The sequence below is a fragment of the Micromonospora sp. II genome (assembly GCF_001709195.1).
Taxonomy (GTDB): Bacteria; Actinomycetota; Actinomycetes; order Mycobacteriales; family Micromonosporaceae; genus Micromonospora; species Micromonospora chalcea.
Window position 1 is genome coordinate 1 of record NZ_LYXF01000010.1, and the last position, 57,358, is coordinate 57,358.

Here is a 57,358-nt window from a genome sequence, read left to right on the forward strand (position 1 = left end):
TCCTTGAGGGTGAGGTCGCCGCCGTCGCGGACGCGGAAGATGCGGAAGGTGTCTTCGGCGTCGCGCTTGATGGTGGAGCCGTTGCCCTTGATGGTGACGTCCTGCTTGATCTCGGGCAGGGCGGAGCCGAACTTGCGGTCCTTGACGCCGAGTTCGTAGGTGCAGTTCTCGGCGAGCTTGAGGGTGCCGCCGTGGTCGCGGTTGGCGAGTTCGAGGGCGTCGATCAGGGCGTCGTCGTCGCAGGCGACCTCGCGGGTCTTGCCGTGGTCGTCCTTGCCGTCCTTGCCCCAGTCGCCCTTGTCCGGGCCCCACTCGCCGCGGTCGCGGCCTTCCTGGCCACGGTCCTTGCCGTCCTTGTCGTACCCGCCGTCGGAGTCGTTGCCGGTGTTCTGGGGAGCGGCGGCGTGGTTGTCCGCCACCGGCTCGGTGCCGGACTTGTCGTCGCGGGCGGCGAGACCGCCCAGCGCCGCCAGCCCGACGACGCCGGTCAGCCCGGCCACGCCGGTGGCGACCCAGAGCGCCCGCCGCTTGCTCGTCCGCGGGGCAGGCGCCATCGGCGCTCCACCGTCGGGTGTCGTTACATCGTTCGACATGAGATGAGAGCCCTTTCGGTTCTTCCCAAACGGGTCGCACCGCCCCAGGCCGGGCGACCAGCTACAAACCGGTTGTAGCCTCTGATCAGCACCGTATGAGAAGGTTCCTCGCGAGGAAGACGTATCCGAAAAAAGCCCGCATTCCTCCCACGATCGGCGGTCGGTGACCAACCACGTGAGCGGACCGCAACTCCCCCCAGACGGCGGCGGGCCCCACCACCTGCCGTGAAGGCGCGGTGGTGGGGCCCGCCGGAAGATCGCGGCCCGCAGGACTCAGCCGGGCAGGCGGGGGCCCGCCTCACGCTGCTCGGCCAGCCAGGTCTCCACCTCGTCGGAGCGCCGCGGCAGACCGGCCGACAGGTTCACCGGACCGTCCGCGGTGACCAGGATGTCGTCCTCGATCCGCACGCCGATGCCCCGCAGCTCCTCGGGGACCATCTCGTCCTCCGGCTGGAAGTAGAGCCCCGGCTCGACGGTCAGCACGTACCCCTCGCCGAGCGGTCCCTCCCGGTAGTTCTCCTTGCGCGCGTTGGCGCAGTCGTGCACGTCGATGCCGAGCATGTGGCTGGTGCCGTGCAGCGTCCACCGCCGGTAGACCGTGGAGGCCGGGTCCATCGCCTCGTCCACGCTCACCGGCAGCAGCCCGAGATCCTTCAGCGCCTCGGCCAGCACCCGCATCGAGGCCAGGTGCACGTCCCGGAACGCCACGCCCGGCCGGCACATCTCGATGCCGGCCTGCTGGGCGGCGTAAACGGCGTCGTAGACCTGGCGCTGCAACGGCGTGAACCGGCCGTCGACCGGCAGCACCCGGGTGACGTCGGCGGTGTAGAGGTTGCGGTTCTCCACGCCCATGTCCATCAGCAGCAGGTCACCCGGACGGGTGGCGCCGTGGTTGTGCACCCAGTGCAGGACAGTGGCGTGCTCGCCGGCCCCGACGATCGAGCCGTACCCGACGTCGTTGCCGTCGTGCCGGGCGCGCAGCGCGAAGACGCCCTCCAGCAGCCGCTCGGAGACGCCGCGGTCGGCCGGCAGCGCCCGTGCCACGTCCTCGAAGCCGCGCACCGTGGCGTCGCACGCCTCCTGGAGCTGCGCGATCTCCCACTCGTCCTTGACCAGCTTCAGCTCGGCGATCGCGATGGCCAGCTCCCGGTCGCGGCCGGGCTGACCGTCGGCGCGCGCGCCGTCGTACTGACGCACCGCCGCGTCCACCCGGGCGTCGAAACCGCGCAGCACCCGGGTACGCCCCGGCGCCAGCTCGGCCAGCGTCGCGTCCAGCTCGCTCAGGTCGGCCGTCGGCAGGCCCAGCTCGGTGGACTTCTCCCGCAGCGTCGGCCGGCGGCCCACCCACAGCTCACCGTGCCGGCTGCGGAAGAACTCGTCGGTCACCCGCGACGACCGGGGCCGCATGAACAGCGTGGACTCGCCACCCGGGCGCAGCACGAGGACGCTGTCCGGCTCCAGGTCGCCGGTCAGGTACGCGAAGTCGCTGCCCGGACGGAACCGGTGCTCGGTGTCGTTGGCGCGTACCTTCTCGTTGCCCGTGGGGATGACCAGCGTCTCGCCCGGGAAGGCCTCGGCCAGCGCGGCCCGCCGCTTGGCGTGGTTGGGCGCCTCCGGGCGCGGGGCGACCGGCAGTTCGGTGTCCCGCCAGCCCTGGCGCATGAACGACAGGAACGCCTCCGGGAAGTCCGGGTCGTGCGACTCCGTACCGTCCGCCGGTTTGCCCTGTCGCGTCCGCTCCTCGGCCATGATCCGTCCCTCCCTGAGCCTCGTCGCTGGTCCAGACGGTACCGCGCGCACGACAGCGGGAGGTGCCTGCGGTGCCGCGACGGAGGCTTCCGGCGCGTGGAAAGATGGCGGCCATGTGCGGACTCCTGGCCTTCTTCAGCGCGCGCGGCGACGCCGCCGCCCACCGCGACAACATCGCCGGCGCACTGGAGTGCCTGCACCACCGTGGCCCGGACGAGACCGGGGTCGAGGTGGTCGGCGACGCCTCCGGCCGGTACGCGGACGGTGTGTTCGCGCACAAGCGCCTGGCGATCATCGACGTGGCGCTGAGCCACGAGCCCCTGCCGTACGCGGGCGGGCGGTACCTGCTCACCTTCAACGGCGAGATCTACAACTACATCGAGCTGCGCGAGGAGCTGATCCGCGACTACGGCGCCCAGTTCGCCACCAACGGCGACGGCGAGGTGATCGTCGCCGGCTACCACTACTGGGGTGAGCAGGTGCTCACCAAGCTGCGCGGCATGTTCGCGTTCGTCATCTGGGACCGGCAGGAGCGGCGGGCCTTCGGCGCCCGGGACTACTTCGGCATCAAGCCGCTGCACTACCTGGAGACCCAGGACGGCCTCTACCTCGCGTCGGAGAAGAAGGCGCTGCTGCCGTTCGCGCACTCGGCGTACCAGGGCGACGCGGGCATCGACACCGCCAACCTGAGCCACTACCTGACGCTGCAGTACGTGCCGGAGCCGGGCACGCTGCACAAGGGGATCAGCCGGATCGGCTCGGGGGAGTACCTGACCTGGACCCCTGGTGGCCGGATCGAGGTGCGCCGCTGGTACCGCCCGGTGTTCCGGCCGGCCCCGGTCTCCGACGAGCAGCGGCTCTACCACGACATCCGGGAGACGCTGCGGGAGAGCGTCCGGATGCACATGCGCTCGGACGTGCCGGTCGGCTCGTTCCTGTCCAGCGGCATCGACTCCACCGCCGTGGTGGCGCTGGCCCGCGAGTTCAACCCGAACATCCTCACCTTCACCGTCGGCTACGACGTGCCCGGCTACTCCGAGATCGACGTGGCCCAGGACTCGGCCCGGCACCTCGACGTGACCACCATCCCGACCAAGATCGGGCCGCAGGACATGATCGACGCGCTGCCGAAGATCGTCTGGCACCTGGACGACCCGGTCGCCGACCCGGCGCTGGTGCCGCTGTACTTCGTGGCGAAGAAGGCCGCCGAGCACGTCACGGTGGTGCTCTCCGGCGAGGGCGCGGACGAGTTCTTCGGCGGCTACACGATCTACCGGGAGCCGCTGTCGCTCAACTCGGTGAACAGCCTGCCCGACGGCGTGCAGAAGGGCCTGCGCGCGGTGTCCAAGGCGATCCCGCAGGGGGTCAAGGGCAAGAGCTTCCTGGAGCGCGGCACCACCCCGATCGAGCAGCGCTACTACGGCAACGCCCGGATGTTCACCGAGGAGGAGAAGCAGCACCTGCTGCGCCGCTACGACCCCTCGGTGCGCTACACCGACGTGACCGCCCCGATCTACGCCGAGTGCACCGAGCTGGACGACGTCACCAAGATGCAGTACGTCGACCTCTACACCTGGCTGCGCGGCGACATCCTGGTCAAGGCCGACCGGATCTCGATGGCGCACTCACTGGAGGTGCGGGTGCCGTTCCTGGACCGGGAGGTGTTCAACGTCGCCGCCGGCATCCCGGTCGACCTGAAGCTGCCGCCCCGCTCCGAGGCCACCAAGTACGCGATGCGCCAGGCGCTGCAGGGCGTCGTGCCGCCGGCCATCGTCAACCGCAAGAAGCTGGGCTTCCCGACCCCGACCCGGGTCTGGCTGCGCGGCGAGATGTACGAGTGGGCGCGGCACGTGCTGTCCACCTCGGGCGCGGGCGACCTGATCGACCTGTCGTACGCGATGCGCCTGCTGGAGGAGCACAAGCGGGAGGAGGCGGACCACTCCCGCAAGGTGTGGACCGTGCTGATCTTCTGCATCTGGCACGCCATCTTCGTGGCCAAGACGCTCGACCCGGGCATCCAGCGCAACCAGTCCGCGCTGCTCACCAAGCCGGTCGTCGGCAGCATGGTCCGCTGACCCGAGCGTGACGAGGAAGGGCCCCCGGGGTGTTCCCCGAGGGCCCTTCCCGTTACGGGGTCACCTGCCGGTGCAGGTGACCGTCGGCAGGGTGTTGGTGCCGGAGAAGTTCGCGGTGAAGCCGAACGTGGTGGTGCCCTCCGGCGGGACGCTGCCGTTGTAGGCGGCGTTGGAGACGCTCACCGACGCCCCGCTGCCGCTCAACGTGCCGTTCCACACCTGGTTGATGGTCTGGCCGCTGGGCCAGGTCCAGTTCGCGGTCCACCCGGAGTACGTCCGGGTGCTGTGGTTCATGATCGTCACTTCGCCCTGGAAGCCGCCACCCCAGGCGGTGACCACCTTGTACACCGCCATGCAGGAGCCGGCCGGCATGGTCGGGCTGGTCGTCACCGGCGGAGGCGAGGTCGGCGGCGCGGTCGTCGGGGGCGCGGTGGTCGGCGGCGCGGTGGTCGGGGGCGCGGTCGTCGGGGGGTTGCTGCCGCCCGAGCCGATCCCGGTCACCTCGCCGTTACCGCCGTCGAACGTCACGTCCGAGCAGCCGAAGAAGTTCTCCTGGCTGTCCGAGCGGACCCAGCGCGAGTAGATGATGTGCCGGCCGCTCTTGTTCGACGGCAGGTTGCCGGTGAAGTAGTAGTGACCGTCGTTGGTGCCGACCGCGCCGCGCTGCGGCGGGTTGGTCACCTGCAGGAACGGCTGCTCCTCCAGGTCGCTCCAGGCCAGCGGCCGGTTCGGGCTCCAGCTGTCCTTGGTCACGTAGAAGTAGAACGTGCCCGGGTGGTGGGCCCAGTTGCTGTACCGGAACTCCATCGACCGGCCCGCCGTCAGGTGGGTGATCGGCCAGTCGTTGCGCGCCGCGTCGTACCCGCTGAAGCCGGGGTTGCCGCCGCTGCACAGCTTGCCGTCGGGGATGAACCCGACGGTCCGCCCGCCGGCGTCGGAGCGCAGCACGCTGAACCAGTTGTACAGCGAGTTCGCGCCGCTCTCGGCCACCGCCGACGAGCAGGCGGGGTTGTTCGGCCGGATCTCACCGGTCCCGGTGAGGCCGTCCTTCCAGCACAGGTAGGTGCGGGCGCCCGGCGTCATGGCCGCGCCGTGCGCGGCCGCCGGTCCGGAGTTGGTGACCAGGGCGAACGCGCCCAGGGTCAGGGTGGCGGCCGCGGTGAGCAACGCGGCCGTACGGGATCGGGATCGGTGCACGGGGATCTCCTGACTCGCGGAGCGTGGCCCGGTTCGGCCCGCCCCGCTGCGACGAGCGGATGCGACGATCGCGGTGCCCGCGCCCGGTCGGAGTGCGGCCGTGGCCGTCGACGGGCGCGCACCGTCTGCGGTCCGTTGCCCAACGGACCGTGGATGCCCTCGCGTCGGATCGACCCGGCGGCCGGTGACGCGGCAGCCCCCGCGTCGTCACCCGGCACCGCCATCCCACCACGTCCGGGCGCGGCCCGCAATAGGCGCCGTTCGATGCCAGGGTCCCGGCGCGCGGTGGCGCCGGTATGAGCCAGGATCGGGGTAGGACGACGAGGGGAGCCAGGATGGGGTACGCGGTGGTGCTCGGCGAGGCGCTGGTGGACCTGCTCGACGCCGAGCGCGACGGAGAGCCCGTCTACCGGCAGGCGATCGGCGGGGGACCGCTCAACGTGGCGGTGGCGACCGCTCGGCTCGGCGGAGACGCGCGGTTCGTCGGGTCGCTCGGCGACGACGCGCTGGCCGGACGGATCCGCGCCTTCCTCACCGACGCCGGTGTGGACGTGAGCGGGACGGTGACCGTGCCGGCCCCGACCGCGCTCGCGGTGGCCACCTTCGCCGGCCCCGAGCCGGACTTCCGCTTCTACGGCGAGCCCCGCTCGTACGCGCTGCTCGGCCCGGACGACCTGGACGTGGCGCTGGTCGAGGGCGCGGACGTGCTCTACTGCGGCTCGATCGTGCTGCTCGACCCGCCGGTGCTCGCCGCCGCCCGGCGCGCCTGGTCGATCGCGGGCGCGCTGCGGGTGTTCGACCCGAACGTGCGGCCCCGGCTGCTCACCGCCCCGGACGCGCTGGACGGGCTGCGCGCGGTGGTCGCCGAGTTCGCCGCCGCCGCGCACCTGGTCAAGCTCAGCAGCGCCGACGCGCGGCTGCTCTACCCGGACGAGCCGGTCGAGGGCGTGGCCGCGTACCTGCGGGAACTGGGCGCGAGCACGGTCGTGGTCACGCTCGGCGCGGACGGCGCGCTGGTCGCCGCCGGCGACGACGTGGTGCGCGTGCCCGCGCCGAAGGTGGACGCGGTGGACGCGACCGGCGCGGGGGACTCGGTGATGGGCGCGCTGGTGGCCGAGCTGCTGGCCGCCGGTGAGCCGGCCGACCCGGTGGGCTGGCGGGAGCGGGTGGCGTTCGCGCTGCGGGTGGCCGCAGTGGTCTGCGAGTCCCCGGGTGGCGCCACCGCCATGCCCACCCGCGCGGAGGTGACCGCCCGCTTCCCGTGAAAGGAAGGGCCCCTTGTTAACGCCTCAGGTAGAGAAGGGGCCCCTTCTTAACGCGCTCAGCGCTCAGCCCGCGTGCGGGTCATCGTCAGGACGGTGACCAGGGTGAGGACGGCGGCGCCGGCCAGGACCGTGGCCATCGGCAGGGCGCTGCCCTCGCCGCCGAGCCCGACCAGGGGCGCGGCCAGCGCGCCGACGACCGACTGGATGCCGCCCATCAGCGCGGCGGCGGTGCCGGCGTGGCGGGCGTGCGCGTCCAGCGCCAGCGCCGTGCTGTTCGGCGTCACCATGCCCAGCGCGCCGACGTACCCGAACAGCGCCACCGCGGTCAGCGCGAGGCCGTCGGTCAGCGCGCCGCTCAGCACGCCGGCCGCGGCGACCAGGCCGACCGCCAGCGCGGTGACCAGCAGCCGGCGTGGCGGGAACCGGTCGAGCAGCCGGGCGTTCAGCTGCCCGACGGCCACCAGACCGAGCGCGTTGACGCCGAAGATGACGCTGAACACCGCCGCGGAGACGCCGAAGACGTCCTGGAACACGAACGACGACCCCGAGATGTACGCGAACAGCCCGGCGAAGGCGAAGCCCTGGGTCAGCGCGTACCCGAGGTAGACCCGGTCGGCGAGCAGCGACCGCATGGTCCGGGCGGTGGCCCCCAGTCCGCCGGTGCTGCGGCGCTCGGCCGGCAGCGTCTCCGGCAGGCGCAGCGCGACCGCGACGGCCAGCACCGCGCCGATGGCGGCCAGCACCAGGAAGACGGACCGCCAGGAGCCGAACCGGAGCACCAGGCTGCCCACGCCCGGCGCCGCGATCGGCGCGACCCCGAAGACCAGGGTGAGCCGGGAGAAGTACTTCGCGGCGTCCCGGCCCGAGTAGAGGTCGCGGACCACGGCGCGGGCGACCACCACGCCCATGCCGCCGGCCAGGCCCTGGGCGAACCGGACGGCGGCCAGCAGCGGGGCGTTCGGCGCCGCCGCGCACGCCAGCGCCAGCACGGTGTACGCGACCACGCCCACCAGCACCGGACGGCGGCGCCCCCAGCGGTCGCTGAGCGGCCCGGTGACGAGCTGGCCGAACGCCAGGCCGATCAGGCAGGTGGTCAGCGAGAGCTGGATGCCGGCCTGGTCGGCGCCGAGGTCGCGGGTCATGGCCGGGAACGCGGGCAGGTACATGTCCAGCGAGAGCGGGCCGATCGCGGTGAGCGTGCCGAGCAGCACCAGCAGGCTCGCGCCGCCGGTGGACGCGGTGGCGCCGGCGCCGGACGGGCGGGCGGCGGGCGGCGCGGCTTGACTCACGAGCGGGTACCCCCTGAAATCCGATGTGCTCGGGTACCTTACCTCTGTAGTCAGAACTATTGCGATGTGAGGCGGGTGACCCCGTGTCGACGAACGAGCAGGTCGCGCGGTTCGGCGCGGTCCTCGGGGAGCTGCACCGGCTCGTGCGCCGCCGGTCCACGGCGCGCGCCGGGCGGGACCCGCTGCCCGAAGCTCAGGTGGAACTGCTCCTGCTCGTCCGGGACACGCCGGGCATCAGCGGCAAGGACGTGGCCCGGCGCCTCGGCACGGCGCCCAACACCGTGAGCACGCTGGTCCGCGACCTCACCGACGCCGGGCTGCTGGCCCGCGACCGCGACCCCGCCGACCGCCGCGTGGTCCGGCTGCGCGTCACCGAGGCCGCCCACCGGCGGATGGCCGACCACCAACGGCACCGCACCGCGCTGCTCACCGAGGCGCTGGCCGACCTCGACCCGGCGGCGCGCGACGCGATCCTGGCCGCCGCCCCGCACCTCGACACGCTGCTCACCACGCTGCGGGCACACACCCGCCCGGAACGGGACCCCCGTACGTCCGGAAACCCGGTGGCCGCCGCGCCGCCCGGCACCGGATGATCGCCGGGTGATGCTGCACCAGGACGAGACACCTGTGGACGAGGGGATCGTCCGGGCGCTGCTGACCGACCAGCGCCCCGAGTGGGCCGCGCTGCCGTTGACCCCGGCCGGCGCCGGGACCGACAACACCATGTACCGGCTCGGCGACGACCTGCTCGTCCGGCTGCCCCGCACCGCGGAGAAAGCCGGCGCGCTGCGCAAGGAACAGCTGTGGCTGCCCCGGCTCGCGCCACTGCTGCCGTACCCGGTGCCGGAACCGCTCCACGCCGGGACGCCGACCACCGCCTTCCCGCTGCCGTGGTCGGTGCAGCGGTGGATCCACGGCGACGAGGTCGGACCCGGCACGGTCCGGGACTGGGCCGCCCTCGGCGCCGACCTGGCGGTGTTCGTACGTCACCTGCACGCGGCCGACCTGCTCGGCGCGACCCGCGCGGACGCGCTGAGCGGATACCGCGGCGGCAGCCTGCACCCCTGTGACACCTGGGTCAGCGCGGCGCTCGACGACTGCCGGAGCAGGATCGGCGACGAGACCGACGTCGACACCCTGCACCGGCTCTGGCGCGACGCCCTCACCCTGCCCGAACCCGCCGGCCGGCACGTCTGGCTGCACACCGACCTCAAGCCCACCAATGTGCTGGCACGCGACGGCCGGCTGTGCGCGGTGATCGACTTCGGCGGGCTGACCGTCGGGTTCCCGGACGCGGAACACGCGCCGATCTGGGACCTGCCGCCGCCGGCCCGGCACGCCTACCGGGAGGCGCTCGGTGTCGACGACGTGACCTGGGCACGGGCCCGCGCCTGGGCGCTCGGGGTGGCGGCCAGCGGCGTCTCCTACTACTGGCACACGTTCCCGGCGTTCGTCGCCGAGTGCCGCAACCGTCTCCGCGAGATCCTCGCCGACGCCGGCTGAGCCCGGGCCGCCACTCAGGCGGTGCCGTCGAGTTCGGCGTAGCCGCGGCGGGCGGCGATCAGGCCCGGCCGGGCGCCGAACGGCGACTCGGCCGCCACCCGCTCCGGCGGCGCGCTGCCGGTGTGCCCGGCGCGGATCAGCCACGCCTGCCGCGCGAGCTGCGCGTGCTGCTCGCGGACGAAATCCGCGCCGACCGGCTCGCCGTGGCCCGGCACCACCACCGTCGCGGGCGTGGTCAGGCGCAGCAGGTCGGCCAGCGCGTCCGGCCACCGCAACGGGTACGACTCCTCGAACGCCGGCGGCCCGCTCTGCTCCACCAGATCGCCGGCCACCAGCACGTCCGCATCGGGCACGTGCACCACCAGGTCGGCGTCGGTGTGCCCATGCCCGGGATGGCGCAGCACCACCCGGCGGCCCCCGACGTCGAGCACCGTCTCCTCGACCACCTCGTGCGTCGGCGCCCGCAGCTCGGTACGCGCCAGCTCCTCGGCCAGCGCCGGCTGCTCGGCGCGCATCTCCTCGTACGCGGCGCGGCGCAGCGCGTCCGGCCGGTCCCGCAGCGCCGCCACGGCCTGCGGGTGCGCGTAGATCGCGGTGTCCGGCCCGGCCAGCGTGGCGTTGCCGAAACAGTGGTCGAAGTGGTGGTGCGTGTTCACGATCGTCCACGGGTACGGCGTCACCGCCCGCGCCGCCGCCGCCAGTTCCCGCGCCTGCCCGGCCGTGGAGAGCGTGTCGACCAGCAGCGCCGCGCCGTCGCCGACCACGAGCACCACGTTCACCGCCAGCAGCGGCTCACGTCGCACGTGCACACCGGGGGCGACCTCGGTGAAGCCGGCGGTCATGACGGGCCGAGGGCCCGCTCGACGAAGCGCTGCCGGTCGACCAGCGCCCGCTCGACCCGGCCCTGCGCCGCCACTGTCGGACCGTCGGTGACAGTCACCTCGAAGACGAGCCGCTTCCCGTCGACCTTCACCAGCTCGGCGTGGGCGGCCACGGTACGCCCGACCGGGGTGGCCGCGCGGTGCTCCAGCTCCACCCGTACGCCGACGGTGGTCGACCCGGACGGCATCCGGGTCGCGGTGGCGGCCACCGTCGCCGCCTCGGCCAGCGCCAGCACGCGCGGGGTGCCGAGCACCGGCACGTCCCCGGAGCCCACCGCCTGCGCGGTGTCGGCGTCGGTCACTGTCAGCTCGACGCGGGCGGTCAGGCCCGGCGTGAATGGCGACTCCGGCTGCTCCTGCATGCGGCCGAGCCTAGTGCAGATGAACGGGGGCCGTCCGGCGTCCGAGCCGCCGCGCCCGTGTCGTCCCCGCCCGCCCGCAGGCCCGCCCGTCGCCCGCCGTTAACCTTGTCCGCGATGGCCGAGCAGACACAATCTCCGACCCCCGCCCCCGACGCGACCACCGAGTCGCCCGACGGCGGGCGCCGCCGTGTGATCGCGATGACCATCTGGGGCGTCGCCTTCGTGGCGGGCTGGCTCGTCATCGGCCTGCCCACCGACCCGGCGTACGCGTTCCTGTGGATCTGGGCCGGCACCATCGCCTGGAACTCGGCCCGCCCGTGGCGCAGCCACCTGCGCTTCGCCCGGGACTGGATCCCGGTGGTGCTGCTGCTCGCCACGTACAACCTGTCCCGGGGCTTCGCCGACAACGGCGCCACCCCGCACGCGATGGAGCTGATCGTCGCCGACCGGTTCCTCACCGGCTGGCTCACCGGCGGTGAGGTGCCGACGATCTGGCTGCAGGAGCGCCTGTACGACCCGTCCGAGGTGCGCTGGTGGGACGTGCTGGTGAGCTGGATCTACTTCTCGCACTTCGTGGCGACGTTCGCCGCCGCGGCCGTGCTGTGGATGCGCAACCGGCGGCGCTGGATCGCGTACATGTCCCGCTGGGGCTTCCTGTGCGCGGCCGGCCTGGTCACCTACTTCGCCTACCCGGCCGCGCCGCCGTGGTGGGCGGCGCAGAACGGCCTGCTGACCGAGGTCGCGCGGATCTCCACCCGGGGGTGGAAGGAGATCGGCATGCACGGCGCGGGCAACCTGCTCAACGCCGGGCAGATCGCCTCCAACCCGGTGGCCGCGATGCCGTCGCTGCACACCGCGTTCGCGCTGTTCGTGGTGCTGTTCTTCATGCGGTCGGTGCGCAAGCGCTGGTGGCCGCTGATGCTGGCGTATCCGCTGGCCATGACGTTCACGCTGATGTACAGCGGCGAGCACTACCTGATCGACGTGCTGGTCGGCTGGGCGTACGTGGGCATGACGTTCCTGGTGGTCGGCCTGGCCGAGCGCTGGTGGGCGGCGCGGCGGGCCCGGCGTGCCGGTGAGCCCGCCGGCGCGGCCGGCGTGCCGCAGCCCGCCACCGCGGCCGACACCCCCGCCGACGACCGGGACGCGGTGCCGGCCGAGCGACGCTAGCCCCGCTGGCGGGTCAGCGGCGGTGGTCGGCCCGGCGCGCGGCCCGCGACCGCTCGGTCAGCTCCGCGGCCAGCTCCCAGGCGTCGGCCAGGTCCCGGTCGACCGCCGCCGCCCCGGCCCCGCCCGCGGTGTCCGCGTGCACGGTGGCCAGCCGCAGCAGCCGCTGCGCCGGCCCCTGCGTGACGCGCACGCTCTGGATCCGGGCGTACGGCACCAGCGTCAGCTGGCGGGTCAGCAGCCCGGACCGGGCCACGAACACCCGCTCGTCGAGGCCGGCGCCGACCACCTTGCGGCTCAGCGGGCGCAGCCAGCGGGCCCGGGACGGGGGCGGCGTGCCGGGCAGTTCGTCCAGCCGCACGCCGGGCAGCACCTCCGCCACCACCATCGCGCCGGTGCCGGCGTCGCCGACCGGCAGCAGCCGGTCCGGGCGGTTGCGGTCGTCCGGCTCACCGGCCGAGTAGCCGGCCACCTCCAGCCGCAGCCGCAGCCAGCCCTTCATCCGCCAGAGCAGCGGCCAGGTCGCCCGCACGGTCTGCACCCGGTGCAGCGGCACCGTCTGCACCCGCGTCTCCAGCAGCCCGTTGTGCACACGCAGCGTGCCGTCGTCCCGGTCGAGCCGGAAACTCCAGTCGTCGAGCACCCGCCGGACCGGTTGCAGCACCACACCCGCCATCGCGGTGAGCGTGCTCGCCACCGCGATGAACGACCACGAGCCCTCGGAGAGGAACTGGGCGCCCACGAACACCACGCCGACCGGCAGCAGGAACGCCTGCGGCGTGAGCAACTGGCTGACCAGCAGGTCCTGGTTGCGGACGACGTGCAGCCGGCGGCCGGCCGGCGCGGGCGCGACAGGCGTACCCGGGGCGGCCGGCACGCCCGGCTCGGTCGCGGCGGGCGTCGGGGCCCGGCCGGCGACAGCGAGCAGCCGCTGCCGCAGCGCGGTGGCCTCGGCCACGCTGAGGTAGGCCAGCGGCGCCTCGGTCTTGCCCCCGCCGACCACCTCGAGCCGCAGCTCGGCCAGGCCGGTGAGCTGGGCCAGCAGCGGCCGGACCACCTCCACCGCCTGCAACCGCTCCAGCGGGATGGCGCGCGTGCGCCGCCACAGCAGGCCCTCGTACACGCGCAGCTCCCGGCCCACCAGGTGGTAACCGGTGTTCCACCAGCTCACCACGGACAGCACGGTGGCCCCGAGCACGAAGACCGTGACCAGCAGGGCGAACCAGCCGAACCCGACCCGCGACAGCGTCGACCAGGACAGACCGGCGATCACGACGACGAGTGACTTCGCGCCGTGCAGCGCGGGGCTCAGCGGATGCAGCCGCTGCCGCGGTTCCTCGCCGTCCGCCGAGGGCGCGGCGGCCGGACCCCAGGGTCCCGGGTACGGCGGAGCGGGCGCGGGCCACGGCCCGGGCGTCGCGTCGGCCGTCCCGTATCCGGGCGGGGGGCCGTAACCGGGTGGTGGCGCGTATCCGGGCGGCGGTCCGTAGCCGGGCGGCGCGGCGGGCGGGCCGTAACCCGGCCCGGGCGGCTGTTCCGGACCGACCGGCGGTGGGGGACCGGGCGCCGCCCCGGGCCGGTCGTCGTGGGGCCGCGGCGCGCCGGGATCGCTCCGGTCGCTCACAGGCCCTCCGCCCGGTCCTCGCCCAGCGCGGTGAGCCGGTCGCGCAGCCGGGACGCCTCGGCCGGACGCAGCCCCGGCACCCGGGCGTCGCTGGCGGCCGCCGCCGTGTGCAACTGCACAGTGGCGAGATCGAAGGCACGCTCCAGCGGACCGGCGCTCACGTCGACGAACTGCATCCGGGAGTACGGCACGATGGAGAGCCGCCGCACCAGCAGACCGTGCCGCACCAGCAGGTCGTCGTCGCGCTCGGCATACCCCCAGGCGCGGACCGCACGCACGATGGTGATCGCCCGCCAGACGCCGATCAGCAGGGCCACGCCGACGGCGGCGCCGAGCAGCCAGTGCCCGGACAGCGCCCAGGCCACGCCGAGCACCACGAGCGCCACCGCCAGCCCGATGCCGAGCCGGATCAGCTCCACCCAGATCAGGTCGCGGGAGATCGGCCGCCAGTCGACGGTGTCCGGCCAGGGCTCCAGCGCGCTGCGCGACGCGGGCGGGAGGCCGGTGTGGCCGTCACCGCTCACCGGGAGGACCTGCCGTGCTCGCCGCCGGTACGGGCTCGGGTCGTCTGCTCGCTCACGCTTCGAGCGTAGGCGATCAGGGAAGCGGGACCACCTCGCGGAGGAAGCCGCGTGCGTCGAGGAAGTCCCCGAGGGAGTCCCGGTGCGCCGGGCAGGCGAGCCAGGTCTTGCGCCGGTCGGGCGCGTGCAGGCGGGGGTTGTGCCAGCGGAGCTGGTAGGCGGCGGGAGCACGACACCCCCGCGCCGAGCAGATCAGCTCGTCTTCGGGGGCGTTGGGAGTCGTCACCGGGGCGAGTCTAGGCGTCGCACGCCGGGAGTTTTAGCGCCGGGCGGCCACGGGGGGAGCCGCCCGGCGACGGGGTGAATCGTACACACTGCGGACCCCTTTTTGTCCACCCGTGTTCAGCGTTTTCGTGCGGCGGTACGGCGTGGCCGGACGGCGCGGCGAAAATCGTGCCTCTCCCACCCTCGGCTCTCAGCGAGGCATGACAGTCTTGATACGCACCACGCCGCGACGACGACCCTGCTGTGGAGGACCGGTGGCCCAGCCGACCACACCCGACGTGCCGAACCCGACCGAGGCGCCGCCGGACGCCCCGCCCCCGGCGGCCACCACCCCGGCGCAGGACGCCACGCTGCTGGAGCGGGCGCTGTTCGAGACCAAGCGGGTGATCGTCGGCCAGGACCGGATGGTCGAGCGGATGTTCGTCGCGCTGCTGGCCCGGGGGCACTGCCTGCTGGAGGGCGTACCGGGCGTGGCCAAGACGCTCGCCGTGGAGACGCTGGCCCGGGTCGTCGGCGGATCGTTCGCCCGGGTCCAGTTCACGCCGGACCTGGTGCCCGCCGACATCATGGGCACCCGGATCTACCGGCAGTCCAGCGAGAAGTTCGACGTCGAGCTGGGTCCGGTCTTCGTCAACTTCCTGCTCGCCGACGAGATCAACCGCGCGCCGGCCAAGGTGCAGTCGGCGCTGCTGGAGGTGATGAGCGAGCGGCAGGTCTCCATCGGTGGCGAGAGTCACCGGGTGCCGGACCCGTTCCTGGTGATGGCCACCCAGAACCCGATCGAGCAGGAGGGCGTCTACCCGCTGCCGGAGGCGCAGCGGGACCGCTTCCTCATGAAGATCGTCGTGGGCTACCCGACCGACGCCGAGGAACGCGAGATCGTCTACCGGATGGGCGTCGCCCCGCCGGAGCCGGCCCGGGTGTTCGACACCCCCGACCTGATCGCCCTGCAGCGCAAGGCCGACCAGGTCTTCGTGCACAACGCGCTCGTCGACTACGCGGTCCGGCTGGTGCTCGCCACCCGGGCGCCGGCCGAGCACGGCATGCCCGACGTCGCCCAGCTCATCCAGTACGGCGCCAGCCCGCGCGCCTCGCTCGGCCTGGTCCGGGCCACCCGCGCGCTGGCGCTGCTGCGCGGGCGCGACTACGCGCTGCCGCAGGACGTGCAGGACATCGCGCCGGACATCCTGCGACACCGGCTGGTGCTCAGCTACGACGCGCTCGCCGACGACGTGCCGGCCGACCACATCGTGCACCGGGTGATGTCGACCATCCCGCTGCCCGCCGTCGCGCCCCGTCAGCAGGCCGCGCCGCCGCCGGCGGTGCCGCACAACGGATGGCCCGGGCAGCGGCCGTGACCCCGCCCACCCGGCTCGCCACCGGCGACCGTTCCGGAGCCGTGCTGGCCCGGCTCCAGCTCATGGTCACCCGCAAGCTGGACGGGCTGCTCCAGGGCGACTACGCCGGGCTGCTGCCCGGCCCGGGCAGCGAGGCGGGGGAGTCCCGGGAGTACCGGCCCGGCGACGACGTGCGCCGGATGGACTGGCCGGTCACCGCCCGCACCACCATGCCGCACGTGCGGCGTACGGTCGCCGACCGCGAGCTGGAGACCTGGCTGGCTGTGGACATGTCGGCCAGCCTGGACTTCGGCACCGGGCGGTGGCTCAAGCGGGACGTGGCGGTCGCCGCCGTCGCCGCGCTGGCCCACCTCACCGTGCGGGGCGGCAACCGGATCGGCGCCGTCGTCGGCACCGGCGGGGCCGGTGGGCCGGGCAAGCTGCTGCGGCTGCCCGCCCGCGCCGGCCGCAAGGAGGCCCAGGGGCTGCTGCGGGCGGTGGCCGGCGCCGAGATCCGGCCCGGTCGCAGCGACCTCGGCGCGCTCGTCGACATGCTCAACCGGCCGCCCCGGCGGCGCGGCGTGGCGGTGGTCATCTCCGACTTCCTCGCGCCGCCGCAGCAGTGGGGCCGGCCGCTGCGTAAGCTGCGGGTCCGCCACGACGTGCTGGCCGTGGAGGTGGTCGACCCGCGGGAACTGGAACTGCCCGACGTGGGGGTGCTGCCGGTGGTCGACCCGGAGAGCGGCGAGCTGCACGAGGTGCAGACCGCCGACCCGGGCCTGCGCCGCCGGTACGCCGAGGCGGCGGCCGCCCAGCGCGGGGCGATCGCCGCCGAGCTGCGCGCCGCGGGCGCGGCCCACCTGCGCCTGCGTACCGACCGAGACTGGCTGCTGGACATGGTGCGTTTCGTCGCCGCGCAGCGGCACGCCCGCACCCGAGGGACGACTCGATGATCCGTTTTCTGCAACCGTGGTGGCTGCTGGCCGTGCTGCCGGTGCTCGCCCTCGCCGCCGCGTACGTCTGGCGGCAACTGCACCGCCGGCAGTACGCGCTGCGGTTCACAAACGTCGACCTGCTGCGTACCGTCGCGCCCAAGGGACTGGGCTGGCGGCGGCACGTGGCGGCCACCGCGTTCCTGCTCTGCCTGCTGGTGCTGGCGACCGGGCTGGCCCGCCCGGCGATCGACACCCGCGAGCCGCTGGAGCGGGCCACCGTCATGCTCGCCATCGACGTGTCGCTGTCGATGCAGGCCGACGACGTGTCGCCGAACCGCCTGGAGGCGGCGCAGGAGGCGGCCAAGCAGTTCGTGGGCGAGCTGCCGGAGAGCTACAACCTGGGGCTCGTGTCGTTCGCGAAGTCCGCGAACGTGCTGGTGCCGCCGACCAAGGACCGGGCGGCGGTGAACACCGCCATCGACGGGCTGGTGCTGGCCGAGGCGACAGCCACCGGCGAGGCGGTCTTCACCTGCCTGGAGGCGATCCGCTCGGTGCCGGCCGACGGCGCCGCCGGCATCCCGCCGGCCCGGATCGTGCTGCTGTCCGACGGCTACCGGACCTCCGGCCGGTCGGTGGAGGAGGCCGCCGCGGCGGCGCAGGCGGCGAACGTGCCGGTGTCCACCATCGCGTTCGGCACCGACTCGGGCCAGGTCGACATCGGCGGGCAGCTCCAGCGGGTGCCGGTGGACCGCACCGCGCTGTCCCAGCTCGCGGAGACCACCCAGGGCTTCTTCTACGAGGCCGCGTCGGCCAGCGAGCTGAAGCAGGTCTACCAGGACATGGGCAGCTCGATCGGCTACCGGACCGAGCCGCGCGAGATCACCCAGTGGTACGCGGGCGTCGCCCTGCTGCTGGCGCTGTGCGCGGGCGGGCTGAGTCTGCTCTGGACGTCCCGGCTGGTCTGAGCCGGGCCCGGCCGGCGGTGGTCAGTGACCGCCGCCGGCCAGCACGAACAGGACCGCCACCCAGACGGCGGCGAGGGTGAAACCCAGGGGGGCGACGTAACGGCTCATGGGTGTGCTCCGTGGCGACAGTCGGCCCGGTACGGGCCGTGGGGGGTCGGGGCGTACGCGCACGAAGTCGTGACCGGGTGCTCCGCCGCGCGGCAGGGCCGCCCCGGCGTGGGCGCCGGAGAGCGGATGCGGTGCGGAGGGCGGGAAGCGGGTCAGCCGCGTCGACCGAGCCGTGGCTCAGCGGGGCTGACGGTGGGCCCGGCCACGACTGGGAGGATCGCTATCTCGCACAGCGATCACCTCCTACGGTCGGCGGGGCCCGGAACGCGGGCGCAGACCGGCCCGCAGACCCGGTGATCGTACACCGGTGTGTGCGGGTGTCGCGCGCGCGGCCGCCGACCCCGGCGGCGCCGGCGTGTGACCTGCTCGGGTTAGCGCTTACCTACCGGTAACCCCTAGGCTCCGACCGGACCGAGAGATCACTGGAGCAGAGGGGGATCCGTGGCCCGTACGGTGCTGGTGACCGGCGGCAACCGGGGGATCGGCCTGGCCATCGCGCAGGCCTTCGCCAAGCAGGGCGACCGGGTGGCCGTCACGTACCGGAGCGGCGAGGCCCCGGAGGGCCTGTTCGGGGTGCGGTGTGACGTGACCGACGCCGAGTCGGTCGACGCCGCGTTCACCGCGGTCGAGGCCGAGCTGGGCCCGGTGGAGGTGCTCGTCGCCAACGCCGGCATCACCGACGACACGCTGCTCATGCGGATGTCCGAGGAACAGTTCACCCGCGTGCTCGACACCAACCTGAGCGGCTCGTTCCGGGTCGCCAAGCGGGCCTCGACGAAGATGCTCCGGAACCGGTGGGGCCGGATGATCTTCATCTCCTCGGTGGTCGGCCTCTTCGGTGGCGCGGGCCAGGTCAACTACGCGGCCAGCAAGGCCGGCCTGGTCGGTGTGGCCCGCTCGATCACCCGCGAGCTGGGCAGCCGCAACATCACCGCGAACGTGGTGGCGCCCGGCTTCATCGACACCGACATGACCGCCGGGCTGCCCGAGGAACGCAAGGCGGAGCTGCGCAAGGCGATCCCGGCCGGGCGGATGGCCACCCCGGACGAGGTCGCGGGCGTCGTCACCTGGCTCGCCTCGGACGCGGCCGGCTACGTCACCGGCGCCGTCATCCCGGTCGACGGCGGCCTCGGCATGGGTCACTGAGCAGAGCACGGAGGAGACACGCAATGTCCGGACTTCTCGCCGGTAAGCGACTGCTGGTCACCGGCGTCATCACCGACGCCTCGATCGCCTTCTCGGTGGCGAAACTCGCCCAGGAGAACGGCGCCCAGGTCGTGCTCAGCGGCTACGGCCGGCTCTCCCTGGTGGAGCGGATCGCCAAGCGGCTGCCCGAACCCGCGCCGGTGATCGAGCTGGACGTCACCAGCGAGGAGCACCTGGCCGGCCTGGCCGACAAGGTACGCGAGCACGTCGACGGCCTGGACGGGGTGGTGCACTCGATCGGGTTCGCCCCGCAGAGCTGCCTCGGCGGCGGCTTCCTCGACGCCCCGTGGGCGGACGTGGCCACCGCGCTCCAGGTCTCCACCTACTCGTACAAGTCCCTGGCCATGGCCGCGCTGCCGCTGATGTCCTCCGGCGGCGCCGTGGTGGGCCTCACCTTCGACGCCACCAAGGCGTGGCCGGTCTACGACTGGATGGGCGTGGCCAAGGCCGGGCTGGAGTCCGCCTCCCGCTACCTGGCGCTGCACCTGGGCAAGCAGGGCATCCGCAGCAACCTGGTCGCGGCCGGCCCGCTGCGCACCATCGCCGCCAAGTCCATCCCCGGCTTCGACCAGTTCGAGGACGCCTGGACCGAGCGGGCCCCGCTGGGCTGGAGCCTCACCGACCAGGAGCCGGCCGCCCGGGCCTGCCTGGCGCTGCTGTCGGACTGGTTCCCGGCCACCACCGGCGAGATCGTCCACGTCGACGGCGGCTACCACGCCATCGGCGCCTGAGATGTAAGGAAGGGCCCGTTCTTAACGCCTCGCGCATAGGAAGGGGCCCTTCTTAACACCCCATGCCCGGGTGGTCACCGCGCCGACCAGGGGGCGTCGCCACACCGTCACGGCGGGCGAGGAAGAATGGACCCCATGGCGTACGACGCGTTGGTGCTGGTCTCCTTCGGCGGCCCGGAGCGGCCCGAGGACGTTCTCCCGTTCCTGCAGAACGTCACCCGGGGGCGGGGGGTGCCGCCGGAGCGGCTGGCCGAGGTCGCCGAGCACTACCTGCACTTCGGCGGGGTGTCGCCGATCAACCAGCAGTGCCGTGACCTGCTCGCGGCGATCCGCGCGGACTTCGCCGCCAACGGCGTCGACCTGCCGGTCTACTGGGGCAACCGCAACTGGGACCCGATGCTCGCCGACACGGTGGCGCGGATGCGCGACGACGGGATCACCCGGGCGCTGGCGTTCGTCACCAGCGCGTACGGCGGCTACTCCTCCTGCCGGCAGTACCAGGAGGACATCGCCTCGGCCCGCGCCGCGGTCGGCCCGGACGCCCCGCTGATCGAGAAGCTGCGCCAGTTCTGGGACCACCCCGGCTTCATCGAGCCGCACGCCGACGCGGTCCGCGCCGCGCTCGCCCAGTTCGACCCCGCGAAGCGGGACAGCACCCGGCTGGTCTTCACCGCGCACTCGGTCCCGATGTCGGCGGCCGCCAGCGCCGGCCCGCACGGCGGCCGGTACACCGCCCAACTCGAGGAGGTCGCCCGGCTGGTGCACGCCGCGGCCGCGCCGGACCTCGCGTACGACCTGGTCTGGCAGAGCCGGTCCGGCCCGCCGCAGGTGCCGTGGCTGGAGCCGGACGTCAACGACCACCTGGCCACGCTGCCCGAGCAGGGCGTGACGAGCGTCGTGGTCAGCCCGATCGGCTTCGTCTCCGACCACCTGGAGGTGGTGTGGGACCTGGACACCGAGGCGCTGGAGACGGCCAAGCAGCTCGGCCTGGACTTCGTCCGCGCCGGCACCCCGGGCGTCGACCCGCGGTTCGTGGCGATGGTCCGCGAGCTGGTGCTGGAACGCACCGCCCCGGACGGCGAGCGGCTGCGCCGTCGGCTCGGCGAACTGCCGGCCTGGGACACCTGTCCGGCGTTGTGCTGCGTACCCCCGGCCCGCCGGCCCTGAGCCCGACCCGACGACACCCCTGGGGACGACACGATGCTTGACCGCAAGCCGGTGCAGAGCTGGCTCACCGACATGGACGGCGTGCTGGTGCACGAGGGACAGCCGGTGCCGGGCGCGCCGGAGTTCGTCAAGAAGCTGCGTGCCTCCGGCAAGCCGTTCCTGGTGCTGACGAACAACTCCATCTACACCCCGCGTGACCTCCAGGCCCGGCTGGCCCGGATGGGGCTGGACGTGCCGGAGGAGGCGATCTGGTCGTCCGCCCTGGCCACCGCCCAGTTCCTGGCCGACCAGCGGCCGGGCGGGACCGCGTACGTCATCGGTGAGGCCGGGCTGACCACGGCGCTGCACGCGGTGGGGTACGTGCTCAGCGACTTCGCCCCGGACTACGTGGTGCTGGGGGAGACACGCACCTACAGCTTCGAGGCGATAACCAAGGCGATCCGGCTGATCAACGACGGCGCCCGGTTCATCTGCACCAACCCGGACGCCACCGGCCCGTCGATGGAGGGCGCGCTGCCGGCGGCCGGTTCGGTGGCGGCGATGATCTCCAAGGCGACGGGTGTCGACCCGTACTTCGTCGGCAAGCCCAACCCGATGATGATGCGCTCGGCGCTGAACACGATCGACGCCCACTCCGAGTCGACCGCGATGATCGGCGACCGGATGGACACCGACATCCTGTGCGGCCTGGAGGCCGGCCTGGAGACGATCCTGGTGCTCACCGGCATCAGCAGCCGGGCCGAGGCCGAGCGGTACCCGTACCGTCCGTCGCGGATCGTCGACTCGGTGGCCGACCTGATCGACGAGGTCTGAGCCGGGGTTCTACAGCCGCAGCGGCGCGTTGCAGGCGGCCACCAGGGCCTGCCGGCAGGCGGTGGTCAGCGGCCGCAGCGCCGCGTCGCGCTGCTGCGCCTCGTAGGTGTTCACCGCGCCGCCGGGCGCGCTCTCCCCGGCCAGCGCCAGCACCCGATCGAGTACGGCGGCGCGCGCGAACAGCCGGCGGGCCCGCGGGTCGAAGCCGGGCGGGAGGTCGGTGCCTCCGTCCGGGCGGCGCAACGCGGCGAGCGCACCGGCCAGCTCGGGCCGCCACTGCGCGACGTCGAGGCGGGTCAGCGTGGCTGTCGTCTCGGCGAGCACCGCGGAGAGTTCCGCCTCGGCCTCCGCCGCGCCGGGCGTGGACAGGGACGCCTTCGGCGCGTCCGCCGGCAGCGGGTGGACCCGCCAGAGCACTGTCTCCCAGGTCATCCCCGACCCGGAGGTGTGCGTGCGGACCTCCGGCACCAACCCCATGCCGCTGGCCACCACCGCCTCGCCGGCCACCAGCGCCGCCCCGGCGAACGCGCCCGGGCCGGGCAGGCCGCGCGGGTCGCCCGGCGCGGGCAGCACCAGGCGGATGTCGTCCGGGGAGTGCTTGGCCAGGCTGGGCAGCGCCTCCCGCAGGGACACGTCGGTCCAGGTGCCGGGTGCGTCGGCGACCAGGTGCTCCTCGTCGCCGGCGACCGCGTCGGCCACCTCGTCGAACGGCACCAGGCCGGCTCGCCAGGCACGCACCCAGGCGACGAACCGGCTCGACCGGCGCGGAGCCAGTGTGGCCGCGCCCGCTGCGGGGGAGGACATGCCGAAAGGGTACGTGCTCCGCGCCGCTGCTGTCTCGGCTGCCGCTCCGGTGGCGCGACCTGCCCCCAACTAACCCCTTCGCACCGTTTCGTGCCGACGGATGACGCCCCGGTCGGCGCGTCGGCGAGCGACACGCCGAGGTCGTGGCTAGCGTCTCCGGCATGGCGGGGCGATACGACGGCGACGTGCTGGCCGGCGACTGGCGGCGACGGAAGGTGACCCCCGAGGTCGACGCCGAGCCGGACCTGGTGGTCGAGGACGCCGACTCCGGGTTCTGCGGCGCGGTGGTCGGCTTCGACACCGGCGCGGTGGTGCTGGAGGACCGGCACGGGCGACGGCGAAACTTCCCGCTGCTGCCCGCCGCGTTCCTGCTCGACGGCCGGCCGGTCACGCTGCGGCGGCCGGCCCGCGCCCCGGTGCCTGCCGCGCGCCGCCGTACCGCGTCCGGCTCGATAGCTGTGGACGGCGTACGGGCGCAGGTCGCCAAGGCCAGCCGGATCTGGGTCGAGGGCGTGCACGACGCCGCGCTGGTCGAGCGGATCTGGGGCGACGACCTGCGCATCGAAGGCGTCGTGGTGGAACCGCTGGACGGCATCGACGCGCTCGCCGACGAGGTACGCGCGTTCGCGCCCGGCCCCGGCCGCCGACTCGGCGTACTGGTCGACCACCTGGTGCCCGGCTCGAAGGAGAGCCGGATCGTCGCCCGGGTCAACTCGCCGCACGTGCTGGTCACCGGGCACCCGTACGTCGACGTGTGGCAGGCGGTACGCCCGGCGGCCCTGGGCATCGCGGCCTGGCCGGTGGTGCCGCCGGGGCAGCCCTGGAAGGAGGGCGTCTGCGCGGCGCTCGGGGTGGCCGAGCCGGCTGACATGTGGCGGCACATCCTGTCCCGGGTGGACAGTTTCGCCGACGTGGAGACGCCGCTGATCAACGCGATGGAGCGGTTGATCGACTTCGTCACCGAGCCTGTCTGAGAGGTCGGTTGCGGTTGAGGGCCGGGGGCGACCGTGCCCGGCTCCGGGCGGTCAGGCTTGATCCCTGCGCCGGTCACGGTCGCCCCCGGCCCCGCCGTGCGCCAGCGCCACCCGCACCCGCCCCCGCCCCGGCCCCTCGCGCCCCCGGCCCCCCGCGCCCCGCCCCCCCGCGCCCCGCCCGCCCCCGCCAGGGTGATCAAGGAGTTTGCGGGTGAATTGGAGATCAACGCGGACGCGAACTCCTTGATCACGGGGCGAGCGGTGCGGGTGTGCGTCGATCATGGAGTTGTGGTCCCCGCGGATCGGGCATAGCGGGGCGAAATGAGGGCCACAAGTGCAAGATCGGCGGGGGCGGGGGCGAGGGGCGAGGGGTGGGTGTCAGGGGAGCTCGTCGGGGGTTCGGGTCAGGACGAAGGTGGCTATGTCCAGGGCTACCGGGGTGCCTGATTCGTCGCGGATCACCGTCAGGATCTCGCCGTCCTGGGAGCCTGCGCGGCCCCGCCACCGGTCCGGGCCCTCGCGGGTGAAGCGCAGCTGCGGCCTGCCCACCTGGCCGCCGACCAGGTCGCCGGCGGCGTCGACGCGGAACTCGTACTCGCCGCCCATCCACCACCAGCGCCCGGTCAGCGCGGCCACGTCGGCGGCGGGCGGGTCGGCCGGGCGCCAGGGGGCGGGCGCGGCCGGTTCGGCGTCCAGCACCAGTGTGAGCGCTTCCCGGCCGAGCGCGCCGATGTGGTGGCCGCGCAGCCCGTACGAGTTGGCGAAGTTGACCACGGCGGTGCCTGTGGGCCGGTGCACGGCCAGGCCGGCGACGTACCCGGGCATGGATCCGCCGTGCCCGACGTACACCCGGTCGCCGACCCGGTAGAGCTCGATGCCGAGGCCGTGCCCGCCGGTCCACGAGTCGAGGTCGTTGATGACCATGGGGGCGCACATCTCGGTGAGCGTGGCGGGGGAGAGCAGCGCCGGGTCCGGGTCGGCCAGGAACGTGGCCCAGCGGCCCAGGTCCTCGACCGTGGACCAGAGCTGGCCGGCCGGCGCCATCGCCGCGGTGTCGGTGCGCGGCTCCTCCCGCAGCGTCTCGTGCCAGGGGTGGACGACGTATCCGCGGGCGTACGGCTCGGTGGGGTGGTACGTGGTGCGGCGCATGCCCAGCGGGGCCAGCAGCCGCTCGGTCAGCAGCTCCGCCCAGGGCGTGCCGGTGATCCGTTCCAGCGCGGCGCCGAGCAGCCCGTACGCCAGGTTCGAGTAGTGGTAGACGAAGTGCGGCGGGTAGGCGATCTTGTCCGGCGTCAGCCCGGCGAGCAGGGTGTCCAGGTCCGTGCCCCCGACCCGCTCCCACCAGTCGCCGTCCGGCTCGCGTTGCAGGCCGCTGACGTGGCCGAGGAGCTGGCGCACCGTCACCGAGCCGACCGGGGTGCCGGGCAGGTGGGCGTCCAGCGGGTCGTCCAGTGACAGCCGGCCGGCGTCGCGCTGCTGCATCACCAGCACCGCGGTCATCGTCTTGGTGATCGAGCCGATCCGGTACTGCAGGTCGGCGTCGGGGCGGGGCGTCTCACCGGCGACGGCGAGGTGCGCCAGCCGGCCGTCGCGGACCACGCCGAGGGCGAGGGAGGGGCCCCGCCCCTCGGCCTGGGCCCGGGCGACCAGCAGGTCCACCTGACGCGCGGTCTCGGGCAGCAGGGGCATCTCGTCCTCCTCGTCGGCGGTGGGCGCGGTACGCCGAGCCGAGCCTAGCGATCATGACAGTTCGATGACACGTGCGTTGACGTGTCAGGATTGTTCTCGTGGACGCCGTGTTCTGGATCGTTCTGGGTGTGGTATTGGCGGTCGCCGAGATCTTCACGACGACGCTCTTCCTGATCATGTTCGGGGTCGGGGCGTTCGCCGCGGCCGGCGCCGCGGCGCTCGGTGCGCCGGTGGCGCTGCAGGCGGTGATCTTCGCGGTGGTGTCGGCGTTGTCGGTGGCGGTGGTCCGTCCGGTGGTCCGGCGGCACGCGCGGCCGGCGATCGAGACCGGGGAGCAGCCGTTCGGGGTGGAGGCGCTGGAGGGGGCCACCGCTGTGGTCCTGGAGCCGGTCGACTCCGAGCGCGGGATGATCAAGATCGATGGTGAGCTGTGGACGGCCCGCTCGTACGACGCGACGCGCTCGTACGCCGAGGGTGAGCGGGTGCAGGTGATCAAGGTTCGGGGCGCTACCGCCCTGGTATGGCAGGACGACATTTCCACCCCGGGCGAGCTGCCCGAAGCGAAAAGGTGAACGGTATGGAGTTTCTGGCGATCCTGATGATCGCGGTGGCGTTGATCGGTGTGGTGACGCTGTTCAAGGCGGTGCGGATCGTGCCGCAGCAGCGGCAGGACGTGGTGGAGCGGCTGGGCCGGTACAAGCGCACGCTGAACCCGGGCCTGAACCTGCTGGTGCCGTTCGTCGACGCGGTACGCACCAAGGTCGACATGCGTGAGCAGGTGGTCAGCTTCCCGCCCCAGCCGGTGATCACCTCCGACAACCTGGTCGTCTCGATCGACACGGTTCTCTACTTCAAGGTCGTCGACTCGGTTCGCGCCACCTACGAGATCTCCAACTTCCTCCAGGCGATCGAGCAGCTGACCGTCACCACGCTGCGTAACGTGATCGGCTCGCTGGACCTGGAGCGCGCGCTGACCAGCCGCGAGGAGATCAACCGGCACCTGTCCGGCGTGCTGGACGAGACCACCGGCCGCTGGGGCATCAAGGTGACCCGGGTCGAGATCAAGGCGATCGAGCCGCCGCCGAGCATCCGCGACTCGATGGAGAAGCAGATGCGCGCCGAGCGGGACCGCCGCGCCGCGATCCTCAACGCCGAGGGCCACAAGCAGTCGCAGATCCTCACCGCCGAGGGTGAGAAGCAGGCCGCGGTGCTGCGCGCCGACGGTGACCGGCAGGCCCGGATCCTCCAGGCGGAGGGCCAGGCCAAGGCGATCCGTACCGTCTTCGACGCGATCCACACCGCCAACCCGAGCCAGAAGGTGCTGGCCTACCAGTACCTCCAGGCGCTGCCGCAGATCGCCAACGGCACTGCCAACAAGGTCTGGATCGTCCCGACCGAGCTGACCAAGGCCCTGGAGGGCATGGGCGGCGCGCTGGGCGGGCTGGCCAACATGGCCGGCGACGTGCCGTCGCCGGAGGCCGCCCGCAGCGCCGGCGAGGTCGAGCGGGAGGCCGCCGAGGCCGCCCAGGCCGCGGCTGTCGCGGCCCAGGAGATCCACAACGAGGTACGGGTGGCCGAGGCGCAGGCCACCGGCGGCAACACCCCGCAGGGCCTGCCCGCGCCGGAGCCGGTGTCGCCGGCCAGCCTGGTGAACGACCCGGCGGACCAGCGCGAGCGGGGCTGACCGGCAAATCCGAGAAGTCCTCATACGGCGCTCCGGCGACTGCCACCATCGGTCTTGAGGACGGGTGGTGAGCAGGGCCGGAGCGCCGTTGCGTGTCCCGGGCCACCCGCGGCGCGAACGAGGTGACGCATGAAGGACCCGGCGAACCGGCTGTTCTCCCGTACCCCGGTCCCCGGCGCGCACGACCCCGCCGGGCCGATCGGCTCCCGGCGCACCGGAGGGGGGTTCGGGGTCCTGCCGTTCGTCTCCGAGCCCGGCCCGGGCGCGCCCGCCACCGACGCGACCTGGGCCTGGTCGATCCGCCGGTTCGCCCGCGCGGCGGTCTGGCTGCTGCCCGCGTACGCGGTGCTCTACGGCCTGGTGGCGATGGCCAGCGACGGCGGGGTGGGCAACGACCCGTACCCGGCCGACGGCCGGCCGCTCTACCTGGTCGGCTGGGTCGCCTCGGTGTGGCTCGGGCTGCTCGCCCTGCTCGCGCTCACCGGCCTGCTCGCCGCCACCCGCTGCCGCCGCGTCGCGCTGGCCGGGCTGCTCGCCAGCATCGGCGGGATGGTGCTGATGCTGCCGTTCGCCGGGCTGGCCGAGCAGACGCCGGTGTTCGGCGTGACCGCGCGCGGCATCGTGCTGTTCGGCGCCACGCTCTACAGCGTGGGCTGGTTCCTGACCGGCTGGTCGGTGGCCCGGTCCGGGATGTTCTCCTACGGCGACGGGACCATGCTGATGATCGCCGCCCCGCTGCTCGGCCTGGGCGGCGCGCTGATCGGCTCGCTCCAGACGTTCGGCGCGATCTTCGTGCTGGTCGCCGGCATCGGCATCGGCTACCGCAGCGGCCGCCTGGTGCCCGAGACCATCGCCCGGGACGCGGCGGCCGCCAGCGTCGCCGCCGCTCCGGTGCCGCCCGCGTCACCGAAGGGCCCACTCGGGGCGGGCTGACCGGTTCGGAGCTGGGCGGTTGCCGTGAAGTAACTGACAGTTGCCTGGCGAGGTGGCCGGTAGGCGGCTTTCGTGGCAATCCTTGCCTTCATGCCGTCACCCAGGTCGCCGCTGTCGCGGCTGTTCACCGTGCTGCTGGCCGGCCTGCTCGCCGGGCTCGTCCTCGCGGTCGCCGCGCTTCCCGCCGGACTGCTCGGCGGGTTCGCCGCCCGGGCGGCGCTCGGCGCGTACGCGGACCTGCCCGACGCGCTGCGCACGCCGGCGCAGCCGCAGCGCTCCTACCTCTACGCCAACGACGGCAAGACGCTGATCACCACGTTCTACGACGTGAACCGCACCGACGTGTCGCTGGACGAGATCGCCCCGGTGATGCGGCAGGCGATCATCGCGGCCGAGGACCGGCGGTTCTACTCGCACGGCGGCGCGGACCTGCGCGGCATCGCCCGGGCGCTGGTGGCGAACGTCAAGGGCGGCGGCACCGAGCAGGGCGGCTCCACGCTGACCATGCAGTACGTCCGCAACGTGCTCAAGACCGACCCGAACCGCACGCCGGCGGAGCGGCAGGCCGCCACCGAGCAGACCGTCGGGCGCAAGCTCCAGGAGATCCGGTACGCGAACGCGCTGGAGCAGTCGCTGTCCAAGGACGAGATCCTCAACCGCTACCTCAACATCGCGTACTTCGGCTCCGGTGCGTACGGCGTCGCCGCCGCCAGCCAGCGCTACTTCGGCAAGGCGCCGGCCGACCTGACGCTGGGCGAGGCGGCGCTGCTGGCCGGTCTGGTCCAGTCGCCGGAGGCGTACAGCCCGATCGACGGCGACCTGGACCAGGCGCTGGCCCGCCGGGCGTACGTGCTGGACGCGATGGCCGAGACCGGCGCGATCACCGCCCAGCAGGCCGCTGCGGCGCAGGCGCAGGCGCCCACGCTGCGGCCGACCGCCCAGCCCAACGGCTGCACCGCCACCGCCCAGGGGCACGACGACTGGGGCTTCTTCTGCGACTACCTGCGCCGCTGGTGGCTCACCCAGCCCGCGTTCGGCGCCACCCCCGAGGAGCGCGAGCAGGCGCTGCGCCGGGGCGGCTACCGCGTCGTCACCACGCTGGATGCGAAGATCCAGGAGACCGCGCAGGAGCAGGCCACCAAGGTCTACGGGTACGGCAACAAGCGCGCGCTGCCGATCGCGGCGGTCGAGCCCGGCACCGGCCGGGTGCTCGCCATGGCGGTGAACCGGCACTACAGCCTCGACGCCAACCCGGACGGGCAGGCCAACCACCCGAACACTGTCAACCCGCTGATCTCCGGCGGCGCCAGCGTCGACGGCTACCAGGCCGGCTCGACGTTCAAGATGTTCACCATGCTGGCGGCGCTGGAGGCCGGCAAGCCGCTGTCCACCGGCTTCGACGCCCCCAGCCGGCTGCCCACCCGGTACGCCTCGGACGACGAGGGCAACTGCGACGGCACCTGGTGCCCGGCGAACGCCAACCCGCAGTGGATGGACGGCTACCGGATGATGTGGGACGGCTTCGGCCGCTCCGTCAACACGTACTTCGTCTGGCTGGCCGAACAGGTCGGCGAGGACAAGGTGGTGGAGATGGCGCAGCGCCTCGGCATCACCTTCCGGGCCGACTCCGACGCCACGTTCGCCCGCGACCACGCCGCCGACTGGGGTGCGTTCACGCTCGGCGTGGCCGCCACCACCCCGCTCGACCTGGCGAACGCGTACGCGACGGTGGCCGCCGAGGGCACGTACTGCACGCCGCTGCCGGTGGTCTCGGTGACCACGCCCGACGGCGGCACCGTCGACGTGGGGCAACCGGAGTGCAAGCGGGTCCTCGACCCGGACGTGGCCCGGGCCGCCACCGACGCGGCCCGCTGCCCGGTCGGCCAGCAGTCGGCGTTCGGGCAGTGCAACGGCGGCACCGCCACCGCCGTCGACTCGATCGTCGGCCGCCCGGTCGCCGGCAAGACCGGCAGCTCGGAGCGGAACGCCACGGAGACGTTCGTCGGGTACACCCCGCAGGTCGCCGTGGCCGGCATCGCCGCCAACCCGGACGACGTCACCGACCTGGTCGGCTCCGCCGTGCAGGCGAAGGTGATCGACGCGGTCGCGTGGACCATCAGGACAGCGGTCACCGGCAAGCCGGTGGCCGACTTCACCGCGCCGAGCCGGAYGCTGGTCGGCGACCCGCAGCGTCCGCAGCCGCCCCGGCGGACCGAGCCGGACCGCCGCGAGCAGCGCGAGGACCGCGAGCTGCCCTCCGACGTGCTGCGCTGGCTGCGCGACCGCGGGTAAGGAAGGGCCCCTTCTTAACGCCTCCGGTAGTAAAGGGGCCCCTTCTTAACGCCGCCCCCCCACGGCGCGCGGCCACCCGCCGCCTCGGTCGCCCCGGCCCGCCTTGATCACGTCCTGGCACCAGGTCCACCGGTCCAGCACCGCCACCCGGCCGGTCAGGCGGGCCACCGCCATGGTCCGGGCCATCGCCGCCGCGCGCACCGTCGCCTCCAGCGCCGGATGGACGGTACGGCCGAACAGCGCCACCCCGTCGGCCCGGCCGAGCGCCCGGGCCAGCCGGTTCCACAGTGGCCTCCCACCGGCGTTCTCGAAGTACCGCGCCCGGACACCTCGCCGGCGCAGCCGCTCGGCCAGCGCCTTCGCCTGGTTGGTCCTGCCGGAGCCGTCGACGCCGAGCAACGCGATCATCACAGGTCGGGCCACGCACCCGGATGCTGGCGGCGATCATCAACGGCCGCTGATGATCGACTTGTGATCGACCGGTGACGCCGGGCGACAGGCTTGGGCTCGCCTTCCGGCACCACGGAAGGCGTACCCGAATCGAGGAGGCGTCCATGGAGAAGGCCACGATCGAGCAGGCCGGCAAGAAGAAGCTCTCGCTGAAGGTCCGCAAGCTGGAGCGGCTGGAGACCACCGTCATCCGCGAGAGCAACGGCGCCTGATCCGCGCCGGCACCCCGGTCGCCGCCACCTACCGCGGCGGCCGGGGTGCCGCTTTCCCGTCTTCCGCCGAGCGTTAGTGAGGTTGCGGTCCCATGCTCAAGCCGCGCGTCAAGAGTGTCCACGAGCCCTACACGCTGCCGGGGAACCGGCTGATCATCGGTCTGATGCAGTACGGCGTCGCGTCGGAGATCCAGGACGACGAGGACGGCACGATCGCCCGCATCCTGACGTTGCTGGACGGCACCCGGTACGTGTGGGAGGTCTGCGCGGACCTCGCCGAGACGCACCCGGGCATCGACGAGGGCAGCGTCCGCGAGGTGGTGGACCAGCTCATCGCGCAGGGCTTCGTCGAGGACGCGGCGGCCCCGCTGCCCGACGGGTTCACCGCGGAGGCCGCGCAGCGCTACGACCGGGCCCGGCACTTCTACGCCTGGATCGACACCCAGCCCCGCAGCTCGCCCTTCGAGGTGCAGGCGCGTATCGGGCGGGCGCGGGTCTCCGTACTCGGTCTCGGCGGCACCGGCACGGCGGTCGCGGCCGGACTCGTCGCCAGCGGCGTCGGCGGCCTGCACTGCGCCGACTTCGACGTGATCGACCAGCCGAACCTGACCCGCCAGCTGCTCTACACCGAGAGCGACCTCGGCCAGCCGAAGGTGAAGGTCGCCGTGGACCGGCTGCGGGCGATGAACTCGCACGTCGACGTGACCGGGGAGGAGTGCCGGGTCCGCTCCGCCGACGACCTGGTGCCGCTGATGAACGGGCGGGACGTCTTCGTCCTCTGCGCGGACCGGCCCGTCGACCAGATCCAGGACTGGACGAACGAGGCGGCGCTGCGTACCGGCACGCCGTGGTTCATGGCGCTCTACACCGGGCCGATGACGGTCGTCGGCTCGTTCCTCCCGGGCCGCACCGGGTGCTACACCTGCCTGCGGCGGCGGCCGGACAAGCACGAGATCCAGACCGACGGCACGCCGCTGCGCGGCGGGGAACGACCGAACGCGGTGATCGCCGCCACCGCGAACGTGACCGGTCACCTCTGCGCGCTGGAGGTGCTCTACCACCTCGGCGGGCTGCCCCAGCAGGTCGCCGGGCGGGTCTTCCACCAGAACGCCGCGCGCTGGGACCACCACTACTTCATCGACGTGCCGCGGGACCCGGACTGCCCCTCGTGCGGTCCGCGCGGCGCGTGAGGACCGGGCGATGACGACCACCGGGGTCGAGGCGGCGCCGGATCTGGGCGCCGCGACGCGGGTACGGTTCCACCCGCTGCGGATCCGGCCGTCCGACGACGACCCGGACTCGGTGGTGGTGGGCCGGCCGGAGGTCGGCGAGTTCGTGGAACTGCCCGCGATCGGCGTCCGTGCCGTCGAGCTGCTCGACGGCGGAGCGCCGATCGGCGTGGCCGAGGAACGGATCGCCGCCGACCACGACGTGGAGCTCGACCTCGTGGACCTGGTGCTCGCGCTGCGGGAGGCGGGCCTGGTGGCCGAGGTCGACGGCCGGCCCACCGGCGGCGCCCGCCGCGAGGACCGGCCGCACCTGCCCTGGCTGCGGGCCCGGCACGTGCGCTGGCTGTTCGGCCCGGCGGCGAAGGTGGCCTACGTCGCGCTGGTCGCGGCGACGCTGGCCACAGTGGTACGCCGTCCCGAGCTGCTGCCGTCGTACCGGGACTTCTTCTGGACCGGCTACGTCGGTCTCGCCGTGCTCGTGAACACCGTGCTGTTCTCCGGGACGGCGGTGCTGCACGAGTTCAGTCACCTGGTGGCGGCCCGTTCGCTGGACGCGCCGGCCCGGATCCGGTTCGCCACCCGGCTGCACCATCTGGTCCTGGAGACCGACGTGACGGCGATCTGGTCGGTGCCGCGCCGCCACCGGTACCGCGTCTACCTCAGCGGCCTGCTCTGGGATTCCGCCGTGGTGTGCGCCGCGCTGCTGGTGATGGCGTACGCCCGGCCGCATCCGCTGGTCGGCGGCCTGCTGTCCGCCGTCGTTCTGGTGATCGTCATGTCGATGGCGCTGCAACTGCACGTCTACATGCGTACCGACTGCTACTTCGTCCTGCTGGACCTGCTGCGGTGCCGCAACCTGTTCCAGGACGGCTTCGCGTACGCCCGGCACCTGCTGCGCCGGGGTCTGCACGCGGCGCTTCCCGGCCGGGTGACACCGTCGGCCGGGGACCCCACCGCCGTCCTGCCGCCGCACGAGCGGCGCGCGGTACGGATCTACGCGCTGGCGGTGGTGGCGGGCAGCGCTGTCGCGTTGTCCAGCTTCGTCCTGTTCGGAATCCCGATCGTCGCGCACGGCGCGATCCAGGCCGGCTCGGCCGTGCTGGCCGGCGCGACCGGCGGAAGCCTGCTCGCGGCCGTGGACGGCGCGCTCGTCCTGCTCGTCGAGGGCACGCTCCAGGCGATGTTCCTGGTCACGTTCTACCGCCGTCACTCCCGGCGGCGCCGGGCGCGGGCCACGTCCGGTCAAGCGCCGCACGCCGCGCCGGACCCGATCGGCTGACCACCGACGACGACCGGACACAGTGGTGTGTCCCCCCGGTCACCGCTGGTACGCGTCACCCCCTGGCCTCGCGCGAACTCGTCTAGGGTGGGGCCGGAGGGCGATCTTGACGTGGTCGCCCGGGTCCGCGCGCTTCGGGGGGAGCGAATGGTGCCGGCGGTCATGTTTCGGCTGCTCGGCCCGGTCGAGGTGTGCCTCGACGATCGGACGGTCCGCGTCGGTGGCCCCCGCAGTCAGGCCATGCTCGCCGCGTTGCTGCTGGAAGCCAACCGGATCGTCCCGGTGTCCCGTCTCATGGACGCGGCCTGGGGCGGCCATCCGCCGGCGAGCGCGGACGTCCAGGTCCGCAACCGGGTCGCGGCGGCGCGACGGGCGCTGCGCGCCGCCGGTCTGCCCGGCGACGTGATCGGCACCCACGGCTCCGGATATCTGCTCACCGTCGCCGAGGGTCAACTCGACCTGGACGTCTTCGAGGAACGGGTACGCCGGGCGGAAGGGCTCCTCGACCGGGGCGGCGCCCCGGAGGAGGCGGTGTCCGGGCTGCGCGAGGCGCTGGCGATGTGGCGCGGTCCGGCGCTCGACGGCCTGCGTACGCCGGCGCTCACCGCGGCGGCGCAGCGTCTCGACGAACGGCGGATGACAGTGGTCGAGCGCTGCCTCGGCCTGGAGCTGGGCCTCGGCCGGTACGACAGCGTGATCGGCCGGCTCACCGAGCTGGTCGAGGCGTACCCGTGGCGGGAGTCGCTCGTGGGTCAGCTCATGCGGGCCCTCTACCTGGCGGACCGGCAGGGCGAGGCACTGGACCGGTTCGACCAGTTGCGCCGCCGCCTGGCCGAGGAGCTCGGCATCGACCCCACGGCCCAGCTGATCCGGCTGCGCGACCTGATCCTGCGCAACGACCCCAGCCTCCGGTCGTCGCCCGACGCGGGCCCGGTCGTCGCGCCGCCGGACCGCCCGCCCGCCGGACCGCGCCCGGCCGCCGCCGCCGCACAACACGGAATCGCCGCACAACACGGTGCCGCCGCACAACACGGTGCCGCCGGACCGGACGGGGCCGCGCGCCCGCCGGTCCGGATGCTTCCGGCCGGCCTCACCGACTTCGTCGGCCGGGAGGAACAGATCGCGGCGGTCCTGGAGTGGCTTCCGGAGCGGCCGGCGGTCGCCGTGACGGCGATCAGCGGCCTGCCCGGCGTCGGCAAGACCACCCTCGCGGTCCGGATCGCCCACCAGCTCGGCCCGGCGTACCCCGGTCCGCACCTCTACGTGGACCTGAACGGGCACGACCATCCGGCGCCCCCGGTCGAGGTGCTCGGGCGGTTCCTGCGGGCGCTCGGCGTGCCCGGCGCCCAGATCCCGGCGGACCTGGAGGAACGCGCCGCGCTGTTCCGGGGCGCGATGGCCGAGCGGCCCGGAGTGGTGCTGCTGGACAACGCGGCCGACGCGGCGCAGGTGCGCCCCCTGCTGCCCGGTACGGACACCGTCGTGCTGGTCACGAGCCGGCGCGCGCTCGTCGACGTCGACGGCGCCCACCAGCTGCGGCTGGAGCCGCTGCCCGAGGCGGACGCGCTGCGGCTGCTGGCCGGCATCATCGGCCCGGACCGCGTCGCCGCCGAGCCCGGCTCCGCGTCGGACGTCGTCCACCACTGCGGGCTGCTGCCGCTGGCGGTGCGGATCGCGGGCGCCCGGCTGGCGATACCCGGCGTGCTGTCGCTGCGGCAGGCGGCGGCGCAGCTCGCCGAACTCTCGCACCGGCTGGACCATCTCGCCCGCGCCGACCGCAGCGTACGGGCGGCGTTCCACTCGGCGTACGTGGCGCTGGACGAGCCGGTCCGCCGGCTGCTGCGCCGGTTCGCGGTGCTGGACCTCGACCGGGCGCCGCCGTGGCTGCCCGCCGTCCTGCTCGACGACGAGGCGGGCGCGGCGGACGCGGTCACCGGCCTGGCCGAGGCCAACCTGGTCGAGGTGACCGGACCGGACGAGCTGGGCCAGGTCCGCTATCACCTCCACGATCTGGTCCGCGCCTTCGCCCGGGAACGCGCCGCGCGGGAGGAGGGGCCGCGGGAACGGCCGGAGGTGCTGCGGCGCGTCTTCGGCACCTGGCTGACGCTGACCGAGCAGGCCCGCGTGGCGCTGAGCCAGGAGGGCGGCGCCGTCATCGTCGCCGACCTGCCGAGGTCACCGGCGCCCACCGGCGAGCACCTGCGCGACCCGAAACGCTGGTTCGGCGCCGAACGGGCCGCCCTGCTCGCCGGCATCGAGCAGGCCGCCGCGACGCCCGGCCTGGAGGACTACTCCTGGGCGCTGGCCTGGCACTGCGACTACTACCTGTTCGTCGACGCCCGGGTGGACGACCTGACCCGGGTCACCGAGATCGGGCTGGCGGCCGCCGAGCGCCGGCGGCACCCGGAGGGGATCGCCCGGCTCCGGCTCTGCGTGGCGTTCGCGGCCCTGCTACGCAGTGACCTGGAGGCCGCGCTCGGCTACGCGCGGGCCGCCGCGGCGGCGGCCGAGCCGCTCGCCCAGCCCTGGCTGCGGGCCGACATCGCCGGCGTCGAGAACCAGGTGTACGAAGGGCTGGGCGACCGTCCGGCGGCACGCGCCAGCCTGGTCCGCTCCATCGAGCTGTACCAGGAGGCCGGCGACGAGGTGGCCGCCGGACCGAAACTCGCCCGGCTGGGCGTCCTCCAGTTCCAGGAAGGCGACCCGGCAGCCGGGGAGACGCTCGCCCGGGCCGTCGCGCTGCTGCGGGCCGCCGGCACGCCCCGGCCGCTCGCGTTCGGACTGCGCGCGTCGGGCCGCTGGCACGACCACCGTGGCGCGGTGGACGAGGCCCGGGCGGCGTACCTGGAGGCCCTGGAACTGGTCCGGCGGCACGGTGACCGGCTCGGTGAGGTGGCGCTGCTCAGCGAGGTCGCCGCGATGCTCGCGGGGCACGGCCGGCTGGGCGAGGCGGCCGGATACGCCGACACCGCCCTGGAGCAGGCCCGCGAGATGCGGGTCGCCGCCTACCTGGCCTACGCCCGGTACGCCCAGGGACGGATCAGCCTGATGTCGGGCGACCCGGCGCGGGCGCGGGTCCTGCTCGAACAGGCGGCCGACGACCTGACGGCCAGCCCGCCGCTGCAGCTGGAGGCCCTGATGGACCTGGCCCGGGCGGTGGAGCGGCTGACCGGGGCCGAGGCGGCCCGGGACGTCTGGCGACGCGCCCACGAGGTGGCCGCCCGGATCGGGGCCACCGCCACGGCGGACGAGATCGAGCGGCGGCTGGCCGGACCGTAGCCTGGCCGGGAGTCGTCGGGGCCGGGTTGTCGGATCCGGCCGGGCGGCTCCGACCCACCGGCGAGCGCGCCCGACCGGGACGCGCCGCAACGCGGAGGAACACATCATGGGCACTGTCAGCTACGGGGTGCACACGTCCGTCGACGGCTTCATCGAGGGGCCGAACGGCGAGTTCGACTGGCCGCAGATGGGGGAGGAGCTGTCCGCGTACTCGATCGACCTGGCCGAGCGGGCCGACGCCTTCGTCTACGGGCGGCGGGTGTGGGAGATGATGGCCTCCTACTGGCCGCAGGTCGAGTCGATCTCCGACCACCCGCACGACCTGGCGTTCGCGCCGATCTGGCGGCGTACCCCGAAGATCGTGGTCTCCCGCACGCTCGCCGAGGCTCCCCACGGCGCCGTGGTGGTCGGCGGCGGCGACCTGGCGAAGGAGTTCGCCGAGGTCCGCGAGCGGTTCCCCGGTGACCTGCTGGTCACCGGCGGCACCGGCGCGGCGACGGCGCTGGCCGCGCTGGGGCTCGTCGACACCTACGAGGTGATCGTGCACCCGGTGGTGCTCGGCGGCGGACGGCAGGTGCTGCCCGACCTGGCCCGCCAGCACCTGCGGCTGGTCGAGACGCGTCAGTTCGACGGGCGGTCGGTGCTGCTGCGCTACGCGCGGGCCTGACGCCTCAGCGGCCCCGGCGGCGGGGCCGGTACGTGGCGAGCGCGGCCGGTACGCCGCGGCGCACGATGCCGGCCCGGTCGCTGTCCCCGCGCAGCACCGCCGCGGCGGTCTTGCGGGCCTGCTCGGCGGTGAAGTGCGGCGGCAACATCAGCTCGGCCGGGTCCACCACCGCGTTGACCACCACCGGCCGGTCCGCGTCGAGCACCCGCTGCCACAGGCCGTCCACCCGGTCGGGGGAGTCGACCAGCTCACCGCCGAGGCCCAGCACCTCCGCCCATTTGTGGTACGCCACGTCCGGCAGGTCCTGGCTGTCCGGGAACATCGGGGTGCCCTCGCTGGACCGCTGCTCCCAGCTGACGAACGCGAGGTCACGGTTGTTGAGCACGAGCACCACGAACCGGGGGTCGGCCCACTCCCGCCAGTACTTCGCCACAGTGATCAGCTCGTTGACGCCGTTCATCTGCATCGCGCCGTCGCCGAGCAGCGCGATCACCGGGCGGTCCGGGTGGGCGAACTTCGCCGCCAGCGCGTACGGCATGCCGCCGCCCATGGACAGCAGCGTGCCGGAGAGGCTGGCCAGCATGCCGGGGCGCACGCGCACGTGCCGGGCGTACCAGGCGGTGGCGGTGCCGCAGTCCACGGCGAGCACGGCGTCGTCCGGCAGCGCGTCGTCGAGCGAGGTGAACAGCGACTGCGGGTTGACCGGGTCGGCCGGCTGCGCGGCCACCTCGCGTTGCGCGGCCCGCCACTTGCCGGTGGCGTCGGCGAGGGTGGCCCGCCAGGCGGTCTGGCCCGGCCCCGGGCCCAGCTCCCGGAGCAGGGCGCGCAGCGTCGGTCCGGCGTCGCCGGTCAGGTTCACCTCGGTCGGGTAGCGCAGCCCCATCCGGCTGCCGTCGATGTCGATCTGCACCGCCCGGGCCTGCCCCTCCGGCGGGTAGAACTCCGAGTACGGCATCTGGCTGCCGACGATCAGCAGCCGGTCGCACTCGCGCATGAGTTGCCAGCTGGGGCGGCTGCCGAGCAGGCCGATCGCGCCGGTCACCCAGGGCTGCCGGTGGTCGACGGCGGTGAAGCCGAGCAGCGCGGTGGCCACCCCGGCGCCGAGCCGGTCGGCGATCCGGCGTACCTCGTCCTCGGCGCCCAGCGCGCCCTGCCCGACCAGCATCGCCACCCGCTCGCCGCCGCGCAGCACCTCGGCCGCGCGGCGCACGTCGGCCTCCGGCGGCACTGTCGGCTCGCTGCTCGGCACCGCGCTGGTGTGGTAGTAGCCGTGCGCGTGCGGCGGGTGCGGCACCGCCGGCAGGTCCTGCACGTCGGAGGGAAGGACCAGGGCGGTCACGGTACGCCGGGCCAGCGCGGTGCGGCAGGCCCGGTCCACCAGGTGCCGGGCCTGCGACGGATCGTCGAGCTGGGCCAGGAAGGCCGACGCCACGTCCTTGTAGAGCGAGAGCAGGTCCACCTCCTGGTAGTAGCCGCCGCCCTCGGCGGGCAGCGCGGTGTGCCCGAGCAGCGCCACCACCGGCTGGTGGTCGAGCTTGGCGTCGTAGAGGCCGTTGAGCGCGTGGATCGCGCCCGGGCCGCTTGTCACCACCACGCAGCCGAGCGGGCCGCCGCCGTACTTGACGTGCGCGCCGGCCGCGAAACCGGCGGTCTCCTCGTGCCGGACCTGGATGAACCGGGCGCGTCCCTCGGCGCGTTGCAGCGCCGAGGTCATGCCGTTGATCCCGTCGCCCGGGTAGCCGTAGTAGCGATGCACGCCCCACTCGGCGAGCCGGGCCACCAGGTAGTCGGCGACTGTGGCGTCGCGGGGGAGGTTGCCGTCGTGATCCGCGCCCATCGTGGTCCCTCCGTCGCGTCGGCCTTCCGGCTCCGTTCCCCGCCCGGGGCGGCGGAAACCCGGCCCGTGCCGGAGCGGCCCGGCGGGCCGGGCAGAATCGCGTGGTGCCCGTCCACGAGATCACCGACCCCGACGACGACCGGATCGCCGACTATCGCGCGCTCACCGACGTGGAGCTGCGTACCCGCTGGGAACCGCCGCACGGGCTGTTCATCGCCGAGGGGGAGCTGGTGCTGCGGCGGGCGCTGCGGGCCGGCTACCCGGCCCGGTCGTACCTGGTCGACGCCAAGCGCGTGGACCAGCTCGCCGATCTGGACACCGGTGACGCGCCGGTGTACGCGGCCACGCCGGACGTCCTCCAGCGCGCCACCGGCTTCCACGTGCACCGGGGCGTGCTCGCGTCGTTCCACCGCAAGCCGCTGCGCTCGGCCGACGAGGTGCTGGCCGCCGCCCGGCGGGTGGTGATCCTGGAGGACGTCAACAACCACACCAACCTGGGCGCGATCTTCCGGGGCGCGGCAGCGCTCGGCGTCGACGCGGTGCTGCTGTCGCCGACCTGCGCCGACCCGCTCTACCGGCGCAGCGTACGGGTCAGCATGGGCGAGGTGTTCGCGGTGCCGTACGCGAAGCTCGACAGCTGGCCCGGCGGGCTGGACCAGGTCCGCGCGGCCGGGTTCACCGTGCTCGCGATGACGCCCGCGCCTGATGCCGTACCGATGCAGCGGCTGACCCCGGCGCAGCGCGAGCGGGCGGCGTTGCTGCTCGGGGCGGAGGGGCCGGGACTGACCGCGGCGGCGCAGGCCGCCAGCGACGTGCGGGTGGTGATCCCGATGCGGCGCGGCGTGGACTCGCTGAACGTGGCCGCCGCGGCGGCGGTGGCGTTCTGGGAGCTGGGGCGGGACGACCCGCTCTGACGACCGGCTTGCATGACCATGCGACGGCGTGCATAATCTTCCTTGTGTCCAAGGTTCTCACCTCCCTGCCCATCGGCGAACGTGTCGGCATCGCCTTCTCCGGCGGCCTCGACACCTCGGTCGCGGTCGCGTGGATGCGCGACAAGGGCGCCATCCCGTGCGCCTACACCGCCGACATCGGCCAGTACGACGAGCCCGACATCGCCTCGGTGCCCGGCCGCGCCCACACCTACGGCGCCGAGGTCGCCCGCCTCGTCGACTGCCGCGCCGCCCTGGTCGAGGAAGGACTGGCGGCGCTGACCTGCGGCGCCTTCCACATCCGCTCCGGCGGGCGGGCCTACTTCAACACCACGCCGCTGGGCCGGGCCGTGACCGGCACGCTGCTCGTGCGCGCGATGATCGCCGACGACGTGCAGATCTGGGGCGACGGCTCGACGTTCAAGGGCAACGACATCGAGCGGTTCTACCGGTACGGCCTGCTGGCCAACCCGCAGCTGCGGATCTACAAGCCGTGGCTGGACACCGACTTCGTCACCGAGCTGGGCGGCCGCACCGAGATGTCGGAGTGGCTGCTGGAGCGCGGCCTGCCCTACCGGGACAGCACCGAGAAGGCGTACTCCACCGACGCCAACATCTGGGGCGCCACCCACGAGGCCAAGACGCTCGAACACCTGGACACCGGCATCGAGACGGTCGAGCCGATCATGGGCGTGAAGTTCTGGGACCCGTCCGTGGAGATCCCCACCGAGGACGTCACCATCGGCTTCGACCAGGGCCGCCCGGTGACGATCAACGGCAAGGAGTTCGGCAGCGCCGTCGACCTGGTGCTGGAGGCCAACGCCATCGGCGGCCGGCACGGCCTGGGCATGTCCGACCAGATCGAGAACCGGATCATCGAGGCCAAGAGCCGGGGCATCTACGAGGCCCCCGGCATGGCGCTGCTGCACGCCGCCTACGAGCGGCTCGTCAACGCCATCCACAACGAGGACACGCTCGCCAACTACCACAACGAGGGCCGCCGCCTCGGCCGCCTCATGTACGAGGGCCGCTGGCTGGACCCGCAGGCGCTGATGCTGCGCGAGTCGCTGCAGCGCTGGGTCGGCACCGCGGTCACCGGCGAGGTCACGCTGCGGCTGCGCCGGGGCGAGGACTACTCGATCCTCGACACCACCGGCCCGGCGTTCAGCTACCACCCGGACAAGCTGTCGATGGAGCGCACCCAGGACTCGGCGTTCGGCCCGGCCGACCGGATCGGCCAGCTCACCATGCGCAACCTCGACATCGCCGACTCGCGGGCCAAGCTGGAGCAGTACGCCTCCGTCGGCATGGTCGGCGGCGGCAACCCGCAGCGGGTCGTGGGTGCCGCCCAGGCCGCTTCGACCGGGCTGATCGGCGCCATGCCGCAGGGCGGCGCCGAGGCCATCGCGTCCCGGGGCGTGCCCACCGCCGAGGACGAGGCGCTCGACCGGGCCGCCATGGAGTTCGGCGTCGACTGATCCCGCAGCCCGGCCGGCTCGTCCTCCCCGGCGAGCCGGCCGGTGCGGCCCTCGGCAACGACGGTGACGCAGGGTAGCGTGTCGCCCGTGTTCCCTACCGTGCGTGAGGTCCTGGACCTGGTGCCGATGCGCCACGGTGCGCCGCGCCTGGTCGCCGGGAACGCCGGGCTGGACCGGCCGGTGCGGTGGGTGCACATCGCCGAGGTGCCCGACATCGCCACCCTGCTCGGCGGCGGGGAACTGGTCCTGACCACCGGGATCGGGCTGCCGGCCGACGACGCCGGGCTGCGCGAGTTCATCGGCACCCTGGCCGACGTCGGCGCCTCCGGACTGGTGGTCGAGCTGGGCCGCCGGTACCTCACCGGAGTGCCCCGGGTGATGGCCGCCGCCGCCGAACGCCGCGGCCTGCCCCTGATCGAGCTGCGCCGGGGCACCCCGTTCGTCCGGATCACCGAGGCGGTGCACGGGCTGATCGTGGACGCCCAGCTCACCGAGCTGCGCGCCACCGAGGAGATCCACCAGCGGTTCACCGACCTGTCGGTGGAGGGCGCCGAACCGGCCGAGGTGCTGCGGCAGGCCGCCGAACTGGCCGGCTGCCCGATGGTGCTGGAGAACCTGTCCCGGCAGGTGCTCGCGTACGACCCGGCGGGGGAGAACGCGGAACTGCTGCTGGACGGCTGGGAACAGCACTCCCGGCAGATCCGCCCGGCCGGGCGCACCGCGTACGACCCGGGCAGCGGCTGGCTCGTCACCACAGTCGGGGCGCGCGGGCAGGACTGGGGACGGCTGCTGCTGCGCTGGCCCGTCGCCGAGTCCACCCCGCCGACCCGGCTGACCATCCTGATCGAGCGGGCCGCCTCCACGCTGGCCCTGGGGCGGCTGATCCGGCGCGACGCCGAGGGCCTGGAACGGCAGATCCACCGTACGCTGCTGACCGCGCTCATCGACCACTCCCGCCCGGTGGACGAGGTGGCGTTGCGCGCCAAGGCGCTGGGCGTCGTCCTGGACCGACGGCACCTGGTCGGCGTGGTGGTCCGGCACCGTGGCGACGAGCCGGCCGCCGGCCCGGGCGCCGACGCCGACCCCGAGGCCGGTCCGGCCCGCCTGCGCGACCTCGCCGAGGCGGTCGGCCAGGCCGTGCGGGACGCCAAACTCACCGCCCTGACCAGCGCCGTCGACGACCATGCGGTGGGGGCGCTGCTGGCCCTGCCCGACGCGGCCGACGAGGAGAAGGCACTCGCCGCGTTCGCCACGGCGTTGCGCCGGGTACGCCTCGACGCCGCCCCGTCCCGCCCTCCGGCCACCCGTACCGTGGTGGCGGCCGGTTCGGGCGTGGGCAGTCTGCGCGAGGCGCGCCGCTCACTCGTCGAGGCGCGTCAGATCGCCGAGGCGGCGCGGCGGGACCCCCGAGACCTGCCCTGCTACCGGCTGCCGCACGTCGGGTTGGCCGGTCTGCTGCACCTGCTGCGCGACGAGCCCCGGCTGCAGACGTTCGTCGAGCGCGAACTCGGGGCACTGCTCGCGTACGACGCCCAGCACCCGCGTGAGCAGTTGCTCGGCACGCTGCGCGCGTACCTGGAGCAGGGGCGGAACAAGTCGGCGGGCGCTGCCGCGGCGCACCTTTCCCGGCCGGCGTTCTACGAGCGGTTGGCCCGGATCGGCCGCATCCTCGACGCCGACCTGGACTCGGTCGACAGGTGCTTGTCCCTGCACGTGGCCCTGCTGGCCCTCGACGCCATCCGAACCCCCTGACCCACCCCCGGGCCGTCACGCCGGTCCCGCCGACCCCGCCGATCTTGGACTTGTGGCGCCCAGGATGCCCAGAACCGCGGCTTATGCGCGCCGCCACAACTCCAAGATCGATGGGGCCGAGGCGGTGATCATGAGGTTAGGCCGGTGTTTTGCCCGGATTCGCCCCGCCAACTTCATGATCAACGCGGCGGGCGGGCGGGGGGTGGGGGTGGGGGTGGGTCAGGTTAGGGCGGTCAGGGTTTTGGCGTAGGGGGGCGGGACGAAGTTCGGGCCGGCGGGGGTGAACACGTCGGAAGTGGCGGCCGCCTGCCAGGCGGTGTCGGGCAGGGCCGCGACCAGGGCGCGTACCACCGGGGCGTCGCGCCACTGGTCCTGCTGGGCGAGCAGGCTCAGCGCGACCACCGACTCCTCCACCTCGCCGACGCACTCGAACGGCTTGTGCCCGTCGACGCCGAGCAGCTCCCGGTAGCCGGGCACCTGGGACTCGTCGGCCAGCAGGTCGCCGCCGAAGATGCCGGTCAGCCGCTCCCGGGGCATGAACGGGGCCATGGCGAGGAACACGAAGCGGCACTTCGGGCAGTCCCGGCACCAGCGCTCGCTCGCGTCGCGCAGCTTGAACGCGGCGTTGCAGCTGGTCACCACCGCGTCGTACCGGTCGATCTCGGCGAACAGCCGGGCGATGTGCAGCTCGGACAGGGAACGCAGCAGCGAGAAGTACGGCTCGGTGAGCCCGGCGTGCTCGGCCAGCGCCGCGCGCAGCAGCCCTTCCGCCTCGACGCCCTTGGACCACTGATGGTTGATCTCGTGGCCGTTCCAGATCAGGTTCGGGTCGGACGCCGAGCGCTCGTTCGACATCACCACCGGGCCGAGCCCGTGCAGGACGGCGGTGGCCACGGCGATCAGCGAGTTGATCGCGGTGACCGGAATGTGCCCGTTGCGCGCGCCGGCCGCGTTCAGCTCGAACAGCACCGGGTCCAGCCGCCGCCGGGCGGCCAGCGGCACCAGGTCCGACGCCTCGTTCACCGCCACGATCACGTGGTTCGGGTTGACCGAGAAGGGCACCGGGTCGAGGCCGGCGCGGCGCAGCGCCTCCAGCGTGACGATGGAGTCCTTGCCGCCGCCCACCGCCGACAGCGGCCGCCGGTCGGAGTTGTCCAGCGCCGCCGCCGGAGCCACCGTCCCGGCGGGCACCTCGGGGCGCAGCTCCAGCACGTGCGGCAGCTCGTTGCGGTACGCGTACTCGGCGAGGCCCTTGGTGTAGACGGCGGTGACCAGCTCGACGGCGGCGGCGCCCAGCGGCGCGGGCAGCACCAGCCGGGGTGGCGCGGCGGCCTTGTAGTAGCTGACGCCGGCGACCACGTGCAGCAGCTCCAGGACCCGCGCCAGGGTTGCCGCTGTGGCGTCGGGGACCGGCTCGGCCGGCAGCGGGAGCGTGATCACCTCGGTGAATCGCTGCTCGCCGTCGGGACCGGTCAGGGCGTAGTCGAACAGGACCTCGCCGGTGGCGAAGTCGATCGAGTAGGACGGGAAGGTGAAGGCGTCCATCCGCCGCAGCTGCTCGTTGGGCACACGCCATACTAGGCCCTGGTTCGTCCGCCCGTGTCCGGCTGGGCCGACCCCCACCGCCGTGCACCGACCGAGTCCGAGGAGAGCCCGTGCGCCTGTCTGATCTGCGCGGACGTCATGTCGCCGTCTGGGGCGCCGGCCGCGAGGGCCGGGCCGCGGTGACCGCGATCGCCGCGCACGGGCCGGCCGGCCTGGTCGTCGTCGACGACAGCGCCAACTTCCTCACGCTGCCCTGGGAAGGTCCGCTGGCCGACGCGGCGCCGCTGGTGACCGGCGAGGCGGGCTTCGACCGGCTGGCCGCCGCGGACGTGGTGGTCCGCTCGCCGGGCGTGCCGAACACGCACCCGTGGATGGTGGAGCTGCGCCGCCGGTCCGTGCCCGTCACGCAGGGCAGCGCGCTGTGGATGGCCGACCACGCGGACCGGACCGTCGGGGTGACCGGCAGCAAGGGCAAGAGCACCACGTCCAGCCTGATCAGCCATCTGCTCACCGCGATGGACCGGCCGAACGTGTTCGGCGGCAACATCGGGGTGCCGCTGCTGGACCTGCCGGAGGCGGAGCTGTACGTGCTGGAGCTGTCCAGCTACCAGTGCGCCGACCTGACCGACTCGCCCCGGGTGGCGGTGGTGACAGCGCTGTTCCCCGAGCACCTGGACGCGCACGGCGGTGAGCGGGAGTACTACCGGGACAAGCTGAACCTGGTCGCGCACGGCCCGCACGCCGTGGTGGTCAACGGCGCCGACCCGCGCCTGGCCGCGGAGCTGGGCGACCGGGCCGCGATCCGGGCCGGCTCACCGGACACCACGCACGTGTCCTCCGGCCCGGACGGCACGCAGTGGTTCCACCTGCGGGACACGCCGCTGTTCCCGCGCGCGGTGCTGCCGCTGGTCGGGCGGCACAACGAGGGCAACCTCTGCGTCGCGCTCGCCGTGCTGGACGCGCTCGGCGTCGACGTGGTGGCGCGCAAGGACAGCCTCGCCGTCGCGGTCGCCGAGTTCCAGGGCCTGGCGCACCGGCTCACCGAGATCGCCGACCCGTCCGGGCTGACGTTCGTCGACGACACGCTCGCCACCAGCCCGTACGCGGCCATGCACGCGATCGACGCGTACGAGGGGCGGCCGTTGACGGTGATCGTCGGCGGCGCCGACCGGGGGCTGGACTACAGCCCGTTGCGCGCGCACCTGGCCGAGCGGGAGATCACCGTGATCGGCGTGCCGGACAGCGGCCCCCGCATCGTGGAGGCGCTGTCCGGGCTGCCGTCGGTGCGTACCGAGCTGGCCGACGACCTGGTCGCCGCCGTCGGGCTGTCCCGCAAGCTCACCCCGGCCGGCGGGGTGGTGCTGCTGTCCCCGGCCGCGCCGAGCTACGGCCGGTTCCGCAACTTCGAGCACCGCTCCGAGGTGTTCGCGCAGGCGGTGGCGGACACCGCCCGCTGAGTCAGCCGCGTTCCGCCCGGGCGTCCCGCGACGGCCCCGGCTCGGCCGACAGGAGCGCGTCGAGCGACTCGGTGGGCGCCGAGCTGTCCACCGGTTCACGCGGCCCGGGCGCGGTGGCGGCGACCGCCGTGCCGGCGGCGGGTGTCGCCTCGGCGCGGGCCGGCCGCTGCTTGACCGGGGTCCAGGCGAACGCGAGCGCCCCGCCCACCAGCGCCAGCAGCATGCCGACCAGGAACCCGCCTAGGTTCGAGGTCAGCCAGGAGACCAGCCCGAGCACCAGGGAGAGCACCGCGTAGAAGACCCGTTGCTGCGGGGTGGTGATCAGCAGCACGCCGCAGATCACCAGGATCGCCGGGACCAGGTACGCGGCCAGGCCCTGCGGCCCGACGTGCAGCAGGACGCCGAGCGGCGCGCGCAGCGTCACCAGCATCTCCGCGCCGCCGAGCGCGATGAGCAGCCCGGCGGTGAACGGTCGCGCGCGCCGCCAGCGCCGCCAGCGTGCGCGGACGCCGGCGGCCGTGTGCTGTCCCGGGCTCATGTCAGCACCCGTCGGAGCTGAAGCCCATGCGCAGGTTGGGCAGCGTGAAGATCGCGGCGGTGGTGGCGTAGTTGTTCTGCCGCAGGTTGGTGATGGTCACCGTGTCGGCCTGCTGGGCGAACACGCCCGGGTTGCCCTTGACCCCGGGGACCTTGTCGACGGTGCTGGCGTCCTGCCCGACGTCGATGTTCTTGAAGGAGGCGTTGCCGGCGATCTCGTCGCCGTCGACCACGAGCGTGCGGGCGGTCACCGGCTTGCCGGAATTGCCGGCGGTGATCCGCAGGTTGGTTCCGCCGAGGTTGATGCTCTGGCAGAGGTTCGTCAGTTCGGCCTTGTCGATGGCCGAGACGATCACGAGCACCTGCCCGCCGGTGTCGCCCTGGTTGGGGCTGTCCGGGATCATCTGGTCGAGCGTGGCGAACTGCTCGAACCCGGTCCCCTCCAGTTTGTCGGCGGTGACGGTGAACGGCATGCCCGAGATGGCGAACTGCGCGCCGAGGACACCCTGCGCGGTGAGCATCACCATGCCGGCCGCGCCGACGGTCACGGTGCCGAGCGTGACGGCGAACCGGCGCCAGCGTACGCCGCTTCTCGGTTGATCGATCTGCTCCGACATGCTGGCTCCCTTTCGAGATCAATTCATCCGCGACGATGTGAATTGGATTCGCGGGGCGTCCGCGCCGGGTGGGCGCAGGCCGAAGTTACCGCTGAGTAAAGGGCCGGTCAACTGCCTGTAGCAGATCATTGGACGGCATTTGCCAAAAGCGGCCAAAGTGAAAAACCGCTGCGGTTTCTGATCGGTCAGGGATGAGCGGGCGGCGCGCACGGCGCCGTGGCGGCCGGTCCGTCGTCCGGTCGGGCGGCCCGGGCGGCGCGCCGGGCGCCCTCGGGACCGAGGAACGGCGCGGTGGCCGCGTACGTGAGCACCGGCAGCAGCGCCGGCAGCTCGTCGGCCCGCCCCTGCGCCACCCGCTCACGGATGGTGGCGTGGATGCCGCCGACCACAGTGGACACCAGCGCGTCGCGATCGACCTCCGCCGGCTCCGGACCGGTGCCGGCGAAGAACCGGCGGAAGCTGCGCAGCAGCGCGTCGCGTTCCCGGCGCGCGTCCGGGCCGGCCGCGTCCACCTCGACGAGTGCCATCCGGGCGAACGCGGGCACGCTCGCCAGCACGTCGAGCAGCGTGCGCAGCGCCGCGCGTGCCGCGTCCGGCCAGGCCGGGCCGGCGTCGCGGTAGGCGTCCTCCATCAGGTGCGACACCACCGCGATGCCGTGCCGGTACGCGGCCAGGAACGCGTCCTGCTTGCCGTTGAACAGCGCGTAGAACGCGGGCCGGGTGACTCCGGCCGCGTGGCAGATGTCGCTGACCCGGGCGTTGTCGTACCCCCGGGCGGCGACCTCCCGGACCAGCCCGTCGAAGAGGCGGTCGCGCTGGGTCGCCGCCACCTCCTCGGCCGGCACCCGGCGCGGGCCGCGCTTGATGGCGCGGTCCGGGTCGCGGCCGTGGCGGGCGCCCGGCAGGGGTGCGGGTGCCGGTGACGGCGGGCTCGGGATGGTCACCTGTCGACCTCTCTCGATGCGTTGACTTTACGACCCTCCGGGGTTTATAACTTTCGACACGCTCAGTTCACGCCCCGTCACCGCTGGTGATCTCTCCTCGTCGGTCACCCCGTACGTGTCGAAGGAGGGCCGGATGGCTGCCATTATCGCCGCGCGCACCCGTCCCCCCAAGGCCGGAAAGACCGAGGTGACGCGGCGTCGCCGCACTGCGCCACGCCGCCCGGCCCGCTGAGGCCGCAACGGCGCACCACCACCATCGGCGGCCCGGCCGCCGCACCCACCGGCTCCGTCCATCCCGGACGCCGCCGGAACCGTTTCCTGTCCCACCGCCGGAAGGAACAACCATGCCCAGGTACGGACGCATCGGCGCGGGTCTCGCCGCCCTGGCGCTGCTGACCGGTCTGGTCGGCGCCGCCCCCGCCACCGCCGCACCCACCACCTCGCTGGCCAGCAACGTGCTGACCTACCCGACCGTCGCCGGCACCGCCGTGTCCGTGGGCGACGTCATCCAGGCCAGCCTGCGCAGCGGCACGAACGCCACGTTCTACTCCTCGTCCAGCGGCACCACCGGCATCAAGTGCGCCGCGTCCAGCTTCAGCGCCAAGGTGCTGACCAACCCGACCGCCCCCGGCACCGCGACCGAGAGCCTGACCGCGCAGTCGTTCTCCAGCTGCACCACGAACGTCTTCGGCACCACCGGCGTGCAGAGCATCACCGTGAACAACCTGCCGTACACCACGTCGGTGACCAGCGCCGGCGTGGTCACCATCGCCGGCACGGCGGCCGCGCCGATCCAGAGCACCGTCGTGCTCAACTCGCTGCTCGGCGCGATCACCTGCGTCTACCGCACCAGCACGAACACGCTGACCGGTACGGCGTCCAACGGCACCAACTCGATCACCTTCACCAACCAGACCCTGACCAAGTTCTCCGGCCCGTCGCTGTGCTTCGGCACCGCGTACTTCACCGCCTCGTACTCGCCGGTGAAGGACACCAGCAAGACCGGCAGCCCGGCGGTCTACGTCAACTGACACCCGCTCCCGGGCCGGTGCGCGGCGGTACGCCGGGCGCCGGCCCGCACGCCGGTTCAGCCGGCCGTCAACGTGGCGTGCAGCGCGCGCATCGACCGCAGCGCCGACCGGATCTCCTGCAGGTAGCGGCCCGGCGTCAGGGTCGGCTCCGGCACGTCGACAGCGGCCCGGGCGGCCGGGTCCACGCCGACCGTCTCGATGCCGCACCCGTACGGCACGGCGAGCGTCCGCAGCGCGTCGCAGTGCTGGAACGGCACGTAGATCGGTGCGGTCACCATCAGCACCTCGTCGCCCGCGCGCAGCCGCACGTGCTCGGCCCAGAACCGTTGCGTGTCGGCGGTGTGCGCGCGACGCCGGTCCGGCTCGCTCGACGGCGCGGCGAGCACCCGTACCGGGGGCAGCCCGGCCGGCCGGTAGGTGCGCGAGGACCAGGACCGGTGCGGATGACCGGCGGGCTCGCCGCGCTCGTCGTCCGGCTCGGCCACCCCGCACGCCAGCCGCACCCCGGCGTCGAGGACGTCGACCTCGGTGGCGCAGCCGGACACCCCGGCCGCGTCGAGCGTGCGGCACTCGGCCGCCGAGAGCGGCCGGAAACTGCCCAGCACCGCCACCTCGCCGGTCACCCCGGCCGCCGTCCGGGCCAGCATCGCCGCGTACGCGGTGCGCCGCAGGCAGGCGTGCGCCAGCCCGCCGAGCACCAGCAGGTGCGCGTACCCGGATCGGGCCGGCGCGACGGCGCGGACCAGGCCCAGCGTGGCGGCCGCGCGCAGCACCAGCCCGGCGGTGGCCGGGTCGAACGCCGGCTCCCGGGCGTCCGGGCGTTCCCGTCCCTGCCGGAAGTCCCAGCGGCGGGCGGAGAACACGTCCAGGCCGGCCAGCACCGCCGCGAGGTCGCCGTCGGGCCAGTCGCCGCCGAAGTGCGCCACCAGATCCCGCACCGGGGCGGACTCCACCCAGGACCGGATCCCGGCCAGGAGGTCCGCCCGCGTCGTCCCCGCCACGCCGCCCGGCAACGTCACCTGATCCGTCCGCACCCGCCGGATGCTACCGCCGGGCCGGCCCGCGAAGTGCCAGTTGTCCCGGCCCCGGTCGTGGTGGGAACGTGCGGGGATCCACCTCCGCTGAAGGGTGCGCCGATGACCTCCGACGACCTGCTGGCCCGGCACCGCGCCGTGCTCCCGTCCTGGATGCCGCTCTACTACGCCGAACCGCTGGAACTCGTCGCCGGGTCCGGTCGCCGGGTCACCGACGCGGCCGGCCGGACCTATCTGGACTTCTTCGGCGGCGTGCTGACCACGATGGTCGGCCACGACATCCCGGAGATCCGGGAGGCGGTCGAGCGGCAGCTGCGGACCGGGCTCGTGCACACCTCCACGCTCTACCTGATCCGCCGGCAGGTCGAGCTGGCCGAGAAGATCGCCCGGCTCTCCGGCATCCCGGACGCCCGCGTGTTCTTCACCAACTCCGGCACCGAGGCGAACGAGGCCGCGCTGCTGGTCGCCACGAACCACCGGCGCTCGCACCAGATCCTCGCGGTGCGCAACAGCTACCACGGCCGGTCGTACGCGACGATGGGCGTCACCGGCAACCGCGGCTGGTCGGCCAGCGCGCTGAACCCCTTGCAGGTGGCCTGGCTGCACTCGGGGGAGCGGCTGCGCGGGCTGCTGGCCCGGCTCGACGCCGCCGACCGGGTCGACGCGGCGGTCGAGGACCTGCGCGAGGTGCTCGCCACCCAGACCGCCGGCGAGGTGGCCTGCCTGATCGCCGAGCCGGTCCAGGGTGTCGGCGGCTTCGTGCACGGCCCGGACGGGCTCTTCGCCGCCTGGAAGAAGGTGCTCGACGAGCACGGCATCCTGCTGATCAGCGACGAGGTGCAGACCGGGTGGGGCCGTACCGGCGAGCACTTCTGGGGCTACCAGGCGCACGGCGTGACCCCGGACCTGCTCACCTTCGCCAAGGGCATCGGCAACGGCTTCGCGCTCGCCGGGGTGGTCGGCCGGGCCGAGGTGCTGGAGTCGGTGCCGGCGATCAGCTTCTCCACGTTCGGCGGCAACCCGGTCTCCACCGCGGCCGGCAACGCGGTGCTCGACTACCTGCTCGACCACGACCTCCAGGGCAACGCCGCCCGGGTCGGCGCGATCCTCGGCGACGGCCTGCGCGCGGCCACCGCCGGTCTGGACCGGGTCGCCGAGGTACGCGGCAAGGGCCTGATGCTCGCCGTCGAGTTCGTCCACCCGGGCACCGTCGAGCCGGACGCGGCGCTGACCACCCGCGTGTTCGAGGCGTGCCGGGCCGGCGGCCTGCTGGTGGGCAAGGGCGGCCTGTACGGCAACGTGATCCGGATGGGCCCGCCGCTGACGCTCACCGAGGACGAGGCCCGGGAGGGCCTGGCGATCCTGGTCGACGCGATCCGCGCCTCGATCGAGGCGTGACCATCAGCCCGGCCGGTCCCGTCCGGACCTGAGCAGCCGCAGCAGACCCGCCCCGGCCAGGTACGCCACCAGCGCCGGGGCGGGCAGGCCCAGCGGCTCCGGTCCCTCTTTGGGCGTGAGGCTGTTCAGCAGCAGGCCGACGAGCACGCCCGCGTACCCGGCGAGGGCCAGCCCGGCGCGCAGCCGCCGCCTCCCGACGCCGGCCGGGCCGGTCGCGGCCGGACGGCGGGTCCGGGCCTCGACCGGGCCGAAGACGGCGACCAGCACGGCCAGCACCGCGGCCAGCGCGAGCAGCCACGGTACGCGCCACGCCCACCAGGCCGCCGAGCCGACCGGGGGAGTGGGCAGCACGCCGAGCGCGTCCAGCAGGCCGACCAGCAGCACCGCGGCGGTCAGGTGCCAGAGGAACAGGGTGAGCACCACGGCGTTGACCGCGAGCACCGCCTGCCAGGGGCCGGACCGGCGCAGCCAGCGCCCGGCCGGGCGCCGCAGCAGCAGGATCAGGCCGAGCTGGGCGGCCGCGGCGGCCATCAGCGCCAGGCTCGGCGGCGCCGCGTTGTCCAGCCGCTCGCCGGGTACGTGGAGCATCGCCACCGGGTACGGTCCGGCCACCGTGAGCAGCACCAGCGCGACCAGGCCGCCGCCGAGCAGGACCGCGCCGGCCCGGCCGGACAGCGGCAGCCGGCGGCGGAACAGGCCACGCGGCGCGGCGTGTCCGGCGCGGGTGTCCGGCCGGGCGGCGTCGTACCAGGCGAACCCGACCTGGTGCACGGCCAGCCAGCCCAGCAGGTAGTTGCCGTCGGCGAGCACGGCCGGGCCGAGGAGCCGGCCGAGGTCGCCGAGCGCGACCAGCACCACGAGCGCCACCGGCACGGCGAGCCCGAACCGGCGGTGCAGCGCGTACATCGGCGGGGTCAGCGCCACCACCGCGACGTAGGCGACCAGGAACCACAGCGGGATGGTGGCGAACCAGATCACCTCGCGCACCTGCGCCGCGTCGGCGCCGCGCAGCGTGGCGATCCCCGCTCCCGCCGCCAGGACCAGCAGCAACACGGTGGTGGGGCGGATCAGCCGGGCGCTGCGGTCGACCAGCCAGCCCGTCGCCGAGCCGCCCCGGCGGCGGCGTGAGGTGAGCGAGGCGGCGTTGGCGTAGCCGCCGACCAGGAAGAACACCGGCATCACCTGGGCCACCCAGGTCAGCGGCCAGGCCCAGCGCAGGTCCGCCAGCGCGGAGTGGCCGGCGGGGCGGCCGTTGTCGTACCCGATCACCGTGACGCCCCAGTGGCCGAGCACGACCATGGTGATGGCCAGCGCCCGGAGCAGGTCGATGTAGCGCTCCCGCCCCGGCGGCGTGCGTTGCGCGAGCTGCCGCAGGCGGCGCATGAAGTCAGGCTAGGCCAGCGCGCCGCGACCGGTACGGATAACGGATCGGTCGAGAGGGGTTGTGGTCCCCGTCGCACTGTCGTAGAAATTCTTCAGTGGAAATGCCTTATGTGAAGACAAGCGACAGATCGTTCACCGGGCGTACCCGAACCGAGGAGATGCGATGAACAGGCGTGAGATCCTTCGGCGCAGCGCCGCCGCCGGCCTGCTGGCCACCCCTGCTGCCGGCCTGCTCGCCGGCTGCGCCACCTCCGGTGGCGGCGACGAGGGCGACGGCGGCGCGTACAAGGGCACGAAGAGCGAGCAGAACCCGCTCGGCGTGGCCGAGGACGCCCCGCTGGAGGTGGTGATCTTCAACGGCGGCTTCGGGGAGGACTACGCCAAGGCCCACGAGGCCATGTACAAGGAGCGGTACCCGAAGGCGGAGATCAAGCACTCGGCCACCGCGGAGATCAGCAAGACGCTCCAGCCCCGCTTCGTCGACGGCAGCCCGCCCGACGTGGTGAACAACTCCGGCGCCGGCCAGATCGACTTCAACGGCCTGGTCTCCCAGAACGCGCTCGCCGACCTGGGCGAGCTGCTCGCCGCCCCCAGCCTCGACACGCCCGGCAAGACGGTCAAGGACACGCTGCTGCCCGGCACCGTGGAGGTGGGCTCCTACGACGGCCGGTTCCTGGTCCTCAACTACACCTACACGGTGTACGGCATCTGGCACTCCACCAAGCTGTTCGCCGACCGTGGCTGGGAGGACGCCAAGACCTGGGACGACCACATCGCGCTCTGCCGCCGGATCAAGGCCGCCGGCATCGCCCCCTGGACGTACGCCGGTGTGCACCCCCGCTACATGAGCTGGCCGCTGATCTCCACCGCGATCAAGTTCGGCGGCCCGTCCGTGGCGCTGGCCATCGACAACCTGGAGCCGAACGCCTGGAAGTCGGACGCGATGAAGACCGCCGCCGACGCCTGGCACCAGATCGTCAAGGACAAGTTCATCCTCGCCGGCTCCCCGGGCCTGGACCACAAGCAGTCGCAGACCGCCTGGTGCCAGGGCAAGGCCGCGTTCATCTCCTGCGGCTCCTGGCTGGAGAGCGAGCAGAAGGACGTCACCCCGCCCGGCTTCAACATGACGGTCGCGCCCACGCCGAGCCTGGGCAGCGGCGACAAGCTGCCGTACGAGGCGATCCGCGGCACCGCGGGCGAGCCGTTCATGGTGCCGGCGAAGGCGAAGAACGTAGCCGGTGGCCTGGAGTACTTCCGGACCATGCTGTCCCGCAAGGGCGCGCAGGACTTCACCAAGAAGGTCGCCAGCCTGCCCGTGGTCGCCGGCGCCACCGAGGGCGTCGACCTGCCGTACGGGCTCAGCACCGTGGTCAAGGCGCTCGACGCGTCCGGGTCCAACGGCTTCAACTGGGTCTACAACAACTACTACCGCAAGCTGGAGCGCAACCTCGTCGACGCGGCCTGCGGCGAGTTCTTCAGCGGCCGGATCGGCCCGGCCGAGTTCCTCGACCAGTGCCAGAAGGGCGCCGACTCGATCGCCGGAGACAGCTCGGTCAAGAAGTACAAGCGGTCCGCGTGATGCGACAGGGTCGCCTCCCCCTGATCCTCACGTTCCTGCTGCCCCCGCTGGCGCTGTACGGCATCTTCGTGCTCTCGCCGTACCTCCAGGCTTTTCAGATCTCCACCACCGACTGGATGGGCTACTCCGCGCAGGCCGACCCGGTCGGCATGGCGAACTTCCGCACGCTGCTGAACGACGGGTACGTGTGGAACGCCCTGAAGAACAACGCGATCCTGCTCGCCGTGGTGCCGGTGGTGACGATCGGGCTGGGCCTGTTCTTCGCCAGCATGCTCACCATGGGCGGCCGCCGGGGCCGGGCCGGGGTGACCGGGGTGCGGGGCACCTCGGTCTACCGGCTCGTCTACTTCTTCCCGCAGGTGCTCTCCGTGGTGATCATCGCGCTGCTCTGGAAGGAGATCTACAGTCCGACGAGTGGCCTGCTCAACGGCGCCCTGCGCGCCGTCGGGCTGGCCACCCCGGCCTGGCTCGGCGACCCGCGCTTCGCGTTCTGGTGCGTGCTGGCGGTGATGGTGTGGAGCAACGTCGGCTTCTACGTGGTGCTCTTCGGCGCCGCCATGCAGGCCATCCCGCGTGACATCTACGAGGCGGTGCTGCTCGACGGCGCGTCCCGCACCACGATGCTGCGGAAGATCACCATTCCGCTGCTCTGGGACACCATTCAGGTCGCCTGGATCTACCTGGCCATCGCGGCGCTGGACGGCTTCATCCTGGTCCAGCTCATGACCAACGGCGGGCCGAACTTCTCCTCCGACGTGATCGGGCTGCGGATGTACGACACGTCGTTCGGCAGCGAGAACAAGTTCGGGTACGCCTCGGCGATCGGTGTGGCGATGTTCTTCCTGACCCTCTCGGTGGCGGTGCTGGCGCTGCGCACCGCCCGGCGCGATCGGATCGAGTACTCGTGACCACCGTGGACACCGGCGCCCCGGCCGCCGAGGCGACCCGCGCGGCGACCCCGGCCGACCGTCCGCCCCGGCGTGAGCTGGGCGTGGCGAACGTCTTCTCGCACGGCTTCCTCATGCTCTGGGCGGCCATGACGGTGCTGCCGCTGGCCTGGATGGTGCTCAGCTCGCTGAAGAGCAACGGCGAGATCATCGCCGAGCCGTGGGGGCTGCCCGAGGCGCTGCGCTTCGACAACTGGGCGCGGGCCTGGAGCACCGCGCACATCGGCCGGTTCTTCTTCAACAGCCTGGTGGTGGTGTCCGGCTCGCTGAGTCTGACCATGCTGCTCGGCGCCACCGCCGCGTACGTCTTCGCGCGCTACGAGTTCCGCGGCCGGCAGGTGGTCTACTACCTGTTCGTCGGCGGCATGATGTTCCCGGTGTTCCTGGCCCTGGTGCCGCTGTTCTTCGTGGTCCGCAGCGTCGGCCTGCTCGGCACCTGGCCCGGCCTGATCCTGGTCTACACCGCCTACTCGCTGCCGTTCACGGTGTTCTTCCTGACCGCGTTCTTCCGGACGCTGCCGACCTCGGTGGCGGAGGCCGCGCTGATCGACGGGTGCGGGCACTTCCGGCTGTTCTTCCGGGTGATGCTGCCGATGGCGCGACCGGGACTGATCAGTGTCGGGATCTTCAACTTCCTGAGCCACTGGAACCAGTTCCTGCTGCCCCAGGTGCTCATCCCCGGCGACGGGCAGGACCGGATGCTCGCCCAGGGCCTGAGTTCGCTCGCGGTCAGCCAGGGCTACGCCGGTGACTACGCCCAGTTGTTCGCCGGCCTGACCATCGCGGTGCTGCCGGTCCTCGTGGTGTACGTGGCGTTCCAGCGTCAGGTCCAGTCCGGACTGACCGCGGGGCAGCTCAAGTGAGGTGGTTGCCACAGGCAACGGGGCAGTGGGGAAGATCGAACTGACCTAGGGTGGGCCGGCACGCTCATCTATCGACAGGAATCTCATGTTCTTCCTCATCTACACGCTGTTGCTGCTGCTCGGCGGCATCGCGATGGTCGCGGTAGGCGTGGCCGTCAAGGAACAGGGGACCGGCTCCCGCATCCTCAACGTAGTCGTCGGCCTGGCCTTCTTCGGGTACGGCTTCTACCTGCTGTTCCTCTTCGACGGCGACAGCTACCGGATCTTCTTCTACGTCTTCGTCCTGCCGATCCTGCTGATCGTGCGCGCGGTGAAGGCGCGCAAGGAGGCACGCGAGCAGGCGGCGGCACAGCAGTTCGCGGGCGCGCCGCAGCAGCCGGGGATGTACCCGGCGGGACAGGGCCAGCCCGCGCCGTACGGCGCGCCGCAGGGTCAGCCGGCGCCGTACGGCGCGCCGCCGCAGGGGTATCCCGGTCAGGCGCCGCAGCAGCACGCGGCGTACCCGCCGCACGCCGGGCAGCCGGCGCCGCAGGGCTGGCAGCCGGGGCAGCCGGGCGGTCCGAACGCCTGAGCGGGTGACGGAGGCCGGTCGGCAGATCCCGGCCGGCCTTCGTTCCGCTTGACCGGTAGGAAATTTCCTACCTATGCTGGCGGGCATGTCCGTCACTCACGCGCAGATCGTCTCCGTCCCCGTCGGCGACCAGGACCGGGCCCGCGACTTCTACGTCGACGTCCTCGGCTTCGACCTGGTCCGGGACA

50 protein-coding genes and 1 pseudogene (1 of these 51 cut by a window edge) are annotated in these 57,358 nt (G+C 73.4%); 32 read left to right on the plus strand and 19 right to left on the minus strand.

The genetic code is table 11. The features are described from left to right. Both A8711_RS06350 and A8711_RS06355 read right to left on the minus strand, forming a co-directional pair. A pseudogene (locus A8711_RS06350) lies at nt 1-554 on the minus strand (hypothetical protein); the annotation flags it as partial. A gap of 312 nt (nt 555-866) precedes the next feature. After that, complete coding sequence (locus A8711_RS06355; RefSeq protein WP_030504250.1) at nt 867-2,342, minus strand: aminopeptidase P family protein; 1,476 nt, start codon at nt 2,340-2,342, stop codon at nt 867-869. Between the two features lie 113 nt (nt 2,343-2,455). On the opposite strand from A8711_RS06355, the gene asnB reads away from it, so the two are divergent. After that, nucleotides 2,456-4,417, plus strand: a complete 1,962-nt coding sequence (gene asnB / locus A8711_RS06360; protein ID WP_069087706.1) for an asparagine synthase (glutamine-hydrolyzing) — start codon at nt 2,456-2,458, stop codon at nt 4,415-4,417. 60 nt (nt 4,418-4,477) lie between these two features. Here asnB and A8711_RS06365 read toward each other — a convergent pair whose 3' ends face one another. Beyond that, nucleotides 4,478-5,614, minus strand: a complete 1,137-nt coding sequence (locus A8711_RS06365; protein WP_043329714.1) for a lytic polysaccharide monooxygenase — start codon at nt 5,612-5,614, stop codon at nt 4,478-4,480. Between the two features lie 335 nt (nt 5,615-5,949). Here A8711_RS06365 and A8711_RS06370 point away from each other — a divergent pair, with 335 nt between their 5' ends. Beyond that, a complete protein-coding gene (locus A8711_RS06370; protein WP_069087707.1) occupies nt 5,950-6,879 on the plus strand; it encodes a carbohydrate kinase in 930 nt (309 codons plus the stop codon). A gap of 56 nt (nt 6,880-6,935) precedes the next feature. Here A8711_RS06370 and A8711_RS06375 read toward each other — a convergent pair whose 3' ends face one another. Further along, nucleotides 6,936-8,168: a multidrug effflux MFS transporter gene (locus tag A8711_RS06375; RefSeq protein ID WP_069087708.1), complete on the minus strand. Its 1,233-nt coding sequence runs from the start codon at nt 8,166-8,168 to the stop codon at nt 6,936-6,938. Between the two features lie 83 nt (nt 8,169-8,251). Between A8711_RS06375 and A8711_RS06380 the strand changes: the two genes are divergently transcribed. Together A8711_RS06380 and A8711_RS06385 are read left to right on the plus strand one after the other, a co-directional pair. Next, a complete protein-coding gene (locus tag A8711_RS06380; RefSeq protein ID WP_043329717.1) occupies nt 8,252-8,761 on the plus strand; it encodes a MarR family winged helix-turn-helix transcriptional regulator in 510 nt (169 codons plus the stop codon). Between the two features lie 10 nt (nt 8,762-8,771). Next, nucleotides 8,772-9,671, plus strand: coding sequence for an aminoglycoside phosphotransferase family protein (locus A8711_RS06385; RefSeq protein ID WP_199744101.1), 900 nt, complete (start codon nt 8,772-8,774; stop codon nt 9,669-9,671). Nucleotides 9,672-9,685: 14 nt separating this feature from the next. Here the strand turns inward: A8711_RS06385 and A8711_RS06390 are convergent, their stop codons facing one another. Further along, complete coding sequence (locus A8711_RS06390) at nt 9,686-10,513, minus strand: MBL fold metallo-hydrolase (RefSeq protein ID WP_064445347.1); 828 nt, start codon at nt 10,511-10,513, stop codon at nt 9,686-9,688. Further along, a complete protein-coding gene (locus A8711_RS06395; RefSeq protein ID WP_030504258.1) occupies nt 10,510-10,914 on the minus strand; it encodes a thioesterase family protein in 405 nt (134 codons plus the stop codon). Before A8711_RS06395 ends, A8711_RS06390 begins: the two co-directional genes overlap by 4 nt. Before the next feature lie 114 nt (nt 10,915-11,028). Here A8711_RS06395 and A8711_RS06400 point away from each other — a divergent pair, with 114 nt between their 5' ends. Continuing rightward, entirely contained in the window at nt 11,029-12,084 is a 1,056-nt protein-coding gene (locus A8711_RS06400; protein ID WP_069087710.1) for a phosphatase PAP2 family protein, read from the plus strand. Between the two features lie 13 nt (nt 12,085-12,097). Here the strand turns inward: A8711_RS06400 and A8711_RS06405 are convergent, their stop codons facing one another. The 3 genes from A8711_RS06405 to A8711_RS06415 form a co-directional block, all read right to left on the minus strand. After that, on the minus strand, nt 12,098-13,705 hold the full coding sequence (locus A8711_RS06405; RefSeq protein ID WP_369830102.1) for a PH domain-containing protein: 1,608 nt from the start codon (nt 13,703-13,705) through the stop codon (nt 12,098-12,100). Further along, complete coding sequence (locus tag A8711_RS06410; RefSeq protein WP_064445350.1) at nt 13,702-14,229, minus strand: PH domain-containing protein; 528 nt, start codon at nt 14,227-14,229, stop codon at nt 13,702-13,704. The genes A8711_RS06405 and A8711_RS06410 overlap by 4 nt, the downstream gene beginning before the upstream one ends. A gap of 73 nt (nt 14,230-14,302) precedes the next feature. Further along, nucleotides 14,303-14,512 (minus strand): hypothetical protein, encoded by a 210-nt coding sequence (locus A8711_RS06415; RefSeq protein ID WP_069087711.1) that lies wholly within the window; start codon nt 14,510-14,512, stop codon nt 14,303-14,305. 253 nt (nt 14,513-14,765) lie between these two features. Here A8711_RS06415 and A8711_RS06420 point away from each other — a divergent pair, with 253 nt between their 5' ends. From A8711_RS06420 to A8711_RS06450, 7 genes are all read left to right on the plus strand, one after another. Continuing rightward, nucleotides 14,766-15,869 (plus strand): MoxR family ATPase, encoded by a 1,104-nt coding sequence (locus A8711_RS06420; protein ID WP_043329721.1) that lies wholly within the window; start codon nt 14,766-14,768, stop codon nt 15,867-15,869. Beyond that, nucleotides 15,848-16,801, plus strand: coding sequence for a DUF58 domain-containing protein (locus A8711_RS06425; protein ID WP_069087712.1), 954 nt, complete (start codon nt 15,848-15,850; stop codon nt 16,799-16,801). Before A8711_RS06420 ends, A8711_RS06425 begins: the two co-directional genes overlap by 22 nt. Then, nucleotides 16,798-17,748, plus strand: coding sequence for a VWA domain-containing protein (locus A8711_RS06430; protein WP_064445352.1), 951 nt, complete (start codon nt 16,798-16,800; stop codon nt 17,746-17,748). The genes A8711_RS06425 and A8711_RS06430 overlap by 4 nt, the downstream gene beginning before the upstream one ends. A gap of 549 nt (nt 17,749-18,297) precedes the next feature. Continuing rightward, nucleotides 18,298-19,002, plus strand: a complete 705-nt coding sequence (gene fabG, locus A8711_RS06435; RefSeq protein WP_043329724.1) for a beta-ketoacyl-ACP reductase — start codon at nt 18,298-18,300, stop codon at nt 19,000-19,002. A gap of 23 nt (nt 19,003-19,025) precedes the next feature. Further along, on the plus strand, nt 19,026-19,793 hold the full coding sequence (gene fabI, locus A8711_RS06440; protein ID WP_069087713.1) for an enoyl-ACP reductase FabI: 768 nt from the start codon (nt 19,026-19,028) through the stop codon (nt 19,791-19,793). A gap of 135 nt (nt 19,794-19,928) precedes the next feature. Next, the gene (locus A8711_RS06445) at nt 19,929-20,960 is read left to right on the plus strand and encodes a ferrochelatase (protein ID WP_069087714.1); all 1,032 of its coding nucleotides are present in this window, start codon (nt 19,929-19,931) and stop codon (nt 20,958-20,960) included. 33 nt (nt 20,961-20,993) lie between these two features. Continuing rightward, on the plus strand, nt 20,994-21,773 hold the full coding sequence (locus A8711_RS06450) for an HAD-IIA family hydrolase (RefSeq protein ID WP_043329726.1): 780 nt from the start codon (nt 20,994-20,996) through the stop codon (nt 21,771-21,773). 9 nt (nt 21,774-21,782) lie between these two features. On the opposite strand, the gene A8711_RS06455 is transcribed toward A8711_RS06450, so the two are convergent. Beyond that, the gene (locus A8711_RS06455; protein ID WP_030504270.1) at nt 21,783-22,577 is read right to left on the minus strand and encodes a hypothetical protein; all 795 of its coding nucleotides are present in this window, start codon (nt 22,575-22,577) and stop codon (nt 21,783-21,785) included. A gap of 161 nt (nt 22,578-22,738) precedes the next feature. On the opposite strand from A8711_RS06455, the gene A8711_RS06460 reads away from it, so the two are divergent. Continuing rightward, nucleotides 22,739-23,551, plus strand: coding sequence for a DUF3097 domain-containing protein (locus tag A8711_RS06460; RefSeq protein ID WP_064445354.1), 813 nt, complete (start codon nt 22,739-22,741; stop codon nt 23,549-23,551). Between the two features lie 378 nt (nt 23,552-23,929). On the opposite strand, the gene A8711_RS06465 is transcribed toward A8711_RS06460, so the two are convergent. Beyond that, nucleotides 23,930-25,240 carry a serine hydrolase gene (locus A8711_RS06465; RefSeq protein WP_069087715.1) on the minus strand — a complete coding sequence of 437 codons (1,311 nt, stop codon included), beginning with the start codon at nt 25,238-25,240 and terminating at the stop codon, nt 23,930-23,932. 98 nt (nt 25,241-25,338) lie between these two features. Here A8711_RS06465 and A8711_RS06470 point away from each other — a divergent pair, with 98 nt between their 5' ends. The 4 genes from A8711_RS06470 (at nt 25,339) to A8711_RS06485 (ending at nt 30,149) form a co-directional block, all read left to right on the plus strand. After that, nucleotides 25,339-25,812 carry an NfeD family protein gene (locus A8711_RS06470; RefSeq protein WP_030504273.1) on the plus strand — a complete coding sequence of 158 codons (474 nt, stop codon included), beginning with the start codon at nt 25,339-25,341 and terminating at the stop codon, nt 25,810-25,812. A gap of 5 nt (nt 25,813-25,817) precedes the next feature. Then, the gene (locus tag A8711_RS06475) at nt 25,818-26,924 is read left to right on the plus strand and encodes an SPFH domain-containing protein (RefSeq protein WP_069087716.1); all 1,107 of its coding nucleotides are present in this window, start codon (nt 25,818-25,820) and stop codon (nt 26,922-26,924) included. 129 nt (nt 26,925-27,053) lie between these two features. Continuing rightward, nucleotides 27,054-27,857, plus strand: a complete 804-nt coding sequence (locus tag A8711_RS06480) for a hypothetical protein (RefSeq protein ID WP_043329731.1) — start codon at nt 27,054-27,056, stop codon at nt 27,855-27,857. Between the two features lie 90 nt (nt 27,858-27,947). Further along, nucleotides 27,948-30,149: a transglycosylase domain-containing protein gene (locus A8711_RS06485; RefSeq protein WP_255365601.1), complete on the plus strand. Its 2,202-nt coding sequence runs from the start codon at nt 27,948-27,950 to the stop codon at nt 30,147-30,149. A gap of 45 nt (nt 30,150-30,194) precedes the next feature. Here A8711_RS06485 and A8711_RS06490 read toward each other — a convergent pair whose 3' ends face one another. Next, complete coding sequence (locus A8711_RS06490; protein ID WP_233607880.1) at nt 30,195-30,572, minus strand: hypothetical protein; 378 nt, start codon at nt 30,570-30,572, stop codon at nt 30,195-30,197. A 331-nt stretch (nt 30,573-30,903) separates the two neighbouring features. Here A8711_RS06490 and A8711_RS06495 point away from each other — a divergent pair, with 331 nt between their 5' ends. The 4 genes from A8711_RS06495 (at nt 30,904) to A8711_RS06510 (ending at nt 37,265) form a co-directional block, all read left to right on the plus strand. Beyond that, entirely contained in the window at nt 30,904-32,001 is a 1,098-nt protein-coding gene (locus A8711_RS06495) for a TOMM precursor leader peptide-binding protein (RefSeq protein WP_051611437.1), read from the plus strand. A gap of 10 nt (nt 32,002-32,011) precedes the next feature. Then, a complete protein-coding gene (locus A8711_RS06500; protein WP_069087718.1) occupies nt 32,012-33,319 on the plus strand; it encodes a hypothetical protein in 1,308 nt (435 codons plus the stop codon). A 162-nt stretch (nt 33,320-33,481) separates the two neighbouring features. Then, entirely contained in the window at nt 33,482-36,598 is a 3,117-nt protein-coding gene (locus tag A8711_RS06505) for a BTAD domain-containing putative transcriptional regulator (RefSeq protein ID WP_158629878.1), read from the plus strand. A 106-nt stretch (nt 36,599-36,704) separates the two neighbouring features. Further along, a complete protein-coding gene (locus tag A8711_RS06510; protein WP_064445359.1) occupies nt 36,705-37,265 on the plus strand; it encodes a dihydrofolate reductase family protein in 561 nt (186 codons plus the stop codon). Between the two features lie 4 nt (nt 37,266-37,269). Here the strand turns inward: A8711_RS06510 and A8711_RS06515 are convergent, their stop codons facing one another. Continuing rightward, nucleotides 37,270-39,102 carry a thiamine pyrophosphate-requiring protein gene (locus A8711_RS06515; protein WP_069087720.1) on the minus strand — a complete coding sequence of 611 codons (1,833 nt, stop codon included), beginning with the start codon at nt 39,100-39,102 and terminating at the stop codon, nt 37,270-37,272. Between A8711_RS06515 and A8711_RS06520 the strand changes: the two genes are divergently transcribed. From A8711_RS06520 to A8711_RS06530, 3 genes are all read left to right on the plus strand, one after another. After that, on the plus strand, nt 39,060-40,016 hold the full coding sequence (locus A8711_RS06520; protein WP_369830103.1) for a TrmH family RNA methyltransferase: 957 nt from the start codon (nt 39,060-39,062) through the stop codon (nt 40,014-40,016). The two genes, A8711_RS06515 and A8711_RS06520, sit on opposite strands and share 43 nt — an antisense overlap. A gap of 44 nt (nt 40,017-40,060) precedes the next feature. Further along, nucleotides 40,061-41,512 (plus strand): argininosuccinate synthase, encoded by a 1,452-nt coding sequence (gene argG / locus A8711_RS06525; protein ID WP_064445361.1) that lies wholly within the window; start codon nt 40,061-40,063, stop codon nt 41,510-41,512. A gap of 78 nt (nt 41,513-41,590) precedes the next feature. After that, a complete protein-coding gene (locus A8711_RS06530; protein WP_069087721.1) occupies nt 41,591-43,264 on the plus strand; it encodes a PucR family transcriptional regulator ligand-binding domain-containing protein in 1,674 nt (557 codons plus the stop codon). A 219-nt stretch (nt 43,265-43,483) separates the two neighbouring features. Here A8711_RS06530 and A8711_RS06535 read toward each other — a convergent pair whose 3' ends face one another. Further along, nucleotides 43,484-44,833: a hypothetical protein gene (locus A8711_RS06535; RefSeq protein ID WP_043329741.1), complete on the minus strand. Its 1,350-nt coding sequence runs from the start codon at nt 44,831-44,833 to the stop codon at nt 43,484-43,486. Nucleotides 44,834-44,919: 86 nt separating this feature from the next. On the opposite strand from A8711_RS06535, the gene murD reads away from it, so the two are divergent. Next, nucleotides 44,920-46,266, plus strand: coding sequence for a UDP-N-acetylmuramoyl-L-alanine--D-glutamate ligase (gene murD / locus A8711_RS06540; protein ID WP_043329742.1), 1,347 nt, complete (start codon nt 44,920-44,922; stop codon nt 46,264-46,266). 1 nt (nt 46,267) lies between these two features. On the opposite strand, the gene A8711_RS06545 is transcribed toward murD, so the two are convergent. The 3 genes from A8711_RS06545 to A8711_RS33050 form a co-directional block, all read right to left on the minus strand. After that, entirely contained in the window at nt 46,268-46,804 is a 537-nt protein-coding gene (locus tag A8711_RS06545; protein WP_069087722.1) for a DUF6114 domain-containing protein, read from the minus strand. A gap of 1 nt (nt 46,805) precedes the next feature. Beyond that, the gene (locus A8711_RS06550; RefSeq protein ID WP_030500319.1) at nt 46,806-47,420 is read right to left on the minus strand and encodes a DUF6230 family protein; all 615 of its coding nucleotides are present in this window, start codon (nt 47,418-47,420) and stop codon (nt 46,806-46,808) included. Nucleotides 47,421-47,605: 185 nt separating this feature from the next. Beyond that, nucleotides 47,606-48,364, minus strand: coding sequence for a TetR/AcrR family transcriptional regulator (locus A8711_RS33050; RefSeq protein ID WP_043329745.1), 759 nt, complete (start codon nt 48,362-48,364; stop codon nt 47,606-47,608). A 344-nt stretch (nt 48,365-48,708) separates the two neighbouring features. Between A8711_RS33050 and A8711_RS06560 the strand changes: the two genes are divergently transcribed. Continuing rightward, nucleotides 48,709-49,395: a hypothetical protein gene (locus A8711_RS06560; RefSeq protein ID WP_030500321.1), complete on the plus strand. Its 687-nt coding sequence runs from the start codon at nt 48,709-48,711 to the stop codon at nt 49,393-49,395. 56 nt (nt 49,396-49,451) lie between these two features. Here the strand turns inward: A8711_RS06560 and A8711_RS06565 are convergent, their stop codons facing one another. Beyond that, nucleotides 49,452-50,414: a hypothetical protein gene (locus A8711_RS06565; RefSeq protein ID WP_069087723.1), complete on the minus strand. Its 963-nt coding sequence runs from the start codon at nt 50,412-50,414 to the stop codon at nt 49,452-49,454. Nucleotides 50,415-50,531: 117 nt separating this feature from the next. On the opposite strand from A8711_RS06565, the gene A8711_RS06570 reads away from it, so the two are divergent. After that, on the plus strand, nt 50,532-51,827 hold the full coding sequence (locus A8711_RS06570; RefSeq protein ID WP_069087724.1) for an aspartate aminotransferase family protein: 1,296 nt from the start codon (nt 50,532-50,534) through the stop codon (nt 51,825-51,827). A 3-nt stretch (nt 51,828-51,830) separates the two neighbouring features. On the opposite strand, the gene A8711_RS06575 is transcribed toward A8711_RS06570, so the two are convergent. Beyond that, nucleotides 51,831-53,210, minus strand: coding sequence for an acyltransferase (locus tag A8711_RS06575; RefSeq protein ID WP_069087725.1), 1,380 nt, complete (start codon nt 53,208-53,210; stop codon nt 51,831-51,833). Between the two features lie 163 nt (nt 53,211-53,373). On the opposite strand from A8711_RS06575, the gene ngcE reads away from it, so the two are divergent. The 5 genes from ngcE to A8711_RS06600 all read left to right on the plus strand — a co-directional run. Next, a complete protein-coding gene (gene ngcE, locus A8711_RS06580) occupies nt 53,374-54,789 on the plus strand; it encodes an N-acetylglucosamine/diacetylchitobiose ABC transporter substrate-binding protein (RefSeq protein ID WP_069087726.1) in 1,416 nt (471 codons plus the stop codon). Then, a complete protein-coding gene (locus A8711_RS06585; RefSeq protein ID WP_030500326.1) occupies nt 54,789-55,697 on the plus strand; it encodes a carbohydrate ABC transporter permease in 909 nt (302 codons plus the stop codon). Before ngcE ends, A8711_RS06585 begins: the two co-directional genes overlap by 1 nt. Continuing rightward, nucleotides 55,694-56,599 (plus strand): carbohydrate ABC transporter permease, encoded by a 906-nt coding sequence (locus A8711_RS06590; protein ID WP_069087727.1) that lies wholly within the window; start codon nt 55,694-55,696, stop codon nt 56,597-56,599. Before A8711_RS06585 ends, A8711_RS06590 begins: the two co-directional genes overlap by 4 nt. An 85-nt stretch (nt 56,600-56,684) precedes the next feature. After that, the gene (locus A8711_RS06595; protein ID WP_064445368.1) at nt 56,685-57,170 is read left to right on the plus strand and encodes a hypothetical protein; all 486 of its coding nucleotides are present in this window, start codon (nt 56,685-56,687) and stop codon (nt 57,168-57,170) included. An 85-nt stretch (nt 57,171-57,255) separates the two neighbouring features. Then, nucleotides 57,256-57,358 carry the start of a VOC family protein gene (locus tag A8711_RS06600; RefSeq protein WP_043331143.1) on the plus strand. Its footprint extends 269 nt past the window's final position, so the window shows 103 of its 372 coding nt (coding positions 1-103); the start codon lies at nt 57,256-57,258; the stop codon falls past the right edge of the window.

Coding starts and splice junctions, on each gene's coding strand:
- A8711_RS06355 (WP_030504250.1), bottom strand. CDS start 2,342: ATGGCCGAGGAGCGGACGCGACAGGGCAAACCGGCGGACGGTACGGAG.
- asnB (WP_069087706.1), top strand. CDS start 2,456: ATGTGCGGACTCCTGGCCTTCTTCAGCGCGCGCGGCGACGCCGCCGCC.
- A8711_RS06370 (WP_069087707.1), top strand. CDS start 5,950: ATGGGGTACGCGGTGGTGCTCGGCGAGGCGCTGGTGGACCTGCTCGAC.
- A8711_RS06385 (WP_199744101.1), top strand. CDS start 8,772: ATGCTGCACCAGGACGAGACACCTGTGGACGAGGGGATCGTCCGGGCG.
- A8711_RS06390 (WP_064445347.1), bottom strand. CDS start 10,513: ATGACCGCCGGCTTCACCGAGGTCGCCCCCGGTGTGCACGTGCGACGT.
- A8711_RS06395 (WP_030504258.1), bottom strand. CDS start 10,914: ATGCAGGAGCAGCCGGAGTCGCCATTCACGCCGGGCCTGACCGCCCGC.
- A8711_RS06400 (WP_069087710.1), top strand. CDS start 11,029: ATGGCCGAGCAGACACAATCTCCGACCCCCGCCCCCGACGCGACCACC.
- A8711_RS06425 (WP_069087712.1), top strand. CDS start 15,848: ATGGCCCGGGCAGCGGCCGTGACCCCGCCCACCCGGCTCGCCACCGGC.
- A8711_RS06430 (WP_064445352.1), top strand. CDS start 16,798: ATGATCCGTTTTCTGCAACCGTGGTGGCTGCTGGCCGTGCTGCCGGTG.
- fabI (WP_069087713.1), top strand. CDS start 19,026: ATGTCCGGACTTCTCGCCGGTAAGCGACTGCTGGTCACCGGCGTCATC.
- A8711_RS06445 (WP_069087714.1), top strand. CDS start 19,929: ATGGCGTACGACGCGTTGGTGCTGGTCTCCTTCGGCGGCCCGGAGCGG.
- A8711_RS06450 (WP_043329726.1), top strand. CDS start 20,994: ATGCTTGACCGCAAGCCGGTGCAGAGCTGGCTCACCGACATGGACGGC.
- A8711_RS06455 (WP_030504270.1), bottom strand. CDS start 22,577: ATGTCCTCCCCCGCAGCGGGCGCGGCCACACTGGCTCCGCGCCGGTCG.
- A8711_RS06460 (WP_064445354.1), top strand. CDS start 22,739: ATGGCGGGGCGATACGACGGCGACGTGCTGGCCGGCGACTGGCGGCGA.
- A8711_RS06465 (WP_069087715.1), bottom strand. CDS start 25,240: ATGCCCCTGCTGCCCGAGACCGCGCGTCAGGTGGACCTGCTGGTCGCC.
- A8711_RS06475 (WP_069087716.1), top strand. CDS start 25,818: ATGGAGTTTCTGGCGATCCTGATGATCGCGGTGGCGTTGATCGGTGTG.
- A8711_RS06480 (WP_043329731.1), top strand. CDS start 27,054: ATGAAGGACCCGGCGAACCGGCTGTTCTCCCGTACCCCGGTCCCCGGC.
- A8711_RS06495 (WP_051611437.1), top strand. CDS start 30,904: ATGCTCAAGCCGCGCGTCAAGAGTGTCCACGAGCCCTACACGCTGCCG.
- A8711_RS06500 (WP_069087718.1), top strand. CDS start 32,012: ATGACGACCACCGGGGTCGAGGCGGCGCCGGATCTGGGCGCCGCGACG.
- A8711_RS06505 (WP_158629878.1), top strand. CDS start 33,482: ATGTTTCGGCTGCTCGGCCCGGTCGAGGTGTGCCTCGACGATCGGACG.
- A8711_RS06510 (WP_064445359.1), top strand. CDS start 36,705: ATGGGCACTGTCAGCTACGGGGTGCACACGTCCGTCGACGGCTTCATC.
- A8711_RS06515 (WP_069087720.1), bottom strand. CDS start 39,102: ATGGGCGCGGATCACGACGGCAACCTCCCCCGCGACGCCACAGTCGCC.
- A8711_RS06545 (WP_069087722.1), bottom strand. CDS start 46,804: ATGAGCCCGGGACAGCACACGGCCGCCGGCGTCCGCGCACGCTGGCGG.
- A8711_RS06550 (WP_030500319.1), bottom strand. CDS start 47,420: ATGTCGGAGCAGATCGATCAACCGAGAAGCGGCGTACGCTGGCGCCGG.
- A8711_RS06560 (WP_030500321.1), top strand. CDS start 48,709: ATGCCCAGGTACGGACGCATCGGCGCGGGTCTCGCCGCCCTGGCGCTG.
- A8711_RS06570 (WP_069087724.1), top strand. CDS start 50,532: ATGACCTCCGACGACCTGCTGGCCCGGCACCGCGCCGTGCTCCCGTCC.
- A8711_RS06575 (WP_069087725.1), bottom strand. CDS start 53,210: ATGCGCCGCCTGCGGCAGCTCGCGCAACGCACGCCGCCGGGGCGGGAG.
- ngcE (WP_069087726.1), top strand. CDS start 53,374: ATGAACAGGCGTGAGATCCTTCGGCGCAGCGCCGCCGCCGGCCTGCTG.
- A8711_RS06585 (WP_030500326.1), top strand. CDS start 54,789: ATGCGACAGGGTCGCCTCCCCCTGATCCTCACGTTCCTGCTGCCCCCG.
- A8711_RS06595 (WP_064445368.1), top strand. CDS start 56,685: ATGTTCTTCCTCATCTACACGCTGTTGCTGCTGCTCGGCGGCATCGCG.